This is a genomic window from Pannonibacter indicus (assembly GCF_001418225.1).
Lineage (GTDB): Bacteria > Pseudomonadota > Alphaproteobacteria > Rhizobiales > Stappiaceae > Pannonibacter > Pannonibacter indicus.
Map to the genome: position 1 here is coordinate 57,672 of NZ_LIPT01000011.1, position 55,285 is coordinate 112,956.

The 55,285-nt window shown below is 65.7% G+C and carries 62 protein-coding genes and 1 tRNA gene (2 of these 63 only partly in view); 51 read left to right on the top strand and 12 right to left on the bottom strand.

Annotation, left to right across the window (positions count from 1 at the left end; genetic code table 11):
- The 8 genes from ASC48_RS14705 to ASC48_RS14740 all read left to right on the top strand — a co-directional run.
- Positions 1-1,825: the 3' portion of a cache domain-containing protein gene (locus ASC48_RS14705; RefSeq protein ID WP_055456485.1), read on the top strand. It extends 239 nt beyond the left edge of the window; only the last 1,825 of its 2,064 coding nucleotides appear in the window; its start codon lies off the left edge, out of view; its stop codon occupies positions 1,823-1,825.
- Positions 1,826-2,261: 436 nt separating this feature from the next.
- Positions 2,262-3,920: an OFA family MFS transporter gene (locus ASC48_RS14710; RefSeq protein ID WP_055456486.1), complete on the top strand. Its 1,659-nt coding sequence runs from the start codon at positions 2,262-2,264 to the stop codon at positions 3,918-3,920.
- Between the two features lie 92 nt (positions 3,921-4,012).
- Positions 4,013-4,957, top strand: coding sequence for a LysR family transcriptional regulator (locus ASC48_RS14715; RefSeq protein ID WP_055456487.1), 945 nt, complete (start codon positions 4,013-4,015; stop codon positions 4,955-4,957).
- A gap of 56 nt (positions 4,958-5,013) precedes the next feature.
- Positions 5,014-5,493: a formate dehydrogenase subunit gamma gene (locus tag ASC48_RS14720; protein WP_055456488.1), complete on the top strand. Its 480-nt coding sequence runs from the start codon at positions 5,014-5,016 to the stop codon at positions 5,491-5,493.
- Positions 5,490-7,034, top strand: coding sequence for a formate dehydrogenase beta subunit (locus tag ASC48_RS14725; RefSeq protein ID WP_055456489.1), 1,545 nt, complete (start codon positions 5,490-5,492; stop codon positions 7,032-7,034). The genes ASC48_RS14720 and ASC48_RS14725 overlap by 4 nt, the downstream gene beginning before the upstream one ends.
- The gene (fdhF, locus tag ASC48_RS14730) at positions 7,031-9,910 is read left to right on the top strand and encodes a formate dehydrogenase subunit alpha (RefSeq protein WP_055456490.1); all 2,880 of its coding nucleotides are present in this window, start codon (positions 7,031-7,033) and stop codon (positions 9,908-9,910) included. Before ASC48_RS14725 ends, fdhF begins: the two co-directional genes overlap by 4 nt.
- Complete coding sequence (gene fdhD / locus ASC48_RS14735; protein ID WP_055456491.1) at positions 9,907-10,725, top strand: formate dehydrogenase accessory sulfurtransferase FdhD; 819 nt, start codon at positions 9,907-9,909, stop codon at positions 10,723-10,725. The genes fdhF and fdhD overlap by 4 nt, the downstream gene beginning before the upstream one ends.
- Positions 10,715-10,930, top strand: a complete 216-nt coding sequence (locus ASC48_RS14740; RefSeq protein WP_055456492.1) for a formate dehydrogenase subunit delta — start codon at positions 10,715-10,717, stop codon at positions 10,928-10,930. The genes fdhD and ASC48_RS14740 overlap by 11 nt, the downstream gene beginning before the upstream one ends.
- 355 nt (positions 10,931-11,285) lie before the next feature.
- Here the strand turns inward: ASC48_RS14740 and ASC48_RS20185 are convergent, their stop codons facing one another.
- Together ASC48_RS20185 and ASC48_RS14745 are read right to left on the bottom strand one after the other, a co-directional pair.
- Positions 11,286-11,669, bottom strand: a complete 384-nt coding sequence (locus ASC48_RS20185) for an MbcA/ParS/Xre antitoxin family protein (RefSeq protein ID WP_341860384.1) — start codon at positions 11,667-11,669, stop codon at positions 11,286-11,288.
- Between the two features lie 45 nt (positions 11,670-11,714).
- Positions 11,715-12,839, bottom strand: a complete 1,125-nt coding sequence (locus ASC48_RS14745; protein WP_055456493.1) for an AI-2E family transporter — start codon at positions 12,837-12,839, stop codon at positions 11,715-11,717.
- Between the two features lie 388 nt (positions 12,840-13,227).
- Between ASC48_RS14745 and ASC48_RS14755 the strand changes: the two genes are divergently transcribed.
- The 4 genes from ASC48_RS14755 (at position 13,228) to ASC48_RS14770 (ending at position 15,600) form a co-directional block, all read left to right on the top strand.
- Positions 13,228-14,058, top strand: a complete 831-nt coding sequence (locus tag ASC48_RS14755; protein ID WP_055456495.1) for a bifunctional allantoicase/(S)-ureidoglycine aminohydrolase — start codon at positions 13,228-13,230, stop codon at positions 14,056-14,058.
- Positions 14,055-14,579, top strand: coding sequence for an ureidoglycolate lyase (locus ASC48_RS14760; RefSeq protein WP_208975739.1), 525 nt, complete (start codon positions 14,055-14,057; stop codon positions 14,577-14,579). The genes ASC48_RS14755 and ASC48_RS14760 overlap by 4 nt, the downstream gene beginning before the upstream one ends.
- Positions 14,580-14,996: 417 nt before the next feature.
- Positions 14,997-15,272: a sel1 repeat family protein gene (locus ASC48_RS14765; RefSeq protein ID WP_208975740.1), complete on the top strand. Its 276-nt coding sequence runs from the start codon at positions 14,997-14,999 to the stop codon at positions 15,270-15,272.
- A gap of 237 nt (positions 15,273-15,509) precedes the next feature.
- A tRNA-Ser gene (locus tag ASC48_RS14770) sits at positions 15,510-15,600 on the top strand.
- 320 nt (positions 15,601-15,920) lie between these two features.
- Here ASC48_RS14770 and ASC48_RS14775 read toward each other — a convergent pair.
- The 6 genes from ASC48_RS14775 to ASC48_RS14800 form a co-directional block, all read right to left on the bottom strand.
- Positions 15,921-16,574, bottom strand: coding sequence for a hypothetical protein (locus ASC48_RS14775; RefSeq protein WP_055456496.1), 654 nt, complete (start codon positions 16,572-16,574; stop codon positions 15,921-15,923).
- 84 nt (positions 16,575-16,658) lie between these two features.
- Entirely contained in the window at positions 16,659-17,042 is a 384-nt protein-coding gene (locus ASC48_RS14780) for a hypothetical protein (protein WP_055456497.1), read from the bottom strand.
- Positions 17,039-18,361 carry a recombinase family protein gene (locus tag ASC48_RS14785; protein WP_055456546.1) on the bottom strand — a complete coding sequence of 441 codons (1,323 nt, stop codon included), beginning with the start codon at positions 18,359-18,361 and terminating at the stop codon, positions 17,039-17,041. Before ASC48_RS14785 ends, ASC48_RS14780 begins: the two co-directional genes overlap by 4 nt.
- Positions 18,361-18,870, bottom strand: coding sequence for a DUF2924 domain-containing protein (locus tag ASC48_RS14790; protein ID WP_072242647.1), 510 nt, complete (start codon positions 18,868-18,870; stop codon positions 18,361-18,363). The genes ASC48_RS14785 and ASC48_RS14790 overlap by 1 nt, the downstream gene beginning before the upstream one ends.
- Positions 18,870-19,094: a hypothetical protein gene (locus ASC48_RS14795; protein WP_141658975.1), complete on the bottom strand. Its 225-nt coding sequence runs from the start codon at positions 19,092-19,094 to the stop codon at positions 18,870-18,872. The genes ASC48_RS14790 and ASC48_RS14795 overlap by 1 nt, the downstream gene beginning before the upstream one ends.
- 159 nt (positions 19,095-19,253) lie before the next feature.
- The gene (locus ASC48_RS14800) at positions 19,254-19,922 is read right to left on the bottom strand and encodes an XRE family transcriptional regulator (RefSeq protein WP_055456499.1); all 669 of its coding nucleotides are present in this window, start codon (positions 19,920-19,922) and stop codon (positions 19,254-19,256) included.
- Between the two features lie 105 nt (positions 19,923-20,027).
- Here ASC48_RS14800 and ASC48_RS14805 point away from each other — a divergent pair, with 105 nt between their 5' ends.
- The 14 genes from ASC48_RS14805 to ASC48_RS14870 all read left to right on the top strand — a co-directional run bounded on the left by ASC48_RS14805 (position 20,028) and on the right by ASC48_RS14870 (position 32,236).
- Positions 20,028-20,717: a hypothetical protein gene (locus ASC48_RS14805; protein ID WP_055456500.1), complete on the top strand. Its 690-nt coding sequence runs from the start codon at positions 20,028-20,030 to the stop codon at positions 20,715-20,717.
- 215 nt (positions 20,718-20,932) lie between these two features.
- On the top strand, positions 20,933-21,142 hold the full coding sequence (locus ASC48_RS14810) for a helix-turn-helix transcriptional regulator (RefSeq protein WP_055456501.1): 210 nt from the start codon (positions 20,933-20,935) through the stop codon (positions 21,140-21,142).
- Between the two features lie 10 nt (positions 21,143-21,152).
- Entirely contained in the window at positions 21,153-21,638 is a 486-nt protein-coding gene (locus ASC48_RS14815) for a hypothetical protein (protein ID WP_055456502.1), read from the top strand.
- Positions 21,639-21,658: 20 nt separating this feature from the next.
- Complete coding sequence (locus tag ASC48_RS14820; RefSeq protein WP_244270071.1) at positions 21,659-22,513, top strand: ATP-binding protein; 855 nt, start codon at positions 21,659-21,661, stop codon at positions 22,511-22,513.
- 3 nt (positions 22,514-22,516) lie between these two features.
- Positions 22,517-23,113: a hypothetical protein gene (locus ASC48_RS14825; protein ID WP_055456504.1), complete on the top strand. Its 597-nt coding sequence runs from the start codon at positions 22,517-22,519 to the stop codon at positions 23,111-23,113.
- A 15-nt stretch (positions 23,114-23,128) separates the two neighbouring features.
- A complete protein-coding gene (locus ASC48_RS14830) occupies positions 23,129-24,811 on the top strand; it encodes a DEAD/DEAH box helicase (protein ID WP_055456505.1) in 1,683 nt (560 codons plus the stop codon).
- On the top strand, positions 24,808-25,026 hold the full coding sequence (locus tag ASC48_RS14835; protein WP_208975741.1) for a DUF6511 domain-containing protein: 219 nt from the start codon (positions 24,808-24,810) through the stop codon (positions 25,024-25,026). The genes ASC48_RS14830 and ASC48_RS14835 overlap by 4 nt, the downstream gene beginning before the upstream one ends.
- Positions 25,026-25,793, top strand: a complete 768-nt coding sequence (locus ASC48_RS14840; RefSeq protein WP_055456506.1) for a PD-(D/E)XK nuclease family protein — start codon at positions 25,026-25,028, stop codon at positions 25,791-25,793. The genes ASC48_RS14835 and ASC48_RS14840 overlap by 1 nt, the downstream gene beginning before the upstream one ends.
- Positions 25,790-28,132, top strand: coding sequence for an AAA family ATPase (locus ASC48_RS14845; protein WP_208975742.1), 2,343 nt, complete (start codon positions 25,790-25,792; stop codon positions 28,130-28,132). The genes ASC48_RS14840 and ASC48_RS14845 overlap by 4 nt, the downstream gene beginning before the upstream one ends.
- Positions 28,133-28,658: 526 nt before the next feature.
- A complete protein-coding gene (locus ASC48_RS14850; protein ID WP_055456549.1) occupies positions 28,659-29,135 on the top strand; it encodes a crossover junction endodeoxyribonuclease RuvC in 477 nt (158 codons plus the stop codon).
- Positions 29,132-29,587, top strand: a complete 456-nt coding sequence (locus tag ASC48_RS14855; RefSeq protein ID WP_055456508.1) for a DUF6362 family protein — start codon at positions 29,132-29,134, stop codon at positions 29,585-29,587. The genes ASC48_RS14850 and ASC48_RS14855 overlap by 4 nt, the downstream gene beginning before the upstream one ends.
- A 54-nt stretch (positions 29,588-29,641) precedes the next feature.
- Positions 29,642-29,917 (top strand): type II toxin-antitoxin system TacA family antitoxin, encoded by a 276-nt coding sequence (locus ASC48_RS14860; RefSeq protein WP_055456509.1) that lies wholly within the window; start codon positions 29,642-29,644, stop codon positions 29,915-29,917.
- Positions 29,914-30,432, top strand: coding sequence for a GNAT family N-acetyltransferase (locus tag ASC48_RS14865; RefSeq protein ID WP_055456510.1), 519 nt, complete (start codon positions 29,914-29,916; stop codon positions 30,430-30,432). The genes ASC48_RS14860 and ASC48_RS14865 overlap by 4 nt, the downstream gene beginning before the upstream one ends.
- Before the next feature lie 472 nt (positions 30,433-30,904).
- Complete coding sequence (locus tag ASC48_RS14870) at positions 30,905-32,236, top strand: site-specific DNA-methyltransferase (RefSeq protein WP_055456511.1); 1,332 nt, start codon at positions 30,905-30,907, stop codon at positions 32,234-32,236.
- On the opposite strand, the gene ASC48_RS19585 is transcribed toward ASC48_RS14870, so the two are convergent.
- Positions 32,181-32,810, bottom strand: coding sequence for a hypothetical protein (locus ASC48_RS19585; protein WP_141658976.1), 630 nt, complete (start codon positions 32,808-32,810; stop codon positions 32,181-32,183). The genes ASC48_RS14870 and ASC48_RS19585 overlap by 56 nt on opposite strands.
- Before the next feature lie 49 nt (positions 32,811-32,859).
- On the opposite strand from ASC48_RS19585, the gene ASC48_RS14875 reads away from it, so the two are divergent.
- A complete protein-coding gene (locus ASC48_RS14875) occupies positions 32,860-33,084 on the top strand; it encodes a DUF7220 family protein (protein WP_055456512.1) in 225 nt (74 codons plus the stop codon).
- Positions 33,085-33,136: 52 nt separating this feature from the next.
- On the opposite strand, the gene ASC48_RS14880 is transcribed toward ASC48_RS14875, so the two are convergent.
- Together ASC48_RS14880 and ASC48_RS14885 are read right to left on the bottom strand one after the other, a co-directional pair.
- Positions 33,137-33,682 (bottom strand): DUF3489 domain-containing protein, encoded by a 546-nt coding sequence (locus ASC48_RS14880; RefSeq protein WP_055456550.1) that lies wholly within the window; start codon positions 33,680-33,682, stop codon positions 33,137-33,139.
- A gap of 99 nt (positions 33,683-33,781) precedes the next feature.
- Positions 33,782-34,006, bottom strand: a complete 225-nt coding sequence (locus tag ASC48_RS14885) for a hypothetical protein (protein WP_055456513.1) — start codon at positions 34,004-34,006, stop codon at positions 33,782-33,784.
- Between the two features lie 114 nt (positions 34,007-34,120).
- On the opposite strand from ASC48_RS14885, the gene ASC48_RS14890 reads away from it, so the two are divergent.
- From ASC48_RS14890 to ASC48_RS14955, 14 genes are all read left to right on the top strand, one after another.
- Positions 34,121-34,681, top strand: a complete 561-nt coding sequence (locus ASC48_RS14890) for a hypothetical protein (protein ID WP_055456514.1) — start codon at positions 34,121-34,123, stop codon at positions 34,679-34,681.
- A complete protein-coding gene (locus ASC48_RS14895) occupies positions 34,629-36,635 on the top strand; it encodes a phage terminase large subunit family protein (RefSeq protein WP_055456515.1) in 2,007 nt (668 codons plus the stop codon). The genes ASC48_RS14890 and ASC48_RS14895 overlap by 53 nt, the downstream gene beginning before the upstream one ends.
- A 43-nt stretch (positions 36,636-36,678) precedes the next feature.
- A complete protein-coding gene (locus ASC48_RS14900; protein ID WP_055456516.1) occupies positions 36,679-36,888 on the top strand; it encodes a phage head-tail joining protein in 210 nt (69 codons plus the stop codon).
- On the top strand, positions 36,888-38,408 hold the full coding sequence (locus ASC48_RS14905; RefSeq protein ID WP_055456517.1) for a phage portal protein: 1,521 nt from the start codon (positions 36,888-36,890) through the stop codon (positions 38,406-38,408). Before ASC48_RS14900 ends, ASC48_RS14905 begins: the two co-directional genes overlap by 1 nt.
- A gap of 4 nt (positions 38,409-38,412) precedes the next feature.
- Positions 38,413-40,467, top strand: coding sequence for a prohead protease/major capsid protein fusion protein (locus ASC48_RS14910; RefSeq protein ID WP_055456518.1), 2,055 nt, complete (start codon positions 38,413-38,415; stop codon positions 40,465-40,467).
- Between the two features lie 78 nt (positions 40,468-40,545).
- The gene (locus tag ASC48_RS14915) at positions 40,546-40,881 is read left to right on the top strand and encodes a DUF2190 family protein (protein ID WP_055456519.1); all 336 of its coding nucleotides are present in this window, start codon (positions 40,546-40,548) and stop codon (positions 40,879-40,881) included.
- Complete coding sequence (locus ASC48_RS14920) at positions 40,881-41,192, top strand: head-tail joining protein (RefSeq protein WP_055456520.1); 312 nt, start codon at positions 40,881-40,883, stop codon at positions 41,190-41,192. Before ASC48_RS14915 ends, ASC48_RS14920 begins: the two co-directional genes overlap by 1 nt.
- Positions 41,189-41,818: a DUF6441 family protein gene (locus tag ASC48_RS14925; RefSeq protein WP_055456521.1), complete on the top strand. Its 630-nt coding sequence runs from the start codon at positions 41,189-41,191 to the stop codon at positions 41,816-41,818. The genes ASC48_RS14920 and ASC48_RS14925 overlap by 4 nt, the downstream gene beginning before the upstream one ends.
- Positions 41,819-41,883: 65 nt before the next feature.
- Positions 41,884-42,141: a type II toxin-antitoxin system ParD family antitoxin gene (locus ASC48_RS14930; protein WP_055456522.1), complete on the top strand. Its 258-nt coding sequence runs from the start codon at positions 41,884-41,886 to the stop codon at positions 42,139-42,141.
- Entirely contained in the window at positions 42,141-42,485 is a 345-nt protein-coding gene (locus tag ASC48_RS14935) for a type II toxin-antitoxin system RelE/ParE family toxin (protein ID WP_072242641.1), read from the top strand. The genes ASC48_RS14930 and ASC48_RS14935 overlap by 1 nt, the downstream gene beginning before the upstream one ends.
- 31 nt (positions 42,486-42,516) lie before the next feature.
- Complete coding sequence (locus ASC48_RS14940; protein ID WP_055456523.1) at positions 42,517-42,936, top strand: hypothetical protein; 420 nt, start codon at positions 42,517-42,519, stop codon at positions 42,934-42,936.
- Between the two features lie 23 nt (positions 42,937-42,959).
- The gene (locus ASC48_RS14945) at positions 42,960-43,904 is read left to right on the top strand and encodes a phage tail tube protein (protein ID WP_055456524.1); all 945 of its coding nucleotides are present in this window, start codon (positions 42,960-42,962) and stop codon (positions 43,902-43,904) included.
- A 2-nt stretch (positions 43,905-43,906) separates the two neighbouring features.
- On the top strand, positions 43,907-44,344 hold the full coding sequence (locus ASC48_RS14950) for a hypothetical protein (protein WP_055456525.1): 438 nt from the start codon (positions 43,907-43,909) through the stop codon (positions 44,342-44,344).
- The gene (locus tag ASC48_RS14955) at positions 44,341-44,622 is read left to right on the top strand and encodes a DUF7697 family protein (RefSeq protein WP_208975744.1); all 282 of its coding nucleotides are present in this window, start codon (positions 44,341-44,343) and stop codon (positions 44,620-44,622) included. Before ASC48_RS14950 ends, ASC48_RS14955 begins: the two co-directional genes overlap by 4 nt.
- Here the strand turns inward: ASC48_RS14955 and ASC48_RS14960 are convergent.
- The gene (locus ASC48_RS14960) at positions 44,595-44,807 is read right to left on the bottom strand and encodes an AbrB/MazE/SpoVT family DNA-binding domain-containing protein (protein WP_055456526.1); all 213 of its coding nucleotides are present in this window, start codon (positions 44,805-44,807) and stop codon (positions 44,595-44,597) included. The genes ASC48_RS14955 and ASC48_RS14960 overlap by 28 nt on opposite strands.
- 70 nt (positions 44,808-44,877) lie before the next feature.
- On the opposite strand from ASC48_RS14960, the gene ASC48_RS14965 reads away from it, so the two are divergent.
- The 10 genes in view from ASC48_RS14965 to ASC48_RS15005 are tightly spaced (at most 10 nt apart) and all read left to right on the top strand, a layout consistent with a single transcriptional unit that may run on beyond the window.
- The gene (locus ASC48_RS14965) at positions 44,878-47,028 is read left to right on the top strand and encodes a tape measure protein (protein WP_055456527.1); all 2,151 of its coding nucleotides are present in this window, start codon (positions 44,878-44,880) and stop codon (positions 47,026-47,028) included.
- Between the two features lie 9 nt (positions 47,029-47,037).
- Positions 47,038-47,664, top strand: coding sequence for a DUF2460 domain-containing protein (locus ASC48_RS14970; RefSeq protein ID WP_055456528.1), 627 nt, complete (start codon positions 47,038-47,040; stop codon positions 47,662-47,664).
- On the top strand, positions 47,661-48,011 hold the full coding sequence (locus tag ASC48_RS14975; RefSeq protein WP_055456529.1) for a hypothetical protein: 351 nt from the start codon (positions 47,661-47,663) through the stop codon (positions 48,009-48,011). The genes ASC48_RS14970 and ASC48_RS14975 overlap by 4 nt, the downstream gene beginning before the upstream one ends.
- Complete coding sequence (locus ASC48_RS20135; RefSeq protein WP_279626052.1) at positions 48,004-48,135, top strand: hypothetical protein; 132 nt, start codon at positions 48,004-48,006, stop codon at positions 48,133-48,135. The genes ASC48_RS14975 and ASC48_RS20135 overlap by 8 nt, the downstream gene beginning before the upstream one ends.
- Before the next feature lie 4 nt (positions 48,136-48,139).
- Positions 48,140-48,814 (top strand): lysozyme, encoded by a 675-nt coding sequence (locus tag ASC48_RS14980; protein ID WP_055456530.1) that lies wholly within the window; start codon positions 48,140-48,142, stop codon positions 48,812-48,814.
- Positions 48,811-49,020, top strand: a complete 210-nt coding sequence (locus tag ASC48_RS14985) for a hypothetical protein (RefSeq protein ID WP_055456531.1) — start codon at positions 48,811-48,813, stop codon at positions 49,018-49,020. Before ASC48_RS14980 ends, ASC48_RS14985 begins: the two co-directional genes overlap by 4 nt.
- The gene (locus ASC48_RS14990; RefSeq protein WP_055456532.1) at positions 49,017-49,901 is read left to right on the top strand and encodes a DUF2163 domain-containing protein; all 885 of its coding nucleotides are present in this window, start codon (positions 49,017-49,019) and stop codon (positions 49,899-49,901) included. The genes ASC48_RS14985 and ASC48_RS14990 overlap by 4 nt, the downstream gene beginning before the upstream one ends.
- Positions 49,898-50,374 carry an NlpC/P60 family protein gene (locus ASC48_RS14995; RefSeq protein ID WP_055456533.1) on the top strand — a complete coding sequence of 159 codons (477 nt, stop codon included), beginning with the start codon at positions 49,898-49,900 and terminating at the stop codon, positions 50,372-50,374. The genes ASC48_RS14990 and ASC48_RS14995 overlap by 4 nt, the downstream gene beginning before the upstream one ends.
- 2 nt (positions 50,375-50,376) lie before the next feature.
- On the top strand, positions 50,377-54,342 hold the full coding sequence (locus tag ASC48_RS15000) for a baseplate multidomain protein megatron (protein WP_055456534.1): 3,966 nt from the start codon (positions 50,377-50,379) through the stop codon (positions 54,340-54,342).
- Positions 54,343-54,352: 10 nt separating this feature from the next.
- On the top strand, positions 54,353-55,285 hold the start of the coding sequence (locus ASC48_RS15005) for a DUF2793 domain-containing protein (RefSeq protein ID WP_055456535.1). The gene runs 990 nt beyond the window's last position; the window shows 933 of its 1,923 coding nt (coding positions 1-933); the start codon lies at positions 54,353-54,355; its stop codon lies off the right edge, out of view.

Sequence of the window (55,285 nt, forward strand, 5' to 3'; positions counted from 1 at the left end):
CATCGCCCAGTCCGCCCGATTCCAGAGCGCCGCCTCTGGCCCGGCACTGGCGGATCTGCTGGCGCAGGAAAAGACCACCCTCGGCCTCGACTATCTCTATATCACTGATGCCTCAGGCGCACTGATCGCCGCCAGCAGCCCGGACCTGCGGCTGCCGGAGCAATCCTCTCCGGTCATCGCCAGCGCGCTGGAAGGCACCGCCCGCACCGGCATCACCATTCTCTCCGGCCCGGATCTTGAACGGCTTGCGCCAGAGCTTGCGGCGCGTGCCAGGCTCGACATCGTGCCCACCGCCAACGCCGCCCCCAGCCCGCGCAAGACCGAAGACCGGGGCATGGTCATTCTGGCCGCCACCCCGGTCACGCTGGCCGATGGCCGCAAGGCCGCGCTCACCGGTGGCCTGCTCCTCAACCAGAACCTCGTCTTCATCGACACGATCAATGATCTCGTCTACCGGCAGGGCAGCCTGCCGGAGGGCAGCGAGGGCACGGCAACGCTGTTTCTCGATGACGTGCGCATCAGCACCAATGTGCGCCTGTTCGAGGGCAAGCGCGCGCTGGGCACGCGGGTGTCGGATGCCGTGCGCAAGACCGTGCTGGATGACGGCATCACCTGGCGGGCCAGCGCCTTCGTCGTCAACGACTGGTACATCTCCGCCTATGAGCCGATCCTCGACAGCGAGGGCCAGCGCGTGGGCATGCTCTATGTGGGCTTTCTGGAAACGCCCTTCACGCAGGCGCGGCAGCAGACGGTGCTGCTGGTCGTCCTTGCGCTTCTGGCCATCGGCACCATCACCGTTCCCATCTTCCTGCGCTGGGCACGGGCGATCTTCCGCCCGCTGGAGAAGATGGCCGGCACCATTTCCCGTGTCGAGGCTGGCGACATGGGCGCCCGCACCCACGCCCCGCAGCCGCAGGGCGGCGGGGCCGGTCAGGACGAAATCACCCGCGTGGCGCATCTGCTCGACCACCTGCTGGATCTCGTGCAGGAGCGGGACTCCGCCCTGCGCCAATGGAACGAACAGCTCAATGCCCGCGTCGCCGAGCGCACCCGCGAGCTGGAACAGTCCAACCTGCAGCTGGAAGCCGCCACCCGCCAGCTCATCGTCTCGGAAAAACTCGCGGCCATCGGCGAGATCACCGCAGGCGTCGCCCATGAGATCAACAATCCGGTGGCCGTCATCCAGGGCAATCTCGATGTGCTGCGCCAGGTGATGGGCGATCGGGCGATGGAAGCGGCCACCGAGTTCCGCCTGCTGGACGAGCAGGTCCACCGCATCCACCTCATCGTCACCCGCCTCCTGCAGTTTGCAAGGCCGGAGGAATTCGCCGGCTGGACCGAGCGCACAGATCCCGCCGAAGCCCTCGAAGGCTGCCTGCCGCTGGTGCAGCATCTTCTGAAAAAGACCGGTGTCAGCGTCACGCTGGAGCCCTTCTCCACCCGGCAGGTGCTGATCAACCGCACCGAATTGCAGCAGGTGCTGATCAATCTCATCGTCAATGCCGTCCATGCCATGCCTGATGGCGGACGTCTGCGGCTTGCCTGCGAGGACGCCGAAGAAACCGGCCAATCCGGCGTGCGCTTCACGGTGGCAGACACCGGCACCGGCATGAGCGCCGAGGTGCAGGCCCGCATCTTCGAACCCTTCTTCACCACCCGCCCCGCTCCCGGCAGCAACTCCACTTCAGGCTCCAGCGCAACCGGCTCCGGCCTTGGCCTGTCCATCTGCCAGAAACTCGTCGAACGCCAGAATGGCCGCATCACCGTCCAGAGCACCCCCGGTGAAGGAACGGCGTTCACTATCTTCCTGCCGGAGGCGGTGTGAGGCGCGCCCCCAAGACCCCCTGTCCGGACAAGCTGTCCCTGAGCCTCCCAAGTTGTCCGGCATGACGGGCGAATGCTGCGGATGAAGATACAGCGGGGCTGGAAAGCAAGGTGCGCGGCACTCTTACCGGCACATTCTGACGGATAGCCCCACAACACCACTCAATCACATTAGTCTTATTATTTCAGATAGTTAACCAGAAGGCCCCATATCCCATCAGCGCCCCTGCGCCTGATGCACACCCCGCCTGCCCTTCAATTCCCTGCCTGCCCCGGCAACTGGCACGCTTCTGGCTAAGTACTTCTGCAGGGAGAGGCGGCCTTCGGGGAGGAACCGGGGCTGGGGTCCGGACAATGGCTTGCAAAACCGCCGGTCCGCCATGCGAAGGCGCCCTCCAAGGTCCCCCTGTGCAAGGGGCTCTCGGGAGGAGACAGGAATGACCACAACCACCGGCGTCGAGGGCGGGTACTCCGAAGGAGGACTGCTCGACCGGGAACGCATCATTGCAAAACCCGGCTTCAACCGCTGGCTCGTGCCGCCAGCAGCGCTTGCCATCCATCTGTGCATCGGCATGGCCTATGGCTTCAGCGTGTTCTGGCTGCCGCTGTCGCGCGCCATCGGCATCCAGCAATCCGTCACCTGCGAGGGCATGAGCCTCGTCACCGCGCTCTTCACCGCCTCCTGCGACTGGCGCGTGGCGGATCTGGGCTGGATCTACACCCTCTTCTTCGTCTTCCTTGGCTGCTCGGCGGCCATCTGGGGCGGCTGGCTGGAAAAGGCCGGGCCGCGCAAGGCGGGCGTCGTCTCCACCTTCTGCTGGTGCGGCGGCATTGCCGTGGCGGCGGTGGGCGTGATGACCCATCAGCTCTGGCTCATGTGGCTGGGCGCAGGCGTCATCGGCGGCATCGGCCTTGGGCTTGGCTATATCTCGCCCGTCTCCACCCTGATCAAGTGGTTCCCGGACCGGCGCGGCATGGCAACCGGCATGGCCATCATGGGCTTTGGCGGCGGTGCCATGATCGGCGCGCCGCTGGCCGACCGGCTGATGAGCTACTTCGCAACGCCCACCAGCGTCGGCGTCTGGGAGACCTTCCTCGTCATGGCGGCGATCTACTTCGTCTTCATGCTGGGCGGCGCCTTCGGCTACCGTCTGCCGCCGGCCGGCTGGCGTCCGGAGGGCTGGACCCCGCCGCAGTCGAAGGCCACCACCATGATCACCCAGCACCATGTGCACCTGAACAATGCGCACAAGACGCCGCAGTTCTGGATGATCTGGATCGTGCTCTGCATGAATGTCTCTGCCGGCATCGGCGTGATCGGCATGGCCTCGCCCATGCTGCAGGAAATCTTCTCCGGCAAACTGATCGGCCTGCCCGAACTCACCTTCAACGACCTGTCGGGTGAACAGAAGGCCGCAATTGCGGCGATTGCCGCAGGCTTCACCGGGCTCCTGTCCCTGTTCAACATCGCAGGCCGCTTCTTCTGGGCCTCCCTGTCGGACCGGATCGGACGGAAGAACACCTATTACACCTTCTTCCTGCTCGGCATCGTACTTTATGCCCTCGCCCCGACGGCGGCGCAGCTTGGCAACCAGCTGCTGTTCGTCGCCATCTTCGCGGTGATCCTGTCCATGTATGGCGGCGGCTTTGCAACCGTACCAGCCTATCTTGCCGACATCTTCGGCACCCAGTTCGTCGGGGCGATCCATGGCCGCCTGCTGACGGCATGGGCAACCGCCGGCATCCTCGGCCCCGTGGTGGTGAACTATATCCGTGAGGCGCAGATCAGCGCGGGCATCCCCCGCGCGCAGGTCTATGACTTCACCATGTACATCCTCTGCGGCATGCTGCTGATCGGCCTCATTGCAAATGCGCTCGTCCGGCCGCTGGACAGGAAGTGGTACATGTCCGAGACGGAAGTCGCGGCCCTGCAGGCCAAGGCCCGCACGGCGGATTCCAGCATTGCCCATGGCTCCTTCGGCATAGGCAAGGGGGGGCTCGACGCCAAGGCCGCACTCGCCTGGGCCGTGATGGTCATTCCGATCCTGTGGGGTGTCTGGATCACGCTGGAAAAGACCGCCGCCCTCTTCGGCTGAGGCTTTTCCTGCTAGAACAGGCTGGCCGGGCCTTACCTGCCCGGCCGGTTCCCGAAAAATGGAACTGCAGTGACCCTGCCGGCAGCGGACCCATGATCGACAAGCTGGAAATGTTCATCGCCCTTGCCAACGAGCAGCACTTTGGCCGCGCCGCCGAAGTGATCGGCGTGACGCAACCAACTCTTTCATCTGCGATGAAGCAGCTGGAAGATCAGCTGGGTGTTCAGCTTATCCATCGTGGTTCACGGTATCAGGGACTGACGCCGGAAGGCGAAAAGGCACTGGAATGGGCGCTGCGCATCGTCGCCGATGCCAGGGCGCTGAAGGCGGACATGCGGCAGGCGCGATCGGTCCTGTCGGGCAACTTGCGCATCGGCGCCATCCCCACGGCCCTGCCGATGGTGACGGACCTGTCCGTGCCCTTCACCGAGCGCCACCCCAATGTGCGTGTCTCCATCCTGTCGCGCACCTCCGCCGAAATCCTCGAACAGCTGGAGCGGCTGGAGCTGGATGCCGGCATCACCTATCTTGATCCGCCGCCCGCCCGCCGCCTGACGGTGACCCCGCTCTACCGGGAGACTTACCGGCTGTTGTGCCGCGCCAGTTCGCAGGTTGCGCGCCGGGGCTCGCTGACCTGGGCGGAAGTGGGCACCATGCCCCTCTGCCTGCTGTCCGGCGACATGCAGAACCGGCGCATCGTGGACCGCTACCTGCAGGAGGCCGGCATCAGCTCCATGCCGATGGTGGAATCCAATTCCATCATCGTGCTCGCCTCGCATGTCATGACGGGGCGCTGGGTCTCCGTCGTGCCGGAAAAGCTGGCGGTGCATTTTCTGGACCGCAAGGATCTGGCCGCCGTGCCCATCACCGCAGACCTGCCGGAGGACACTATGCCGGGGCAGGATGTCGGCCTCATCATCGCGCACCGCGAGCCGCTGACGCCGATGCTGGCGGCTCTGCTCGATCTTGCCCGCAAGTTCAACGCCGCCCTGGAGGAGGGCCGCAACGATAGAAGGTTTCAATCAGCTGACGAATAGCCAGAATTGAAGTGGGAGAAATTCCGCCTAACATGCGGAATTGAGAGGAAAAACACATGACGGCACATCTGTCTGCCGACACGATTCGCTCCCTGACGCAGGAGATCGTGACGGCTCATTCGGCTCTTGAAGGGCCGCTTCTACCCATTCTCCATGCTGTGCAGGAGGCCTTCGGCTACGTGCCGCAGGACGCCCTGCCCGTGATTGCAGACGGTCTCAACCTGTCGCGCGCGGAAGTTCACGGCGTGATGAGCTTCTATCACGACTTCCGCCCGGAGCCTGCGGGCCGCCACGTGCTGAAGGTCTGCCGGGCCGAAGCCTGCCAGTCCATGGGCACCGATGCGCTGGCCGAAAAGCTGAAAGCAAGGCTTGGCATCGACTGGCATGGCACCACGAAGGACGGTGATGTGACGCTGGAGCCGGTCTACTGCCTCGGCCTTTGCGCGCAGAGCCCGGCCGCGATGCTGGACGGCGAGCTGTTTGCCCGGCTCGATGACGAAGGCATCGACGAAATGCTGGGAGGGATCGGCAAATGAGCGTGACCATTTTCGTCCCCCGCGATGCGGCAGCACTGGCCGTTGGTGCGGACAAGGTCGCCGCTGCCATTGAACAGGAAGCCGCCGCCCGTAATCTCGAAGTGACCATCATCCGCAACGGCTCGCGCGGCATGCTGTGGCTGGAAACGCTGGTCGAGGTGCGCACCCCGCAGGGCCGTGTGGCCTATGGCCCGGTAAAGGCCCCGGATGTGCCGTCCCTGTTCGATGCCGGGTTCCTGACCGGCGGCGCCCACCGGCTCGCCCATGGCCTCACCTCGGAAATCCCCTTCCTCAAGGGCCAGACACGCCTCACCTTCGCCCGCTGCGGCGTCACCGATCCGCTGTCGCTGGAGGACTACCGCCACTACAAGGGCCTGCGCGGCCTTGAAGCAGCCGTTGCCATGGCGCCTGCCGAGATCGTGAAGCAGGTCACCGATAGCGGCCTGCGCGGGCGCGGTGGCGCGGGTTTTCCGACCGGTATCAAGTGGAAGACCGTTGCGGACGCGAAGGCAGATCAGAAATACATCGTCTGCAACGCCGACGAAGGCGACAGCGGCACCTTTGCCGACCGGATGATCATGGAGGGTGATCCCTTCGTGCTGATCGAGGGTATGGCGATTGCCGCCATCGCCGTGGGCGCGACCAAGGGCTATATCTACACCCGTTCCGAATATCCGCATGCCATCGCGGTGATGCAGAAGGCGATCGAGATTGCCCGTCGCGAGGGCATTCTTGGCGCATCCGTGCTGGGCTCGCCGCATGCTTTCGACATGGAAGTGCGCGTTGGTGCGGGCGCTTATGTCTGCGGCGAGGAAACGTCGCTTCTGAACAGTCTCGAAGGCAAGCGCGGCATCGTGCGCGCCAAGCCGCCGCTGCCCGCACTGGAAGGCCTGTTCGGCAAGCCGACGGTCGTCAACAACGTCATGTCGCTGGCCTCCATCCCGGTCATCATGGACCGCGGCGCCCAGTTCTACCGCGACTTCGGCGTCGGCCGCTCCCATGGCACCATCCCGATCCAGCTGGCCGGGAACCTGAAGCATGGCGGCCTTTACGAGACCGCCTTCGGCCTGACGCTGGGCGAACTTGTGCATGAAATCGGCGGCGGCACGATCACCGGACGCCCGGTGAAGGCGGTGCAGGTGGGCGGCCCGCTCGGCGCCTATTTCCCGCAGGCCCTTTTCGACACCATCTTCGACTACGAGGCCTTCGCCGCTGCCGGCGGGCTCATCGGCCATGCGGGCATCGTCGTCTTCGATGACACGGTGGACATGCTGGCGCAGGCGCGCTTTGCCATGGAATTCTGCGCCATCGAATCCTGCGGCAAATGCACCCCCTGCCGCATCGGCGCGGTGCGCGGCGTGGAGACGGTGGACCGGATCGCCCGGGGCGATGCCACCGCCATTCAGCTGCTCGAAAGCCTGTGCAGCACCATGAAGGCCGGATCGCTCTGCGCCCTGGGCGGCTTCACGCCCTACCCGGTCATGAGCGCCCTGACCCATTTCCCCGCAGATTTTGACAGGATGAAGGAGGCCGCGGAATGAAGGACTCCCGTTTGCTCGACCGTGACTTCGGCACCCCCGCCGCCCGGTCCGAAAAGATGATCACCCTGACTGTCGATGGCTTCGAGGTCAGCGTGCCGGAAGGCACCTCCGTCATGCGTGCCGCATCCGAAGCAGGCATTTCCGTACCCAAGCTCTGCGCCACCGACATGCTGGATGCCTTCGGCTCCTGCCGCCTCTGCCTTGTCGAGATCGAGGGCCGCGCCGGAACGCCGGCCTCCTGCACCACGCCGGTGGCGCCGGGCATGGTGGTCCACACACAGACCGGTAAGCTGAAGGACCTGCGCAAGGGGGTGATGGAGCTCTACATCTCCGACCATCCGCTGGACTGCCTGACCTGCGCGGCCAATGGCGACTGCGAGCTGCAGGATATGGCCGGTGCCGTGGGCCTGCGCGAGGTGCGCTATGAGGCCGTGGACACCCATTTCCGCGCCCGCAATGCGGGGGGCGACGTCAATCCGCTGTGGCTGGCCAAGGACGAGAGCAACCCCTATTTCACTTATGATCCGTCCAAATGCATCGTCTGCTCCCGCTGCGTGCGGGCCTGCGAGGAAGTTCAGGGCACCTTCGCGCTGACCATCGAGGGCCGTGGCTTTGACAGCCGCGTCTCGGCCGGCATGATGAGCGACACGTTCCTCTCCTCTGACTGCGTCTCCTGCGGCGCCTGCGTGCAGGCCTGCCCGACGGCAACGCTGCAGGAAAAGAGCGTGATCGAGACCGGCACGCCCGAGCGGGCCGTGGTCACCACCTGCGCCTATTGCGGCGTTGGCTGCTCCTTCAAGGCGGAAATGCGCGGCGACGAGCTGGTGCGCATGGTGCCCTACAAGGACGGCAAGGCCAACCGGGGCCACAGCTGCGTCAAGGGCCGCTTTGCCTGGGGCTATGCCCAGCATCAGGACCGCATCCTGAAGCCGATGATCCGCGAGGCGATCACCGATCCCTGGCGGGAAGTCTCCTGGGACGAGGCGCTGAACTTTGCCGCCGCCCGCATGAAGGCGATCCAGGCCAAGCATGGCCGCCAGTCGGTCGGCGTCATCACCTCCTCCCGCTGCACCAATGAGGAAACCTATCTGGTACAGAAGCTGGCGCGCGCCGTGTTCCGCAACAACAACACGGACACCTGCGCCCGCGTCTGCCACTCGCCCACCGGCTACGGCCTCGGTCAGACATTTGGAACGTCTGCGGGCACACAGGACTTCGACAGTGTCGAGCACACGGACGTGGTCATCGTCATGGGAGCCAACCCGACGGACGGCCACCCGGTCTTCGCCAGCCGCCTGAAGAAGCGCCTGCGCCAGGGCGCAAAGCTGATCGTCATCGATCCGCGCCGCATCGATCTGGTGAAGTCGCCGCATATCAAGGCCGCGCACCACCTGCAGCTGAAGCCCGGCACCAACGTGGCCGTGGTTTCGGCCATCGCCCACACCATCGTCACCGAAGGCCTGTTTGACGAGGCCTTCATCCGCGAGCGCTGCGACTGGGACGAGTTCCAGGACTATGCTGAGTTCATCTCCGATCCGCGCCACAGCCCGGAGGCAACGGCGGCGCTGACCGGCGTTCCAGCGGAGGAGCTGCGCGCTGCCGCAAGGCTTTATGCCCGCGGCGGCAACGGGGCGATCTATTATGGCCTCGGCGTCACCGAACACTCGCAGGGCTCCACCACGGTGATTGGCATCGCCAACCTTGCGATGATGACCGGCAACATCGGCCGCAAGGGCGTGGGCGTGAACCCGCTGCGCGGGCAGAACAATGTGCAGGGCTCCTGCGACATGGGCTCGTTCCCGCATGAGCTGCCCGGCTACCGCCATGTGAAGAACGACCACGTGCGCGAGATCTTCGAGAGCCTGTGGGGCGTGGAGCTGGACAAGGAACCGGGCCTGCGCATTCCCAACATGCTGGATGCCGCCGTCGACGGCACCTTCAAGGGCCTCTATTGCCAGGGCGAGGACATTCTCCAGTCCGACCCGGACACCAAGCACGTGGCCGCCGGGCTTGCCGCCATGGACTGCGTCATCGTGCATGACCTGTTCCTGAACGAGACGGCCAATTACGCCCACGTGTTCCTGCCCGGATCGACCTTCCTGGAAAAGGATGGCACCTTCACCAATGCCGAGCGCCGCATCAACCGCGTGCGCAAGGTGATGGCCCCGAAGAACGGCTATGCCGACTGGGAGATCACCCAGATGCTGGCCAATGCCATGGGCGCCAACTGGACCTACACCCACCCCTCGCAGATCATGGCGGAAATCTCGCTGACGACGCCGTCCTTTGCCGGTGTCAGCTACGAGAAGCTGGAGGAGCTGGGCTCGGTGCAGTGGCCCTGCAACGAGAAGGCCCCGGAAGGCACGCCCTTGATGCATATCGACGGCTTCGTACGCGGCAAGGGCAAGTTCATCCGCACTGAATATGTGGCAACGGACGAGCGCACCGGCCCGCGCTTCCCGCTGCTGCTGACCACGGGCCGCATCCTCAGCCAGTATAACGTGGGTGCCCAGACCCGCCGCACCGCCAACACGGTCTGGCACGCGGAGGATCTCCTGGAGATTCACCCGCATGATGCGGAAAACCGGGGCCTCAAGGATGGCGACTGGGTGCGCCTTGCCAGCCGCTCGGGCGAAACGACCCTGCGCGCCAAGGTAACGGACCGGGTGTCGCCGGGCGTGGTCTACACCACGTTCCACCATCCGGACACGCAGGCCAACGTCATCACCACCGACTTCTCGGACTGGGCCACCAACTGCCCGGAATACAAGGTGACGGCGGTGCAGATCAGCCCGTCCAACGGCCCTTCCACCTGGCAGGAAGACTACGCCGCACGGGCTGCCCAGTCCCGCCGCATTCTTCCGGCGGCGGAATGAGCAGGACCAGCGCCAGCATCCCGCGGCTGCGCATTTCGCGCGGCCGCAGCGGCAAGGGAGAGCGCAGGCTGCCGGCGGAAGTGCCGGTGGCCATGTCCTACAATGGCTCCACTCATGCCGTGATGATGGCAACCCCGGCGGATCTGGAAGATTTCGCCTATGGCTTTTCGCTGAATGAAGGCATCGCCGAACCGGACGAAATCCGCGAGCTTGAGATCGCGGAAACGGAAGACGGCATCGACCTGCGCATCTGGCTGAGCGAAAACGCAGGCGCGCGCCACAACGACCGGCGGCGCACGGTCACCGGGCCGGTCGGCTGCGGGCTCTGCGGGCTCGACAGCCTGAAGGCCGCCCGCCGCCCCCTGCCCCCGGTGCCCGATACGGGCTTTGCCATGAGCGAAGCGGAGGTGCTTGCCGCCGCCGCGAGCCTTACCGCCCATCAGCCGCTGCAGGACGAAACCCGCGCCGCCCACGCCGCCGCCTTCTGGCAGGGCGGACAGATCATCGCTGCGCGTGAGGACGTTGGCCGCCACAATGCCCTCGACAAGCTGACCGGCGCGCTGCTGCGGCAGGATGCCGGCCGGAGCCGCGCCGGAGCCTTCATTATCACCTCGCGCATTTCCATCGACATGGTGCAGAAATGCGCGAGTTTCGGCGCGCCCGTGCTCATCGCCGTCTCCGCCCCGACGCTGGCCGCCGTGGATCTTGCGCAGGACTGCGGCATCACGCTGGCGGCGCTGGTACGGGCAGACAGTTTCGAGATTTTCACCCATCCCGACCGGATCAAGCTGCAAGAGGACGTCCATGTCGCCTGACAAGCTCGTCTACATGGCGAACCAGATCGCCAAGTTCATGGAAACCAAGCCGCACGCCGAAGGCGTCGAGGGCGTTGCGTCCCATATCAACGACTTCTGGGAGCCGCGCATGCGCCGCCAGCTCTTCGAGATCATCGACACCGGCGGCCAAGGCCTGCGCCCGCTGGTGCTGGAAGCTTCAGAAAAGATCAGAAGGCCGCAGTAGCACCAACTCCCGATGAGCCTGACTGCGGGAGCTGGTCAAATCCGCGCGGCGCCTGAGCAATTTCAAGGCGTGAAGCGTCAGAATATAAGCGCTTTGGCATAAGGAAATTGTAGTTCCTAATGAGTCAGGCTGACCGGGAGATCGACTGCCCGCCCCCCTTCCATCGTCATACCGGACGAAGCGAAGCGGAAATCCGGTACCGGTGAGTCACAGTCTATAAGTTGGAATTCATTAAACCAACACGCACCCCGGCTCACCGGTCCCGGCTCGCGCTTCGCTTGGCCGGATGACGAAGGTGAGGTTATGGCCTGGATCATTCCAGCTGATGCCGGCGAGCCAGTACCGTTTTCCGGCCTCACAGGCGGGCAACTCTGGCTTCGAGATAGGCTGTAACGTCAGTCAGCCCTTGGACATGCACCATTCGCTCAACGGGTGGCACCGCAAATATCGCGTTTGGCGCTGACAGCCACCGCTTCCCCGCCAACTCATCGCCACCGGTCATGGCATCGAGCGCGCAGAAGCTGCGGACGAAGAGAACCGCAAGTTCATGAGATCCAGTAGCAGGTTTTCCCCGCACCGCCACTCGGAAACCTCTGCCGCAGACACACCCAGAATGGCTGACAGCTGCAGGTTTGAAACACCCAGCCTGTCCGCAGCCTGCAGCACCGCCTTGGTCAGCAGCGCGCTTGTTTGAAGAAGGGGAACAGACTGACGGACAAGGGCATCGGCATTTCCTCATTCAGATGAGAATGCCGTACCCTGCCCTCAATCGAAAGAGACCCTCTCACCTCACCCGCGAGGAGACATCGATCTCCCGCTGCCATTCGCGCCACATGGCGACCAGCAGGGCCATCAGCACCGGGCCGACGAAAAGGCCGACGATGCCCATGGTCTTCACGCCGCCGATGAGGCCGAAGAAGGTGGGCAGGAACGGCAGTTTCACCGGGCCGCCGACGAGCAGCGGGCGGATCGTCTTGTCGACGATGAAAAGCTCCGTCGTGCCCCAGATGAACAGGGCAACGCCGGCGACCGTGGATCCGCTGGCCACCAGATAGACGGAGACCAATGAGAAGGCCAAGGGGGCGCCGCCGGGAATAAGCGCCATGAAGCCGGTGATGACGCCAAGCGTCACCGGTGACGGCACCCCGGCGATGGCATAGGCAATGCCGAGAACGATGCCCTCGCCGATGGCGATCAGCGTCATGCCAGTGACGGTGGAACTGATGGTGGCGGGCACGACGCGCGACAGCCGGTCCCAGCGCTCCGGCAGGATGCGCTGGCCCACCCGGTCGATCTGCGCAGCGATCTTTTCCCCGTCCCGGTAGAGGATGAAGAGGGCGATCAGCATGAAAACCAGCGTCAGCGCCAGATGAAACGCCATGGTGCCGGCAGTCAGAATGCCCCGGTAGATGGTGCCGATATTGGCGCCGCTGACGAGCTGGATGAGTTCACCGATGGCGCCCGGATGACCGATATACTTGTCCCACTGAATGGTGAGCCAGGGCCCCGCCTGCGGCAGGTTGGCAATCCAGTCCGGCACCGCCTCGCCCTGCTGGTTCACCGCGATAGCCCAGCTGATCCAGGACTGGGATTCGCCCACCGCATAGACCATGGCATAGGTGACCGGCGCGACGATGAAACCGATGATCATCAGCACCATCAGGCTTGCGGCCAGAATGCGCCCGCAGGCCAGGCGCCGCTCGATCAGCCGCAGCAGCGGCCAGCTGGCAAAGGCAATCACGGTCGCCGCCAGCACCGGCACGATGAAGCCGTGGAAGAACCAGATGGAGGCACCGAGCACGAACAGCAGCAGCCACCGTGCGGCGGCCATGTCTGTAATCAACGGGCGGCGCACACGGGCAGTCACATCCTGTGTGACTGGCACGTTTTCCTTCACTGAGTGATCCATGACGGAATCGGGTCCGATCTCTTCCTGCTCCGGCGTCCCGGCCGCCCATTGCGGGCCTCGCTGCGGGGCGTTTTCCCCGCCTGCGCAATCTGCCGCCGCCTCGTGCCGGAAAGATGGCAAATCGCGGGGCCGATTGCCACCGCCATCACCCGATCAGGCGCAAAAAATCCATGGAGTGCAAATGACTGGTCAACGTGCCGCAGACAGACCCGCCCATGTGCCGCTCCAGCCCGTCCTTCCGCTGGGCATCTTGCCGCCTTTTTGCGCTGAACCAGTCTTTGAATGTGGCGCCGGGGGCTCGCCAGCCTTCAGCTTTCCGGTCTAAGGTGGCGCGAAAGGCCCGCAACGGGCCCGCCATCTTTCATAAAACCCACCTTCGAGAGACATCATGTCCGGTTATCATGTGCCCCAGGGCGGTCTTCCGTCCCAGACGGCCCTTCACACGGGCCGCGCCCTTTTCACGCCTGCCTATGCCGTCATTCCCAAAGGCGTGTTTTCCGACATCGTCACATCCTATCTGCCGGGCTGGACCGGCCTGCGCTGCTGGATCATTGCCCGGCCGATGAGCGGCTTTTCCGAGACCTTCAGCCAGTATGTTATGGAACTGCAGCCCGGCGGCGGCTCTTCCGCGCCAGAACCAGACCCACAGGCGCAAGGCGTGCTGTTCGTCACCGAAGGCACGCTCAGCCTCACCGTCGATGGCACCACTCACATCATGGAACCGGGCGGCTTTGCCTATCTGCCGCCGGAAAGCGGCTGGACGCTGACCAACCCCGGCAGCACGGCCGCTCATTTCCATTGGGTGCGCAAGGCCTATGAGGATGCCCCCGGCATCGCCCGGCCAAGGGCATTCGTCACCAATGAAAAGCTGATCGAGCCCGTCGCCATGCCCGGCACCAATGGCGCCTGGGTAACCACCCGCTTTGTCGATCCGTCAGACCTTTCCCACGACATGCATGTCAATGTGGTCACCTTCCAGCCGGGCGGGCTGATCCCCTTTGAAGAGACCCATGTCATGGAACACGGGCTCTACGTGCTGGAGGGCAAGGCCGTCTACAAGCTCAATCAGGACTGGGTGGAAGTGGAAGCGGGCGACTTCATGTGGCTGCGCGCCTTCTGCCCGCAGGCCTGCTATGCGGGCGGTCCCGGCCGCTTCCGCTACCTGCTCTACAAGGACGTGAACCGCCACGCCAAGCTCTCCGGAGTGCTTAGCCGATGACACGGGCCGCGGAAACGGCATCCGGCCCCCACCTGCCCCGGATCGTCACCGAGCCGCTGACGGCAGAAGCCTTTCATCCCTTCGGCGATGTGCTGGAGGCGGAGGGCGCGCCGGACCGGCTGATCAATCAGGGCCTGTGCGGCCGCTTTCACGACCGGGCGCGGCTTGATTTCGGACCGGGCGGGCGGGCGGGGCTTTCCCTCTTCAAGGCCGAACCGCGCACCCTGCCCTACCGGCTGGAGATGCTGGAGCGCCATCCGGACGGCAGCCAGGCCTTCGTGCCGATGAGCCTCACGTCCTTCCTCGTCATCGCCGCAGAGGATGAGAATGGCCGCCCCGGCACGCCCCGCGCTTTCCTCACCCGGCCCGGTCAGGCCATCAACCTTTTGCGCGGCACATGGCACGGGGTGCTGACACCGCTGGAAGCGCCCGGTCTCTTTGCCGTCATCGACCGCATTGGCAGCAGCGCCAATCTGGAAGAGCACTGGCTCGACACGCCTTTCGAGGTCACGCGCGGCTGAGCGGATACCGTCCGGCCGCACATCTGCCCCCAGCGTTTTCCAGTCTTTTCATGTCTTTCCTCGCCAACTTCTTCCACCGTGGTGAACAAAGCGTCACCACGGTCCTGAGAAGTGTAAGCAGCGGGGGCTGATTCCAAACTGCTTTCAGCCGCTTCCTGCTTAAGCGGATGTAAATTTTACATCTGGTTAGAGTCTTGTTTGAATTGCATTAAGTTAAAGTTTTAACGGCCCTTTCAGCCCGTCCGGGCAGTATTTCCCTCAAGGAAGCAGGCAATCTCCGCAAAGATGGAGCTGCTTCCAGACCAAGGCACACAGAAGCCTCAAAGAGCGCCGGGCCGAAGTCATCAACAGGGACGACGACAAAACACTGCAAGGGCAGGACCTCCGCAAGGCGGGGTTTGAAGACAGGGACCTCAAATGGCACGTTTTGAAATGCACCAGGCCGGCATGGCCATCATGGGCGGCACCGACGCCTGCACCCCGGCCAGCATCCTCTTCCAGATGGGCCTTGATTGCGCAGCCGGCCGCACCGGCACCGCTGATCTCGTCAGCGCCCACAAGTGGTTCAACCTTGCCGCCATGAAAGGCAACACGGAGGCCGCGCGCTACCGCAAGGAAATTTCCGGCGAAATGACGGCCGCAGACATTGCCACGGCCCAGCGCCTCGCCCGCGAATGGCTGCGCCTGCAGTGACACAGCGCACCGGACAGCGCCCTCCGGCCAAAGCGACCGGCGCACCGGCAAAGCATGATCACTCAGTTTCAAGGTGACGGGCTGGCCGCCAGTTCCGCGACAGCCGGCCTTTTTCTGCGGTTCTTGCCCCGGCAAGACACGAGTTTTCCCCAACCTGCTGAACCGCCTTCCAGAATCCACTGCCCCTTGCGCAAATCACTTGCATTCAGCGCAAGATCCTTTATCAGGGTCTCCACTGGAGAGGTGGCCGAGTGGTCGAAGGCGCTCCCCTGCTAAGGGAGTAGACGTCAAAAGCGTCTCGTGGGTTCGAATCCCATCCTCTCCGCCATTATCTTGTAGCGAACCCGAGATGAGCCTCCCGTTGGGGGCCATTTTCTTTTTGTTTCAAAGGCGCTTAGCCGAGACGCCCGAACCTCGGAGACTGGCGCCGGGTCCACTTTCTGTCTCCGAACAGCCCTCCGTCTCTAACCGAGCGAACCTCGCCCGGCCCGGTTCGGTCAATGAAAGCACAGTTTTCTCAATCGCCTGGCTTATGGCTCCACCTGATGGGTTTCCGGCGCTTGCGTCGGCAGGCGGGCCGAGAGAGACAGCCCGTGGTGGGCATAGTGCTGTGTTTCGATGCGAGCGTCTGGGTAAACCCACACACCCTCAATGGCGTGTCGGCTTGGCCGTGCCTACCGTGCCCATCAGCTGCCGCCGAGCGCGTGTGCAGTCCAGAACGACGCGATTAATCTCGGTATCCGCGATCCGGGTCATTTCCCGCAGGTGCTTCATCGTCGTGGCGATTTCGGATGACTCCGCAGGCTTGGCGGCATCGCTGGCGACCTCGTGGATGCCAGCGAATAGGGCGCGCATCTCACCGAGGATGTCGAGCGAGGCGGATGCCTTCTGTGGCAGGTCGAGGACTTCCGCGCCGTTGAAAAGCCCCTCGACGAACCCGTCGAGTTCCTGCCGACGTATCAGCGCCAATCCTGCGAGCCCGACCCTGCTTTCCTGCACCGTGGGTCGAACCAGGCGGAAGGGCTCGCTGCGCCTCTGGTGACGCGTGAGGGAGTTCCAGAGGCCATTTACGAGCACGCCGATCAGCTCGTTGACTGCATCGAGGCTTTCGAACTCGGGAAGTTCGCCGCCCCACAGGTTCTTCACGACGGCGATCGGCGAGGCCGACATAGATGGCGTCGCAATATTTCCCAGGAATCGTGTTCTGACTTCGTGAAACGGAACCGGGCACGCGTAGGCTTCGAGTAGAGCGCGGACCTTTTTCTCGTCAACGGCAGGCGGCGGTCTTTTAGCAAGAGACATGAAGCGACGGCTCACTGTTCGAGTGCGACCCGTTCTTTATGCCTTGACGGCGTTACGTGCGCCATCCCTCCAAGCGCGGTCGGCTCAATCGAAAACGCGCCGCATCTGCTCCACCCACGGCCGGTCGGCGACGGCCACAAGGTCGTTCAGCGAAAGCGCCAGCGGCACGCGCCTGATGACGAGGTGTTCGAGCACCTCCGGCGACAGATAGGCGAGCCGCATCATGCGGCTCACGAACCGGTCGGAGACCTTTTCGGCCGCGGCGATGTCCTGAATGGTGGAAGCGACACCGGATTCCAGCTGCCGCCGCCAGTTCCAGGCGCGGGCGATGGCGCGCAGCACATGCGGATCCTGCGCCCGCCCATCCCGTAAAGTTACCTCGTCGGGCGGCAGGATCTTCGGTCGCCCATTACGTTTGCGGATCGTCAGGGGGATGACGACGCGGATGGTGTTCGTCGAGTCGGTCATGCGTGGGCCTCCGTCTGGCGGGGCGCCATCATGTCCCGCAGGACCGAGCCCAGCCCTTCATGGCGCAAATCGACGGCGATGCCGTCTTCGCCGACGGTCACCCGTTCGACCAAAAGCTGGACGATGCGGGTCTGCTCCGCCGGGTAGAGCGCCGCCCAGAGCTGGTCGAACTCGCCGAGCGCCTGGACAACCGCCTTCTCATCGACCGTCGGGCTATCTTCGCGAAGGGCCTTGATCGTCCGCGCCGCTATCTCGGGCGTCGCGATCATGCGGCGAATTTCGCCGATGACGGCATCCTCAACCATGCCGGCGGGAAGGCGCTGCGGCCCTGCGGCATCCGTGGTGCGGTTCCGGATCAGGTCCATCGAGGTGTAGTAGCGATAAAGCTTGCTGCCCTTCTTCGTTGCCGTCGGCGTCATCGCCGTGCCGGTGTCGGTGAAGATTAGCCCCTTCAGCAGTGCCGGTGTCTGCGCGCGCGTGTTGGCGGCGCGTTGGCGTGGGCTTGTCTGCAGGATGGCATGTACCTTGTCCCATAGCGCGCGGTCGATGATGGCCTCATGCTCGCCGGGATAGCTGGCGCCCTTGTGCACCGCTTCACCGATATAGACCCGGTTGTTCAGGAGCTTGTAGAGAAAGCCCTTGTCGATCGGCTTACCGCGCCGGGTGCGTACATTCTCGGCTGCAAGGGTTTTCGCCAGCACGGTGGCCGAGCCTATGGTAACGAATCGATCGAAGATCATCCGGACCGTTGCGGCTTCCGATTCCTCGATCAGCAGCTTGCGGTTTTCGACACGATAGCCGAGCGGCACGAAGCCGCCCATCCACATGCCGCGTTTGCGCGAGGCAGCAATCTTGTCGCGGATGCGTTCGCCGATCACCTCGCGCTCGAACTGGGCGAAGGAGAGCAGGATGTTGAGCGTCAGCCGCCCCATCGACGTCGTGGTGTTGAAGGACTGGGTGACCGAAACGAACGTCACCTGATTGCGGTCGAACACCTCGACCAGCTTCGCAAAGTCCATCAGCGAACGAGAGAGCCGGTCAATCTTGTAGACGACGATGACGTCGATGAGCCCGGCTTCGACATCGGCCAGCAGTCGCTGCAGCGCCGGCCGCTCCAGCGTGCCGCCGGAATGACCGCCGTCATCATAGCGCTCGCGGATGGCGACAAAACCTTCCGAGCGCTGACTGGCGATATAGGCCTCGCAGGATTCGCGTTGGGCGTCGAGCGAGTTGAACTCCATGTCGAGGCCTTCCTCGCTCGATTTGCGGGTATAGATGGCGCAGCGCAGACGGCGGATAGGACGAGTATCGATATCCATCATACCCGCTCCTGCTTGCGCTCTCGCAGCCCGAAGAAGCGATAGCCGTTCCATTGTGTTCCGGTGATTGCCTTGGCCACAGCCGACAGCGATTTGAACTTGCGCCCCTGCCAGCCGAAGCCGTCCTTCATCACGGTGACGGTGTGTTCGACGCCGTCCCATTCGCGGACCAGCCGCGTGCCGGCGACCGGATTGCGTGGATCGGCAATGATCGCCTTGCGGTCAGATTTGCCGTCAATTTCATCGGCCAGCAAGTCCAGCGTCCGCCGCGTCTCGCGGGACAGGCCGCCGAGGGTCAGTTCCTGAATGCGCCAGGCCAGCCGCAACTCGAGATAGCCACGGCTGTTGTTTGGTGCCGGGCTGGCGAACAGCGCCTCCCACTCGACCTTCAGTTCCTTGACCGACATGCGCTTCAGCGCCGCCAGCCTGGCCAACACCGATGCATGAGCAGCGGTGCTCTCGCGCTGCTGTTTCGTTTCGGGTCCGGTCCGCTTCGTCATTTCCGGCATCATTGCCCTCCAACTCGGTTGCTCGGTTTGCGACGACCAACACGGCGTTTGAGGGCGAGAATGTCGAATGAACTGTCTCGGCTGGCGGCAGATAAATGACTGGACTGTTCGGCCAGGATGCGCCTCAGCCCGGCGGCGAGGATCTGGCCGACTTCGACAAGTCGCTCGTCAGTCGTCATGCGCTCGGGCGACAAGGGGTTCGGTGCGGAGAAAATGTCGTGCATGAGACCGTTCGCAATCAACAATGATCAGCAAACGGTAGGCGCGAAATCTGGAAACACAAGTTATTTCAATTGCTTGTCTGGCTGCCGCGTAATCATAAGTGCTGGATCGAAGCGCGCACCGGTGGAAAAGTGCTGACGCCAGGCAAGAACCCGGCCGACTCAGATCTCCCGGCCGAACCAGCGGATTCGTCCGATGATCCTGATCTCTTCGGCGGTGCGCTCATAGGGGCTGTAGAAGGTGTTGTCGGAAATGATCCGCACCTGCGGCGGCTCCGAATTCGGGATGTGCTCGAGGCGCTTGGCGACGAGCCCCATGCCGTCGAACAGCACGAAGATGCCTGGCGGGGTCGGCATGCAGCGTGCAAGGTCGACCAGCACGACGTCCCCGTCGTGCAAGGTCGGCATCATGCTGTCGCCCTCGACATGCATGATGCGCAGGTTTGCCGGATTGGCGCGCAGGCGATGCGTGATCCACGAGCTCCGGAAATGGTAGGGTTCGCCGTTCTCCACTTCGTCCGCGACGAGCTTGCCGCCGCCCATCGAGGCCGTGACCTGGACCGACGGGATTGCCACGAAGGCATCCGCCTCGTCTTCCATGACCGGCTCATCCCCCTCGATCATGCCCTTGCCATGCAGGAGCCAGTTGCGATCGACCTTGATGATCGCGGCGACCTTGTCGAGCTTCTCGAGGTTCGGCCGCTCCGAACGCCCGCGCATGATGTCATAGACGAAGGACCGGTTGACGCGCGCCTGTTCGGCCACCTCGCGCGCGTTCAGCCCCAGCTGCTCGGCTCGGGCTCTCAGTCGTTCGGCAAGCGTGATGGTCATGGATCCGGTCCGTAATGTGGATTTTGTGGATTAAAATGGATTGATTCATCCGCGTCAAGCAAATAGAACATAACAAGAACGATATTTTGGGCAGGGGCGCGCAGAATGGCGACCATCGAGAAGGACTATTTCGCGCTGGAGGAACTGGAAGAGCGCTGGGAGGTGCCGCAGCGGGACCTGGTCTATCTGGCCGAGAATGGCCTGCTGAAGGTGTCGGTTCGTCTCTATGGCGTCCACCTCGAGCAAGGCAGCTACGAGGAGGTCGACGAGGGCCAGTGGTGCAGCATCCCCCACAGCCAGGCTCCCTTTCACGGGCTCCAGGACCTGCGCACCCATGACGCCTACCGGCTGTTTCACGAGGGCGCGCTGCGCATCGATCGCTTCGATGCGCCAAGGGATCGGTACTGCGTCGTGCTGCGACCCGAGGACGGGATCATGATCCGCAAGGACGAGTTGGTCGTCCGACGCGAGGAGCGCGACCGCGCCGAAGCCAGGCATGGTCTGGGCGGCACGCAGCGAACATCCGGAATCGTCTTCGAGCAACGGCACGATTTCAGCGAGATCGTTCTCGGGGAGCGAACCTTCGTGCTCGGCCAGATCCAGGCGCGCGTCGTGCGCATCCTGCATGAGGCGGCCATGCGCGGCGTTCCATGGCAGCCCGGCAAGGCGGTGCTGGCCGAGGCCGGCTCCTCCTGCACACGCCTGTCGGACCTGTTCAAGAGGCAGCCGGAATGGCGCAAGCTGATCCAGTCCGATCAGCGCGGCCGCTATCGGCTCAATATCCGTTTCTCCTGACCCCCCTCCCGCAAGCCCGGGCTCGTCGGGCGTTTTCATTTCTGCATGCCGGCAACATCCCCTCCCGTCCCCTTCTCATCCCCCTCTCGATCCCCCATTGCGCGTAGCAGACGGTGATTCCGATCCCCTGACGATCCACTTCCGATCCCGACGACACCAATCTCATCCTACGCCATCCTCTCCGCAGGTTTTCGTCAGACCCCAAGGAGAACGAGATGGCTACCAGACACCTCTCCCAGATCGAGCTCGCCGCTCGCTGGAACATTTCGCACCGTACGCTCGAACGCTGGCGCTGGACGGGTGAAGGCCCGCAATACGTCAAGCTCGGCGGCCGCGTCGTCTACCGGCTCGAGGATGTCGAAGCCTACGAGGCCGAGCAGATCCGCCAGAGCACTGCCAGCTACCGCCACCAGGCTTCGGCGTGAGGGTGCGGCGATGACGATCCCCAACCACATCACCCTCGGTGATCTGCGCACCATGCAGATCGCGGCAATCGTTGCTCTGCCGCCCGAGCAACTTGCCCTTCTGCAGGATGCGGCCAGTGAAGCCCTGCGCAGCGCCAAGGCCACCAGCGACTGGCTCGAAGGCGCCATCGCGCTCAAATACGCTGACCGCGCCGTCATGGCGCGTATGGAAGCGAGCAAGGACACCGGAACGGTTCGCTTCGAGGACGGTGCGGTCACCGTGATCGCCGAACTGCCGAAGCGCGTCGATTGGGATCAGGCACAGCTTGCCGATCTGGTCGAGCGCATCAGCGCCGCCGGTGACGACCCCACCGAATATGTCGATGTCAGCTTCAAGGTGCCCGAGCGCAAATACGCCGCCTGGCCCGAGTCGATCCGACAGTCCTTCGCGCCCGCCCGCACCGTCAGGACCGGGGCGCTCAAGGTAAAACTCGAGCTCAACGGAGGCGGGCAATGAACGGCGCGCTTCCCATCATCTTGGCCGACCAGCGTCTCGCGGCACCCCGCAGCATCAAGGGCTGCATCTTCGGCAAGTCCGGCATCGGCAAGACCTCGCTGCTATGGACGCTCGATCCCGCCACCACGCTTTTCATGGATCTGGAAGCCGGCGATCTCGCCATCGAGGGATGGGCCGGTGACACGATCCGCCCCAGGACCTGGGACGAATGCCGCGACTTCGCGGTGTTCATCGGTGGCGCCAACCCGGCACTACGCGACGACCAGCCCTACAGCCAGGCGCATCACGACGCTGTCGTCACCCGGCTCGGCGCTCCGGATCAGCTCGACCGCTACCACACGGTGTTCATCGACTCGATCACGGTTGCCGGCCGGCTCTGCTTCCAATGGGCCAAGGGCCAGCCGGAGGCGTTTTCCGACAAGACCGGCAAGCCCGACATTCGCGGCGCCTATGGCCTGCATGGCCGTGAGATGATCGCCTGGCTGACCCATCTGCAGCACACGCGCTCGAAGAACATCTGGTTCGTCGGCATCCTCGACGAGAAGCTCGACGACTTCAATCGCAAGCAGTTCGTTCCGCAGATCGATGGCGCCAAGACCGGGCTCGAGCTGCCCGGCATCGTCGACGAAGTCATCAGCATGGTAGAGCTGAGGGATGATGACGGCGCTCCCTACCGCGCCTTCGTCTGCCAGACGCTCAATCCTTACGGCTTTCCGGCCAAGGACCGTTCGGGCCGCCTCGACATGATCGAGCCGCCCGACCTCGGCCGGCTCATGGACAAGATCCGCAGCGGCTCACGACTGACTGTCGCCGCGCCCGCATCAGCAGCTTCCACCCAACCGCCCGCCAATGCAGTTCAAGAACAAGGAGCCTGACCCATGTCGGCATGGAACGATTTCAACGATGCCCAGACCAACACCAACCTCATCCCCAAGGGCACGCTCGCCAAGGTGCGGCTCACCATCCGCCCCGGCGGCTTCGACGATCCGTCGCAGGGCTGGACCGGCGGCTATGCCACGCGCGGTTCGACCGGCGCCGTCTATCTCAATGGCGAGTTCACCGTGCTCGAAGGTCCCTATACCCGCCGCAAGATCTTCACCCTGATCGGGCTGTACAGCCCCAAGGGTCCGGACTGGGCCAATATGGGGCGCGGCCTGATCCGCGGCATGCTGAACTCGGCCCGCGGCCTTTCCGACAAGGACCAGAGCGAGGCGGCACAGGCTGCACGTCGCATTTCCGGATTTGCCGATCTCGACGGGCTGGAATTCGTCGCCCGCATCGACATCGGCACCGACACCAACGGCGACGACAAGAACGAGATCCGCTCCGCCGTTACCGCCAGCCACAAGGACTATGCCGCGATCATGGGGATGGTCGCGGCAATGCCGCAGCCCGGAGCCGCACAGGGCAATGCCTATGCCGCCGCCAAACAGCACGGCGCAGCGCCGTCTGGCCGCCCCTCCTGGGCACAGTAGAGCGAGGATCCGGCCATGATGCTTCGTCCTCGCCAGAAGCAATTCGTCGAGCGCAGCGTCCGCGCGCTCGACACCCACGCCAACACGTTGGGTGTGGCACCCACCGGCGCTGGCAAGACCATCATGTTGTCGGCCGTTGCCGGCCGGATGATCGGCGATACCGATGCGAAGGCGGCTGTGCTCGCCCATCGCGATGAACTGACCACGCAGAATCGGGAGAAGTTCACCCGGGTCAACCCCGACATCACCACCTCGATCGTCGATGCCGGCCAAAAGTCCTGGGGCGGCCGGGTCACCTTCGCCATGGTGCCGACGCTGTCGCGCAGCACCAACCTCGCCAGCATGCCGGCGCTCGACCTGCTGGTCATCGATGAGGCACACCACGCCACCGCCGACAGCTACCGCCGCATCATCGATGAGGCGCTGAAGCGCAATCCGTCCTGCCGCATCTTCGGCGTCACCGCCACGCCCAATCGCGGCGACCGCAAGAGCCTGCGCGAGGTGTTCTCCAATGTCGCCGACCAGATCCGCATTGGCGAACTGATCCGCTCCGGCCACCTGGTGCCACCCCGCACCTTCGTCATCGATGTCGGCGTCAGGGACGACCTGGCCAAGGTCCGCAAGACCGCAAGCGACTTCGACATGAGCGAGGTTGAGCGCATCATGAACCGCGCGCCGGTCATGGATGCCATCATCCGACATTGGAAGGAGAAGGCCGCCGGGCGGCAGACCGTGGTGTTCTGTTCGACGGTCGACCATGCCCGCAGCGCCACCGATGCCTTCAACGAGGCCGGTGTCGCAGCCGTTCTCGTCCATGGCGAGATGGCTGATGGCGAGCGCCAGGCGGCGCTTGCCGCCTATGCTGCCGGCGACGTCCAGGTCGTCGTCAATGTCGCCGTGCTGACCGAAGGCTGGGACCACCCGCCGACCTCCTGCGTCGTGCTGTTGCGCCCGTCCTCATACAAGTCGACCATGATCCAGATGGTCGGTCGGGGTTTGAGAACCGTCGATCCCAACGAACATCCGGGCGTCGTCAAGACCGACTGCGTTGTGCTCGATTTCGGCACCGCCAGCCTCATGCATGGCTCTCTCGAGCAGGAGGTCGATCTCGCCGGCCACGAGGCCTCCGGCGAAGCGCCGACCAAATGCTGCCCGCAATGCGAGGCGGACATCCCGCTCGGCTGTCAGGAATGCCCGCTTTGCGGTTTTGTCTTCGACAGCATCGGCGACGACGGCGGCAATGTTCCGCTCGGCGATTTCGTCATGTCGGAGATCGATCTCCTCAAGCGCTCCAGCTTCCAGTGGTGTGACCTGTTCGGTGACGATGCAGCACTTATGGCCAACGGGTTTTCCGCCTGGGCCGGCGCCTTCTTCCTCAACGGACGCTGGCATGCCGTCGGTGCTGCGAAGGGCGTCGAGCCACGCCTCTTGTCGATCGGCGAGCGCATGGTGTGTCTGGCCGCTGCCGATGACTGGCTGAACGAGCACGAATCCGACGAGAGTGCACACAAGACCCGTCGCTGGCTGTCGCAGCCGCCGACCGACCGGCAGCTTGCATACCTGCCGTCAGACTACCGGCATGATTTCGGGCTGACCCGCTATCAGGCTTCGGCACTGCTCTCCTTCCAGTTCAACCGCGCAGCCATCCGCAGCCTCGTCTTTGGTGCGGCCCGGCAGGATTTCGCGAGGGCGGCATGATGATCGACCCGACCGAAGCCGAACGGGCCGCGATCCGCAGCGCCATGAAGCCCGTCGCCGAGATCATGGAAGAGATCGGCTGGCAGACCCGGCTCGCAGATCTGTCCGAGCCGCAGGTGCTCACCCTGATCGAGGTCACCATCACCGGCTTCCAGGACGCGCTTCGCGAACTCGTCGCCGCCAATCGCACCGCCGATCCCGAGGTGCCGTTCTGATGCTGGATTTCAATCACAAACCCAGACCCGGCGAACGGATCACCAACCTGATCGATGCCGCCCTCGAGGCAGAGCATGCCGCCACAGCGCCGCGCGACTACCTCGGCGGCTCGCGCCTCGGGCACGCCTGCGAGCGCGCCCTGCAGTTTGAATTCACTGCGACACCCAAGGATGACGGTACCGGATTCTCCGGCAAGGCGCTGCGCATCTTCGCCATCGGTCATGCGCTCGAGGATCTCGCCGTCATCTGGCTGCGTGCCGCCGGCTTCGACCTCTACACCCGCAAGGGCAATCGACCCAATGGCGGCCAGTTCGGCTTTTCCGTCGCGGGCGGTCGCATCCGCGGTCATGTCGACGGGATCATCGCCGCTGGCCCCGAGGGTTTTGGTCTCGCCGTTCCCGCGCTGTGGGAATGCAAGACCATGAACGCGAAGAACTGGCGCGCCTGTGTCAAGGATGGCGTGACGAAGTCCAAACCCGTCTACGCCGCTCAGATCGCCCTCTACCAGGCCTATATGGAAGCCTCGGTGCCCGGCATTGCCGCCGCTCCGGCGCTGTTTACCGCCATCAACAAGGACACCGCAGAACTCCACCACGAGCTTGTGCCGTTCGATGCCGATCTCGCGCAGCGCATGTCCGATCGCGGCGTGCGCATCCTGCAGGCGACGGACGCCGGCGAGCTGCTGCCGCGCATCGCCACCAGTTCTGACTTCTTCGAATGCCGCTTCTGCCCATGGGCCAAGCGCTGCTGGGAGCAACCCGTATGAGCGACGAGCATGACGACGACATGACCGGCTCCCCGAAGCCGCCCGTCAGCGGCGAGATTGTCCATTTCAATCCATGGCGCGACTTCAACGACGCGCCCTGCCAGATTGACGTGTTCGGCGACGAGCCAGACCCCGAGCAGATCGCGCAGTTCATGGAGGTGGTGTTCGGCTACTGCGAAGGCCTGATCCCGGTGCGCAGCTTCATCGACAAGGGTCAGGGATTCGATGGCCGCCCGCACAACATCTGGATCGACGCCGACAACACCGTGGCCGAGAAGATGGCGACCTTCGCCAGCTGGGCCGGCCGCGAAGGCGCCGCCGTCTATGTGATCCCCGGTACCGTTGCCGCCAAGGGCCAGGCCAAGGCCGCCGACATCCTGCAGATGCAGACCGTGGTCGTCGATATCGACACCGGTGACATCGCCGCCAAGCGCGCCCATCTCGAGCGCCATCTCGGGTCCCCCACCATGGTGGTGGAAAGCGGCGGCGTGACACCGGATGGACAGCGCAAGGCCCATGTCTGGTGGAAGCTGACCGAGCCGGCCGAAGGCCACGATATCACCCGCATCTGCCGTTTGCGTGGTGACATTGCCGCCAAGGTCGGCGGCGACACACATTTCCGATCGCCGCATCAGCCGATCCGGGTGGCCGGCTCGGTCTATTACAAGAACAGCCTCAAGACGCAGGTGCGCATCGTCGAGCTCAATGCCGATCTCGAGCGCGATCTCGAGGAATTCATCGAGGCCGTCGCCGACATGTCGCCGGCGCCCGGCATCTCGCTCCAGCCTGACTTTTCCGTAACTGACAAGCCGGCCGTCGCCGATGTGCTGGTGACCCCGGTGCGCGAGGGCGCGCAGGATGACTGGTCGCGCTTCGAGGGCGCCTCGGCCGCCATCGGCCACTACATCCGCATGGTGCACGACGGCCGGCTGTCGAAGGGCGAAGGCTGGCAGGCAATCTGTGAATACAACGCCGCCATGTTGCGGCCTGCCTGGCCGGTGGAGCGGCTGAAGCGCGAGTCGGAGCGGCTCTGGTCCATCCATGTCGAAAAGCACGGTCCCCCGCTGGTCCGCCTCGACAGCGCGGCACCCGCGCCGAACGAGCTTCCCACCTTCACGCTCGGCGCGCTGCTTGACGACACCACCCCAATGCCGGCCGACATCATCGCGCCGCGCGTGCTGACGCCGGGTGGCCTTCTGGTGCTCGGCGGCGCACCAAAGGTCGGCAAGAGCGATCTGTTGATCACCTGGCTCGTGCACATGGCCGCGGGCGTGCCCTTTCTTGGCTTCACGCCGCCGCGGCCGCTGCGGATCTTCTACCTGCAGGCGGAGATCCAGTATCACTACCTGCGTGAGCGCATGCAGCAGATCGGCCTGCCGCCCGATCTGCTTGCCGCCGCCCGCGACAATCTCGTTGCCACCCCGAAGCTGCAGATGCTGCTCGATGCCGAGGGCAGTGTCCGCGTCGCCGCGGCGATCCGGCGCTCCTTTCCGGCCGAGCCTGTCGACATCATCTGCATCGACCCGATCCGCAACCTGTTCGACGGCGGCCCGGATGGTGGCGGCGAGAACGACAACGCCGCCATGATGTTCTTCCTGAAGGACCGGGTCGAGACCCTGCGCGACCACATCGATCCCGACTGCGGCGTCATCCTCGTCCACCACACCAGGAAGCTGTCGAAGCAGCAGCTCAAGGACGATCCATTCCTTGCGCTCTCCGGCGCCAGCGCGTTACGCGGCTTCTACACTACCGGCCTCATCCTGCATCGGCCGGACGAGGACTCGTCCCAGCGCCGGTTGGAGATCGAACTGCGCAATGGCCCGGCGCTGCCAGCCAAGCTGGTCGACAAGGTGAATGGTCGCTGGGTCGAGCTCAACCCGATGAACGAACGGCTGGTCCGCGCCGAGGTTGGCGCCAGATACGACGCCGAGCGCGTGCGCAAGAAGGACGTCATTATCGACATCCTGCTCGAGGAAGCGGCTGACGGACGGCTCTATACCATCAACCAGTTTGCCGAAGCGTTCGAGAATATTGCTGGGCTCGGAGGTAAGGACGTGATCCGCGAGCGGATCAGCGTTCAGGCCACCAAGGGTTTCATCAAGTTCGTGCGCGACGGAGCACCTTACGGCCTTGGGCCATCGCGGTCCCGCTACGGTTTCCTGTGCGTCGAGGGCATGACCATCCCCGTCGACGGTGAGGCGGTTGACCCCATCACCGGCGAGGTAGCGACGACCAGCATCTCCGTGTTGCCGACCCACTACAAATCACCGCAGACCGGAGCCCTTCTCGAGGTCGAGAACCCACTCGTCTGGGTCTATCCGGAGGGCGAGCGGACATGAACGTTCCGACAGACCGCGCCCCGCAGAATTGCGTTCTGGCCAGTTTGAACCAGATGGGACGCAATTCCGAAACCGCCCAGTCATTCCTGCGCGGACCTACGACCAGCCCCGTTGCGACCAGATTGAGTTCGCTGCCGAAACTACCCCTTCAGGATTACGCGCGAGCCAGATCCGTTTCGCTGCAACCAGATTCGGCCGGTTACACTGTCTGGCGCATCCGAAACTGGAAATACATCCGTCATATCAATGCCTTGAGCCACTCAACAAGTATAGGGGGGCGAAACCCACCCCTACGGGGTGGGGGAGAACCGCGCCAAGCGGGTTCTCCCACTCCCACCCCAGGGGTTTCGCGCGCGAGATCAGCGCCCACCCAGTTCCCCGATCCAACGACGGCGGTCCCGTACTGCCAGGCACCAGACCGCCGTCGTCTTCCACCAGAGCAGCCAACCCGAGAAGGAGACCACCCATGGCTGACCCGACTCTGCGCATTGCGGATCACAGCGCAATCCCCGCACTCCCCGTCGCGATGGCCCACCATCGCCCGATCCTCGCCCTCGACCTCGGCACCACCACAGGCTGGGCGCTGCGCGGCCATGACGGCCTGATCACCAGCGGCACCGTTTCGTTCCGCCCCGGGCGCTTCGACGGTGGCGGCATGCGCTACCTGCGTTTCACCAACTGGCTGACCGAGATCGATCGGCTGTCGGGACCGATCGCCGCGATCTGGTTCGAGGAGGTCCGTCGTCACGCCGGTACAGACGCCGCCCACGTCTACGGCGGCTTGATGGCGACGCTCACCGCATGGGCGGAGCTGCGTGGCGTGCCCTATCAGGGTGTGCCAGTCGGCACGATCAAGCGCCATGCGACCGCCAGGGGCAATGCCGACAAGGCGGCAATGATCGCCGCCGTTCGTGCGCGTGGCTTCAGCCCCGCCGACGACAACGAGGCCGATGCCATCGCGCTGTTGCTGTGGGTGATGGAAACCGCAGGCGGTGTGCGATGAGTGGCTGGACACCGAGCCTCGTCGAGGAACGTCTCGCGGAAGCGGCCTTCGTGCTCAAGCGCCTGCCCGAACCCCGTCGTCAGGGATATTTCAGCGTCTGGCCGGAGGTCATCCATAGCTTCGCCGACAAGGTCGGACAGGAGCCAAAGCCGATGCGCGTCATCCCGTCACCCGCCGCGATCAGTCGGATGGAGGAGACGCTCAGCTGGACGGTGGGGCTCGATCCGATCGACGGCAAGATCGTCTGGCTGCGCGCCTACGGCGAGCGCTGGAAAACCATCTGCTGGACCGTCGGATTGCAGCGCTCGGCGGCGCACGAGCACTGGCTCTATGCGCTCTGCGTGATCGCATGGCGGCTTAACCAGCGCAAAGTCCCCCGGCTCCGGTCGCGCCGCTACGTGATTGAAATGGTCAAAGGGGCTTGCGAGGACCCGACCAGTCACCCCAATTAACTTATTGTCCGTACGTTGTCCGTATGATACAGAAATTGGGACAGGAGATCAGCCATGCCCGTAGCCGAAGCCAAGTCCGAACGTATCGAGGTGCGCACCACGCCGACCATGAAGGCGCTGCTGCAACGTGCAGCCACGTTTTCGCACAAGAACGTGACGGAGTTCCTGCTCGAGGCGGGCATTCATGCCGCCGAGGAAGCGCTCGTCGATCGGCGCATGTTCCGGCTGGATGACGCCCAGTGGCAAGCCTTCCAGGATGCTCTCGACCGCCCCGTCCAGAGCAAGCCGCGCCTCGCCAGACTGCTCGCCGAGAAGAGCGTGCTTGAGTGACGGCGGAGAACCAATCGTTCTCTGCCGTCCAAAAGCTCGATGCCTCCCACGAGGTCGACGCGTTTGATTGCGGCAAGGAACCTCTGGATCGATTCCTGCAACGCCACGCTCTGGTCAACCAGAAAGCGGGCAGCGCTCAGACCTATGTCGTGTGCCGCGGGGAGCAGCGTGTCGTGGGCTATTACAGCCTCGCGGTCGGCGCCGTTGAACATGCCGACGCTCCCGGTCGTGTCGGCAAAGGGCTTGCCCGTCATCCGATCCCGGTAATGCTCCTCGCGCGGCTTGCCATCGACCGAGCCGAGCAGGGAAAGGGGCTGGGCAAAGCATTGCTCAAGGATGCACTGCTGCGCACGGCTCAAGCTGCCGAAATTGCAGGTATCCGAGCGCTTCTCGTTCATGCCAAGGACGATGAAGCGCGCGCCTGGTACGAGCAGTTCGACTTCGAGCCGAGTCCGACCGACCCCTATCATCTCTTCCTGCTGATGAAAGATCTGCGAGCGCTCCTCGGCGAATGATCGCAAGCTCGCGAAGCGAAGCGGAAAGTGTCCGCCGGACACTTTTCGAAGAGACAAAAACCCCGGTTCTTGGGTAGATTCTGGCTATCCTCGGGAGAGGCGCGCGCGTCGCGATCACGAGCGCACGGATTCCTTTCGTTGGCACCGATCCAAGTAAAGGATCCGCGTTGATCCTTTCGTTATGGACCGATGCCCGTTCACGTCAACATCGTCTGTGCATACGAGTTCGCGGGTCCTTCCTGGCGGAAATCGTATGCTGGCGGGCGAAGCGCGATGGATCGCCAGCGACAGGGCCGGATTTTTGGGAAGCCACCCGGTGACCGGATCCACGCCAATCCCGAGAAATCACCAACGAACACGCGCCTGATGGCCGGACGCCCGTCGCGCCCGCTGGACTCCGTGCGGAGTCCAGCGCGGTCTCCGGAGTCCAGGACCACAGGTGTCCACTTCGATCCACGGACCCATCCGACACATGACGCTGAGCTTCGCCCCCGAGCGGATCGAGACCTGGCCGCTTTCGCGCCTCCAGCCTTACGCAAAGAACGCAAAGGTGCACGGCGCGGACCAGGTCGCCAAGATTGCCGCCAGCATGGCCGAGTTCGGCTGGACCGTGCCCTGCCTCGTGGCCGAGGACGGGGAGCTGATCGCAGGCCATGGGCGCGTTCTGGCTGCCACGCAGCTCGGGCTGACCGAGGCGCCGGTGATCGTGCTCGGGCATCTGACCGAGGCGCAGCGCCGGGCCTACCGCATCGCAGACAACAAGCTGACGGAGCTCGGAAGCTGGGACGAGGCGTTGCTCTCAGCCGAGCTGCAGGGACTGCTGGCCGAGGACTTCGACCTGTCGTTGGTCGGATTCTCCGACGGCGAGCTAGACAAGCTCCTCGCGCTCGACCCGGACGCAGACAATGAAGACAGCGGGGCTGGCGGCTCGGTTCCGCCCGTGACCATCCCCGAGCCGCCGCGCAATCCGGCCTCGCGCAAGGGCGATCTATGGATCCTTGGGGATCACCGGCTGCTCTGCGGCGACAGCACGAACCATCAGGATGTCCGCCGCCTAATGAACGGCGAGCGTGCGGTCCTGTTCGCCACCGACCCGCCCTATCTGGTCGACTACGACGGCTCCAACCACCCGACGCGGAACAAGGACTGGAGCCAGTCCTACGGCGTGACCTGGGACGACAGCAGCCAAGGCGCGGAGCTCTACGACGGCTTCATCTCCGTGGCCGTCGCCGAAGCGATCACCGAGGACGCCGCGTGGTACTGCTGGCATGCCTCCCGCCGCCAGGCGATGCTGGAAGCGTGCTGGGAGAAGGCCGGCGCCTTCGTCCATCAGCAGATCATCTGGGTGAAGGACCGCGGCGTGCTCACCCGGTCCCATTACCTCTGGAAGCATGAGCCCTGCTTCATGGGCTGGAGGCGCCCGAACCGGCCGCCGAAGGTCGCCGAGGAGACGCTGCCCTCGACCTGGGAGATGCCGTCCTTCGCCAAGGACGAGCGCCCCGACCACCCGACGCCGAAGCCGCTCGACGCCTTCGGGATACCGATGCGCCAGCATGTGGCTCGCGGCGGGCTCTGCTACGAGCCGTTCTCCGGTTCCGGCTCGCAGATCATGGCGGGCGAAGCCAACGGGCGCCGTGTCTTCGCGATGGAGATCAGCCCGGCTTACGTTGATGTTGCCGTGGAGCGTTGGCAGGCCGAGACCGGGAAGCACGCCATCCTCAACGACGACGGGCGGACCTTTGCGCAGGTCAGGACGGATCGACTGGAGGGCGAACAACAAGACACTCAGCATCAAGAACACTGAGATCACTTGTCCATCCCGTACGAAGCATCATGGCACCAAGTAAATTGAGACACTCGGGCTCGCAAATAGCGCTTTCCAAAGGGGTTCTCCCTTCGGACATCCTCAACAGATGCGTTGCGGCAATTTCGGCATCTTCAACATGCCGGGCATCATGCGATTTCTTTTGGTTTGTCACGAAAGCTTCAAAAAAGAGAATGCCAGAGGGTGCGGAGAAGAATTTGCGATAGTCGATGGTGGCAACACACGTCGGCGATGCCGAGCGTAGAGCGCGGAGGACGTACGGCACCACGACAGTGGCGATCACCAACACCGTGCTTCCCGCACTTGCCGAATAGGGTCTATTCACACCGCCGATGCACTCACCCGAGCGCGCCTTTGTCAGGTCAGCTGCAGCGCTGCGCATCGGCACGTACAACGGGGCTTCGAAACCGACAGCTACTGGCCCTTGCGAAATACGTTCTGAAATCTCGTCAATGGCTTCATCAAGGTCTGTTCCTGAAGCGGGGTTAGAGCCCACGATCGCCCAGCCAAGGTTCTTACCCGGTTTTCCGATGTCAATTACAGCAACGTGCATAGGCTCTCCCATGTCTCGCGACGGGTGCAGTACTCAGCCAGTAAACACCATGAAACAGTCGCGAACCATGTCTCTCGTCGAGTCCCTTGCCAATGTGGCGGTGGGCTACGGCATCGCCGTCTTGACGCAGATCCTGATCTTCCCGATTTTCGGGCTGCACACCACACTGGCGCAGAATCTCATGATGGGTGGCATTTTCACGGTGGTCAGCATTGGACGTTCCTACGCGCTGCGTCGGCTGTTCGAGGAAATCCGGTTGCGCGATGCCAGATGAAAACCGCCGCCCGGATCGGGCGGCGGCATCGAGTTTGGAAGATGTATCGCCTTCAAGCCGGCGGGAGGCTGTACACCCGCCCTCGGCCCTCGACCTTCTCGGAGGCCACTTCGAGACCAAGCTTTTTCTTGAGAGCGCCCGCCATCGCGCCGCGCACCGTGTGCGGCTGCCAGCCGGTGGCCGCGACAATCTCTGCGATGGTCGCCCCTCCCGGCGCGCGGAGCATGGCGATCAGCGTGGCCTGTTTAGTGCCTTCTCGCGGTATCCGCGCCTTGGGCGCGTCCGTCTGCTCGGCGGGGGTGTCTGTCGCGCTGGCAAGCGCGGTGCTGGTGCCCTCGGGCTCGATGCCGATGGCGGCGATGCCTGCGTCGGTCGCCACCAGCGTGGTGCCGTGACCGTCCCCGGTCTCGCGCCAGACAAGCTCGCCCTTGCGGACGTCGGCATCGACTTCTTCGATGAAGCCTTTGGCGATCATCGTCTCCACCACCTTGGTGGCGGCGCCTCCGCGCAGGGAACCGGGGAGCGGCAGGACGTTGCGGTCGTCGCGCTGCGCGGCGGCGCTGAGGATCACGGCTTGAGTATCGGAAAGCTGGGTCATCGGGGTCGTCTCCATGGTCGGGACCGCGACGGTCGCGGCCCCTCTACGACCTCAAGCCGCGCGGCACGGCGCGGCCGGAGTTCAGGCAGGTGCAGGATTTCACCCGGCGTGCTCGCCCTCGCGGAACGCCATGTCGGTGATCTCGCGCAGCTTGTCACGGTAGTGGCTCAGGGTGCCGACATGGCCCCAGTTGATCTCGTCGGGATTGGCTTCGAAGTGGTCGTCACTGAGCGCCTTGAGGCGTTCCAGCATGGTGTCGATCTCCAGCTTGGCGGCGATGAAGGCGTCGAGTGCCTTCGAGTTGTCGGTGGCGCGGCGGGTCATCTCTGTGGCTCCTCGTGGCGAGTTGCAGCTTGCTCTTGAAAGCCACGTTCGCTCTGTCCGAACCGCTTATCAACTCGATAAGAGCCTGAATCTGAACAATAATCGGAGAACGCCATGCAGGGGCTGAGCGAGCGTCAATACGCCGCGCGCGTCGGTCTCTCGCGGGGCGCGATCCAGAAGGCGAAGGCGGCGGGACGGCTGGTCCTCCATGAGGATGGCAGCATCGACGCAGAGGCGAGCGATACACGCCGGGCGGCGATGACGGACCCGTCCAAGACCCGGAAACCGCCCGCGCCGAAGCTGAAGCCTGTCCCCGACGCGGCCGTGTCCGCCGTTGGCGACACTCTGCGGGAACAAGGGCTTGCCGCGCCACCCGTCGGCAGCGGCACGACCTTCCTGCAGGCCAAGACCGCGAATGAGGTGCTGAAGGCCCAGGAGCGGCGCATCCGGCTTCAGAAGCTCAAGGGAGAACTCGTCGACCGCGCCCGGGCGGTTGCGGTCGTGTTCCGGCTGGCACGCGAGGAGCGCGATGCCTGGGTGAACTGGCCAGCGCGCGCGGCGGCGCTGATGGCGGCCGAACTCGGCGTTGAGGCGGCCGCCATGCAGAAGGCCTTGGAGAAACATGTACGCGCCCACCTCGACGAACTCGCCGAGGTCCGGCCCGAATTCCGGTGATGAAGATGGCCTGAGGGATTTCGAAGGCGCGGCTGAGATCCTGCGCGCCTGGGGCAACGGGATCCGACCGGATCCCGACCTCACCGTCTCGGAATGGGCGGACCGGCACCGGATGTTGGCGTCCCGCGCTTCGGCCGAACCGGGCCGCTACCGCACAATGCGAACGCCCTACATGCGGGAGATCATGGACCGGCTGTCGCCCGGCGACGCGGCGCAGCGGGTCGTGTTCATGAAGGCCGCGCAGGTCGGGGCGACGGAAGCCGGCAACAACTGGATCGGCTTCGCGATCCACCAGGCGCCGGGCCCCATGCTCGCGGTCCAGCCGACCGTGGAACTGGCCAAGCGCAATTCGCGGCAGCGGATCGACCCGCTGATCGACGAGAGCCCCGAGCTCCGGGAGCGGGTCAAACCGGCCCGATCCCGCGATGCCGGGAACACGATGCTGTCCAAGGAATTCGCGGGCGGCATACTGATCATGACCGGCGCGAACTCGGCGGTCGGGCTGCGCTCGACCCCGGCGCGCTACATCTTCCTTGATGAGGTCGATGCCTATCCGGCTTCTGCCGACGAGGAAGGCGACCCGGTGACCCTGGCCGAGGCGCGGTCGCTGACCTTCGCCCACCGGCGCAAGGTATTCCTGGTCTCGACCCCGACGATCCGGGGGCTCAGCCGCATCGAGCGCGAGTTCGAGGCGTCCGACCAGCGGCGCTACTTCGTCCCGTGCCCGCATTGCCGGGCGATGCAGTGGATGAAGTTCGATCGGCTGCGCTGGCAGAAGGGCAAGCCGGAGACGGCGGAGTATCTCTGCGAGAGCTGCGATCAACCCATCGCGGAGCACCACAAGACGGCGATGCTGGAGCGCGGCGAATGGCGGGCGACCGCTGTCGCCGCTGATCCCACCACGGTTGGCTACCACCTCTCGGCCCTCTATTCGCCGGTGGGGTGGCTCAGCTGGTCGCGGATCGCGCGCGGCTGGGAGGCAGCCCAAGGGTCGGACGAGGCGATCAAGGCGTTCCGCAACACGATCCTCGGCGAGACATGGGTCGAGACGGGCGAAGCGCCCGACTGGCAGCGGCTCTATGACCGCCGTGAGGCGTGGAAACCCGGCACCGTGCCTGCGGGCGGGTTGTTCCTGACCGCCGGGGCCGACGTCCAGAAGGACCGGATCGAGATCGACGTCTGGGCCTGGGGCCGAGGGCTTGAGAGCTGGCTCGTCGATCACGTCGTGATCGAGGGCGGGCCGGATCGGCATGATGCTTGGGACCAGTTGACGGCACTCCTCGACCGGTCGTGGCCGCATGAAAACGGAGCGCACCTTCGGATCGCGCGGCTCGCCATCGACACGGGCTACGAAGCCCCGGCCGTCTATGCCTGGTCGCGCAAAGTCGGCTTTGCACAGGTCGCGCCAGTCAAGGGGCTCGAAGGCTTCAATCGCTCCAGCCCGGTCTCCGGCCCCACATTCGTGGATGCAACCGAGGGCGGGAAGCGCCTGCGTCGCGGCGCCCGGCTCTGGACGGTGGCCGTCTCGACCTTCAAGGCCGAGACCTACCGCTTCCTGCGGCTGGAGAGACCGACGACCGAGGAACGGGCCGAGGGTGCGGCCTTTCCGCCCGGCACGATCCACCTGCCGCATTGGGTCGAGAACGAATGGCTGAAGCAGCTCGTGGCCGAACAGCTGGTGACCGTCCGCACCAAGCGCGGCTTCGCGAAGCTCGAATGGCAGAAGCTGCGCGAACGCAACGAGGTGCTGGATTGCCGGGTCTACGCCCGCGCCGCCGCCTGGATCGCGGGCGCGGATCGGTGGTCTGAGGCGAAATGGCGCGACCTCGAAGATCAACTCGGGGCCGCTCCTTTCGGTGACACCGATCCCGCCGGGCAGATCAACCGGCCGGGACAGGCCCCGCAGGGCAAGCGCCGCTCCGACTGGCTTGGGCGGCGCGGAGGATGGTTTTGAACAAAAGGCGTGGAGGGCCGATGGCCCGACAGGGAAACAGGCAATGACCGACTGGACGGAAACCGAGCTCTCGGCACTGCGCCGGGCCTATGCCAGCGGCACGACGCGGGTCAGCTATGACGGCAAGTCCGTCGACTACGGCTCGGCCGAGGATCTGCTCGCCCGCATCCGGATCATCGAGCGCGCCATCGCGGGTGTCGGCCGGCCGCTGCCGGTGGCCGGTCTCGCAGGCTTCTCGCGCGGGGACAGGTGATGGCCGTGAACTGGTTCGACCGCGCCATCGCGTCGGTCGCCCCACGAACTGCTGCTCGTCGGGTGCTGGCGCGGCAGGCCTTCGAAACGCTCGCGCGGGGCTATGACGGCGCTGCGCGCGGGCGTCGCACTGATGGCTGGCGCGCGCCCGCATCCTCGGCCGATACCGAGATCGGCATGGCCGGGGCGCTGCTGCGCGACCGGATGCGCGATCTCGTGCGCAACAACCCGCATGCGGCCAAGGCCGTGGCGGTGCTGGTGAACAATATCGTCGGCGCGGGCATCATGCCGCGCGCCGCCAGTGGCGACGAGGCGCTGGACCGCCGCGTCGACGATCTCTTCGAGCGATGGGCCGAGGCCTGCGATGCGGATGGCCAGCTCGATTTCTACGGACTGCAGACGCTGATCTGCCGGGAGATGATCGAAGCGGGCGAGGTGCTGGTGCGTCGTCGCCTTCGGCGATCCTCGGACGGCCTGCCGGTGCCCTTGCAGCTTCAGGTGCTCGAGGCGGATTTCCTCGATGCCACGAAATCCGGCGCCCTCGGCGCCGGGCGGCTGGTGCAGGGGATCGAGTTCGACCCGGTCGGCAAGCGACGGGCCTACTGGCTCCATGCCGAGCACCCGGGCAACGCGTGGGGTGCGCTGAACGGTGGGCTCGGATCGCGCCCGGTCCCGGCGACCGATATCGCCCATGTCTACGAGAAGCAGCGCACGCAGGCGCGCGGCGTTCCATGGGGCGCGCCGGTCATCCGGGCGCTGCGTGATCTCGACGATTACGAGGTGGCCGAGATCGTGCGCAAGAAGACCGAGGCCTGCGTCACCGCCATCGTCTTCGGGGATGACGAGGCGCAGCAGGGCATCGCGCCCGCCGTGGTCGATGCCGATGGCAACCGGGTCGAGCAGTTCGAGCCGGGGCTGATCGCCTATGCCCGTGGCGGCAAGGACATTCGCTTCAACCAGCCCGCGGCGACCGGCGGCTATGGCGAATACAAGCGCGCGAGCCTGCACACCATCTCGGCCGGGTTCCGGGTGCCCTACGAGCTGCTGACCGGCGATCTGAGCCAGGTGAACTATTCCTCGATCCGGGCGGGGCTGGTCGAGTTCCGCAGGATGATCGACGCGGTGCAGTGGCAGCTCTTCATCCCGATGCTCTGCGCCCCCGTCTGGCGCTGGTTCATCGAGACCGCTTGGGCGGCAGGCCAGATCCCGGTACCGGATGTGCCGGTCGAATGGTCGCCGCCGAAATTCGAGGCAGTCGATCCGCAGAAGGATGCGATGGCGAACCTGCTGGCGATCCGCTCGGGCACCATGACTCTGGCCGAGGTGATCGCACAGCAGGGCCGCAATCCCGACGCCGTGCTGGCCGAGATCGCCGCGACCAACGCCAAGCTCGACGCGCTCGGGCTGGTGCTCGATAGCGATCCCCGCCGCGTCACCAAGACCGGCAGCGCGCAGGCGAGCGACCCGGCAACCAATCCGGAATCCGACTCGGGGCAGCCGGACTCCGCCCAACAGGACTGACTTCATGGACACGATGATCGAACTGCCGGCGCTTCGCCGGTCGGCGGAGCTTGCGCCGAACACTGTCGACAACGACGCACGCACGGTCGAGGTGATCTGGTCGGCGGGCGCGCGCGTCCGGCGGGCGAGGTTCTTCGGCGATCCCTATGACGAGGAGCTGAGCCTCGACCCTTCCCATGTGCGGCTAGAACGGCTGAACGCGGGCGCGCCGTTCCTGAAGGTGCACGAGCTCGACACGCTCGACGCGGTGATCGGCTCGGTCGTGCCGGGTTCCGCCCGGATCGAGAATGGCCGCGGCATTGCGCTGGTCCGGATCAGCGAGCGCGCCGATGTCGAGCCGATCTGGCGCGACATCCAGGCCGGGCACATCCGGGCCGTCTCGATCGGCTACCAGGTCCACCGCTTCGACATCTCTAAGCCCGATGGCCAGCGCGAGCTTTGGCGGGCGGTCGACTGGACCCCGTTCGAGATCTCGGCCGTGCCGGTCGGCGCCGATCCCGCCGCGGGCTTCCGCGCCAAGGGCGAACAACACGATTGCGTCCTCCATCGCCGGGACGCCCTCACAGAGCAAGGAGCATCCCCGATGACCGACAAGACTCCGGCCGCTCCGGCCGACCAGACCAACGAGACGGCAGCGACCGAGGAGACCACCATGACCGACGAAAGGACCGGCGCGGCCGAGACGCAGGCGCACGCCGCCGACACGCGCAACCAGCCCAAATCCCAGACCCAAGGGTCCGCATCAGCGAAACCGGAAACGCCCGACACCGAGGCTGTCGCGACCCGCGCCCGCGAGGCGGAGCGCGACCGCGTCTCGACCATCTACGATCTGGCGGGCCGTTTGAACCTCGAGCGCAGCTTCGCCGAGGATCTGGTGAAGCGCGGTGTCGGTGTCAACGACGCTCGCCGCCTGATCCTCGATCAGGTCGTCGCGAAGTCGGACGAAACCCGGACCTTCGGCCAGGTGTCGGTCCCGCTCGGCGGGCGCGACGAGCGCATCACCCGTCGCGACGCGGTGGCGAACGCGCTGCTGCACCGCTACAGCCCGACGCTGTTCCCGCTCGAAGATGCCGCGCGCCAGTACCGCGGCATGACGCTCTTGGAACTCGCCCGCGAAAGCCTCGGCAATGTCGGAGTCAATACCCGCGGCCTGTCGCGCGACGAGGTTGCGACCCGCGCGCTGCATTCGACCTCGGACTTCCCCGAGATCCTCGCCACCGTCACCAACAAGACCCTGCGGCAGGCCTACGAGGCCTATCCCCGGACCTTCTCGCTCTTCTGCCGCCAGGTGCTGGCGACCGACTTCAAGGCGATGCACCGGGTGCAGCTCGGTGAAGCGCCGCAACTGCTGGAAGTCGGCGAGAGCGGCGAGTTCAAGCGCGGCACGCTCGGCGAGTCGAAGGAGAGCTACAAGGTCAAGACCTATGGCCGGGTGGTCGCGATCACCCGCCAGACGCTGATCAACGACGATCTCGACGCTTTCACGCGCATCCCGGCGATGTACGGCAACTCCATCGCCCAGCTGGAAAGCGATGTCGTCTGGGGGATCATTACCGCGAACCCGGCGATGGCCGATGGCACGGCGCTGTTCCACGCCAACCACAAGAACCTCGCAGGCACCGGTGCGGCGCTGGATGTGAGCAGCGTCGGTGCGGCACGCGCCGCCATGGCGAAGCAGACCGGGCTCGACAAGAAGACGGTGCTGAACATCCGTCCCGCCTTCCTGATCGTGCCCGCCGCGCTGGAACTGAAGGCCGAGCAGCTGGTCGCCCAGAACCTCGTGCCCGCCCAGAGCGGGAACGTCGTGCCGCAGTCGATCCGCACGCTGGCACCGATCAGCGAGCCCCGGCTCGATGCCGCCAGCGAAACCGCCTGGTATCTGGCGGCGAGCCCGAACCAGATCGACACCATCGAATACGCCTATCTCGAGGGTCAGCAGGGCGCCTACATCGAGACGCGCAACGGCTTCGATGTCGACGGTGTCGAGATCAAGTGCCGCCTCGACTTCGGCGCCAAGGCCATCGACTGGCGTGGCCTCTACAAGAACCCGGGCGCGTAACGCGCATCCCATCCCGACCCCTGACATCCGGGCGGTCCTGACGGGCCGCCCTTCGTCTTTCCACGAGGACCCTCTTCCATGAAAAATTACGTCCAGCCCGGCAACACCATCACCCTGACCGCCCCCTATGCCGTCGTCTCCGGCGAGGGCCTGCTCGTCGGCTCGATCTTCGGCGTGGCCGCAGGAACTGCCGCCAGTGGCGAGCCCGTCGAGACCGTGCTCGTCGGCGTCTTCGACCTGACGAAGGTCGGCAGCCAGGCCTGGACCGTCGGCGCAAAGGTCTATTGGGACGATACCAACAAGCGCACCACGACCGTTTCGACCGATAACACGCTCATCGGTGTGGCCGTCGAGGCCGTGGCGAGCGGCGCGAGCGACACCATCGGCAGGGTGCGCCTGAACGCGAGCTTCTGATGAGTGCTTTCGTCGCCGCGCTCAGTGCGCTCTTCGCCGATCCGAACATCGGTCGGGATGCTGTCTACATCGTTGACGGCGGCGTGCCCGTTCCGGTGCGCATCGTCGCCCGACGGGCCGATACGATTACCGACTTCGGTGATGCGCGGCTCTGGTCGGAAACAACGCGGGTCGACCTGCGCGTGACGGAAGTAGCCGAGCCCCGGCCTGGCGATCGCATCGAGATTGGTGGCGATACCTTCCTCATTCAGGGTGAACCCGTCCGCGACCGCGAGCGGCTCGTCTGGACAGTGGACCTGAGGCCCGCATGAGGTTCGGCGTCAACATCGTCGGCGATATCGTCCGCCTGATGGAAGCAGAGGTGAAGGCCGGGGAGAAGGCCGTCACCACGGCGATGCGCGACGCCGGGACCGGCCTCAAGACCGCCTGGCGCGCGCAGATCACCGGCGCGGGTCTCGGAGCGCGGCTTGCCCGCACCATCCGGTCGGAGCAGTTCCCGAAAGGCAGGACCAGCCTCAATGCGGCGGCACTGGTCTGGTCGAAGGCGCCGGTGATCGTCGGCGCGCACGACACCGGCCTGCTGATCCGCTCGAAGAACGGGTTCTGGCTGGCAATCCCGACGCCTGCGGCGGGCAAGTCCCTGCGCGGCGGGCGGATCACTCCCGATGAATGGGAACGTCGCACCGGCCTGCGCCTGCGCTTCGTCTATCGCCGGATGGGTCCGAGCCTGCTGGTCGCCGAGGGGCGACTGAACAAGAAGGGCCGTGCCGTGGCATCACGGTCGAAGACCGGCCGGGGGCTGACCACCGTTCCGATCTTCCTGCTGGTCCCACAGGTGAGACTGCCGAAGCGGCTGGACCTCGAGCGGGATGCGGAGCGGGTGCTTGATGCGGTGCCGGGGCTGATCGTGGCAAACTGGGTGGAGCCCGGCTCCTGACAGCAGGAGGTCGACATTCAGGGACTATTGGCATATATTGCCAACATCCTTGATGGAGACCGTGGATGGCCACCCGAAACGTCGTTCTAACCGAAACCCAATCCGCTCTGGTCGACCGCCTGGTCGCCTCCGGGCGCTATCAGAATGCCTCGGAAGCCATGCGGGCCGGCCTGCGGCTGCTCGAACGCGAGGAAGCCGAGCTTGGCGCGTTGCGCGACCGGCTGACGACCGGGCTGGAACAGGCCCGGCGCGGTGATCTGGCCGAGGGGAGCGGTGAAGATGCGATCCGGCGCGCCTTTGCCTCGGCGCGCCAATCGTCCTGATGCCGAAGCCATGGCGCCTGACGCGGCAGGCTGAAACCTCACTCGTCGACATCGCGAACTGGACCCTTGAGACCTTCGGCCCTCGACAGGCAGCGGCCTATGAGGAGGACCTGATCGCCCGCTGCACGGAGATCGCGGCCGGTACGGCCATGTCGCAGGACTGCCGCCGGATCATCGACCCGGAGCTGCCCGAGGATCTGCGCTTCGCGCGCTGCGGCCAGCATTTCGTCATCTTCGTCGAGGACGCCGAGCAGGTGATCATCGTCGATTTCCTGCATGCTCGCTCGGACCTGCCGCGACGGCTGGCCGCCCTCACGGATCCGAAACCCGACAGGGATCGCTAAAGCCGGGCCGGTCCCGGAAACCGGGATCGCCATGCCCACCACCCGCGAAACCGTCCTCGCCGCGCTGCACGCGCGGCTTTCGGCGTTGCCCGCCACCGCCCTCCGCGGCGAGGTGCTGCCCGAACGTGTGCCGGCAGCCGGGCTGCTGATCCTGCGCGACGGCGAACCTGGCGAGCCCGAGGTGACGCTGTCACCCCTGCGCTATCACTACCAGCACCGTGCAGAGATCGAAGCCGTGGTGCAGGGCGCGAGCCGGGACACGGGTTTCGACACGCTCTGCGCCAGCATCGGCGCGGCGCTCGCCGCGGACCGCACGCTCGGCGGTCTCTGCGACTGGGTCGAGGCAGAGGCCCCGCAGCCCGTCGATCTGCCGGTGGACGGCGCGGCCAGCCTGAAGGCGGCCGTCATTCCGGTGGTGCTGCATTATTCCACGGCCGACCCGCTCGGCTGAACCCCTTCGACAAGGAGACCGACATGGCACGCGCCCAAGGGGCGCGGGCGCGGATGGCGCTCGCGTTCGAGACGACCTATGGCACGCCGCCCGGCAGCGGCTATACGAGGATGCCCTTTGCCAGCGCCACGCTCGGGGCGGAACAGCCGCTCCTGAACTCGGAGCTTCTGGGCTACGGCCGCGACCCTCTCGCGCCCATCAAGGACGCGGTAACCGCCGATGGCGATGTGGTGGTGCCGATCGACGCCGAGGCGTTCGGCTTCTGGCTGAAGGCGGCCTTCGGCGCGCCGACCACCACCGGAAGCTCGCCCGGTCCATATACCCATACGTTCCAGTCCGGCAGCTGGACGCTGCCCAGCATGGCGATCGAAACCGCCATGCCCGAGGTGCCGCGCTACGCCATGTATTCCGGCGTGGTGCTGGACCAGCTCAGCTGGCAGATGCAGCGTTCGGGCCTGCTCACCGCCACCGCGCGGCTGGTGGCGCAGGGCGAGACGGTGGCCACGACCAGTGGCGCGGGAACACCGACGGAGCTCGACCTGATCCGTTTCGGGCATTTCAACGGCTCGATCAAACGCAATGGCACAGCACTCGGCAACGTGATCTCGACCGAGATCACCTATGCCAACAATCTCGACCGGATCGAGACCATCCGCGCCGACGGCATGATCGACGGCGCAGATCCCTCGATCGCCGCGCTCACCGGACGCACCGAGGTGCGCTTCGCAGACAGCACGCTCGTCAGTCAGGCGATCAGCGGCACGCCCTGCGAACTGGAATTCGCCTACGGCCTGACCTCGGGCCAGAGCTTCACCTTCACCGTCCACGCCGTCTATCTGCCGCGCCCGCGGATCGAGATTTCCGGACCGCAGGGCGTGCAGGCCAGCTTCGACTGGCAGGCCGCGCGCGACGCTGCGCTCGGGCGGATGTGCACCGCCGTTCTCGTCAACGACATCGAGGAATATTGACCATGATCCGTCTCGATCTTTCCGCCGGGCCGAAATGGCTCGATCTCGGCCACGGCCTGCGCCTGCACGTCCTGCCCGTCACCACCGCGATCATGGTGGCCGCACGCAACGACCCAGTTGTCGAAGCACTGCCCGAAGGGGCGAGCAAGGAGGAGCAGGCGCTGGTCATGGCCAAGGCCGTCGCCCGCCGCGTGGTCTCCGACTGGGAGGGCGTCGGCGATGCCGATGGCGATCCAGTTCCCGTCACACCGGAAGGGATCGACGCGCTTCTCGACATCTGGCCGGTGTTCGAGGCCTTCCAGACCCGCTGCCTTGCGCCGCACCTGATGCTGGACGCCGAAAAAAACGTCTCCGCGCTCTCGCCGAATGGCACTTCGGAGGGGGCGAAAGCTACTGCAACGCCTGCCAAGGCCCGTGTCCGGACTGCCCGGCGCGGGTGAACCATCCGGAAACTCCGGAAGGTTGGCAGGTCTGGGATCTGGCACAGCGCCTGATCGGGCAGCTTCGCGTCACGACCGGCATGGGCGGCGGTGCCGTCATCGGCTGGGACATGGGGACGGCGCTCGCCATGGCGCGGGCGCTCGGGGTCGATCCGCTGATCGCCGCCGAATGCCTGCCCGAGATCGAGGCGGTGATGGTGCGCAAGTTTAACGAGCAGATGGCATCCGGTGATCGGCCAGGTCCGGAAGATCAGATCCGATCCATCCGGTCCCGGTAACCGCCCGCCGACGCGCCCTTTGCGATGCCGGCCAGCTGGCCCCGCTCCGGCACCGGCATCAGCAGAATGCCGGTCCCCTTCGGGATGAGAGCGAAGACCTGACCGGCCTTCCATCCCCGCGACGCCCGAATCTTCGCCGGGATCGCGATCTGGAACTTCGGGGACAGGATGGCGGTCTCGGACATGGCCCGAGTCTCCCTCGTTCGATGCCTCAGCGCAAGGCGAACGCTGCCACCCTTTCGGGAACGATGACCCATGGCCCAGAAACGCGTCTCCGTCCGCCTCGTCGCCGAAGGCGGCCGGCAGGTGAAGGCCGAGTTTGCTGGCGTAGGCGATGCGGGCGAAAGCAACTTCAAGCGGATCGAGCGGCAGGCCGACATCACCGGCGCGGTGGTGCGCCGGGTCATGGGCGTCCTTGGTGCTGCGATCAGCACGCGCCAGCTCATCGCCTATGCCGACCAGTGGACCGACCTGCGCTCGCGTGTCGATCTCGCCACCGGCTCGCAGGAAACGGGCGCGGCCGTCATGGACCGGCTCGCCGCCATGGCGCGCCGGACCTATTCGAGCCTCGGCCAGACCACGGAGTCCTGGCTCGCCAATGCCACGGCGCTACGCGAACTGGGGCTGACGACGGCGGAATCGCTGGATTTCACCGAGGCGTTGAACAACGCCATGGTCGTCTCGGGCGCGCGGGCCGAGCGCGCGGCCTCGGTGCAGAACGCGCTGTCGAAGGCCATGGCCCTCGGCACGCTCAGCGGAGACAACCTCAATACCGTGATCCAGAGCGGCGGGCGGCTCGCGGAGCTGCTGGCGTCCGAGCTTGGCACCACCGTCTCGGGCCTGCGCACCCTCGGTCAGCAAGGGACGATTACCGGCGATGTCATCCGCACGGCGCTGATCGGCAATCTCGAGCTGCTGCGCGAGGAAGCCGACAGCATGCCGGCGACCATCGGCGATGCCTTCACGCTGATCAGCAACGCCGCCCTGCAACTGGTCGGGACTTGGGATCAGATGGCGGGCGCTACCTCGACGGTGGCCGAAGGGCTGATCCTTCTTGCCGACAACCTCGAGAGGCTCGCGGCCATCGGCATCGCCTTCGCCGGCTTCATGGCCGGACGCTGGGTCGCGGCGTTCGTTGCTGCCCGTGTCGCGACCTTCAGCCTGTCGGGTGCGCTGACGCTGCTGCGCGGCGCCATCATCCGCACCGGGATCGGCGCGCTGATCGTCGGTGCGGGCGAACTGATCTACTGGTTCGGGCAGCTCGTGAAGGGCGCGGGCGGCTTCGGTTCGGCGCTCGAGTTGATGGGCAACGTGGCGCGTGCCGTCTGGGACGGGATCAAGGCCACGCTCGGCTCTTTCGTGGACGACTTCCGCGCCCTGCGCGCCGATATCGAGGCGATCTGGCTGCGGCTGATGGCCTTCCTGTCGAACAAATGGGCAGATTTCCTTGGCACCATCGGACCGACATTCAATGCGGTCGCCGAGACGATCGGTGCCGACGCGCGGATCGACTGGTTCGGGGCGCAGTCTTATGCCTCGATGCTCGATCACGCCGCCAGCAATGCCGGCGCGATGGCCGACCGCTACCGCCAGCGCGCGGCCGAGACCAGGGCCGGAGCCTTCGATGGTGTGGGCGCGGCTATGCAGGCGCTGCGCGATGCACTGAGCGGCGGGGACGCCGAGAACCCGCTGGACGAGGCTGCCGCATCGGCGGGCCGGGTGACGGCGGCTCTGAACGATGCCACGACAGCTGCCGGTCGTGCCGGAGCCGCCGGGCGCAGTGCCGGCGAGCAGACGAAGGCTGGGGCCGAGGCTGCCGCGACCGGATGGGCGGCGGTGAGCCAGACCCTGGCCGACTATGCCACAAAGGCGCGCGAGATCGGCGGCGACATCGGCAACGCATTGGTGGGAGCGTTCCGCAGCGCCGAGAACGCGATCGGCGAGTTCGTGAAGACCGGCAAGCTGAAGTTCGGCGACCTGGTCACCTCGCTGATCGCCGATCTGGCAAAGCTAGCAGCCCGGCGTTTCATCCTCGGCCCGCTGGCAGGCGTGCTTTCCGGTGTTTTGGGCAATCTCGGCGGCGGGATCTTCGCCAACATCCTGCACGCCGGCGGCATGGTCGGTTCTGCGGGACCGGGCCGCATCGTGCCCGCGCACGCCTTCGTCAATGCCCCGCGCATGCATTCCGGGGGCTGGGCGGGGCTCAGGCCCGACGAAGTGCCTGCGATCCTGCAACGTGGCGAGCGGGTACTCTCGCGGCGAGAGGCAGCAGGTTACGGCCCCACCGCCGCGCAGACCGTCAATGTCACGATCAATGCCCGCGATGCCGAGAGCTTCCGGCAGTCCCGCACGCAGATCGCGGCCGATATCGCCCGCGCGGTCTCGCTCGGCCGAAGGGGCATGTGAGGCATCGTCATGGCTTTCCACGAGGTCCGCTTCCCGGACGACATCAGCCGTGGTGCGCGCGGCGGACCGGAGCGGCGCACCCAGATCGTGGAACTGGCCTCGGGCGACGAGGAACGCAATGCCAGCTGGGCGAACTCGCGCCGCCGCTATGACGTAGCCTATGGCATCCGTCGTGCCGACGATCTCGCGGCAGTGGTCGCCTTCTTCGAGGCGCGAAACGGCCGCCTTCACGGCTTCCGCTTCAAGGACTGGGCCGACTTCAAGTCCTGCCTGCCATCGCAGGTGCCGAGCGCAACCGACCAGCAGATCGGCACCGGCGACGGCACGACGACGCAGTTCCAGCTGGTTAAGTGCTACACCTCCGGCGCGCAGTCCTGGACACGCAGCATCGCCAAGCCGGTCACGGGCAGCGTGCGTGTCGCGCTGGCGGGCATCGAACAGATGTCGGGCTGGTCGGTCGATACCACGACCGGCCTCATCACCTTCGGCTCCGCACCCGGTGCAGGCGTCGCCGTCACGGCGGGCTTCGCGTTCGACGTGCCCGTCCGCTTCGACACCGATGCGCTCGACGTCACCCTCGATCTCGAACGCCTCGGCTCGATCACTTCCATCCCGCTGCTGGAGATCCGCAGATGAACGACGAGACCGGGTTCCTCGCCGCGGTGCTGAAGGAACTCGCAACATCGACGGCGGTGATCCTGGCCGCCTGGGGTGCGCTCGGCGGGGCGACCAACGCACTGACCACGAGGATGCGCCTGCGCGATGCGCTGCGGCACATCCTGCTAGGCGGGTTGATCGCGGCTGGAATGGGCAGCCTTTCCATGGCGCTCGTCACCAGCTGGCTGGGCCTGCCGCCCGAGGCGATCCCGGCCGGGGGCGCAGCAGGTTCGGCGGCCTATCTCGTCGGCGTCTTTGGCCCCGCCTTCATCGAACTCGTCCTCGCCCGGCTACGTGGGGCGAAGAAGGGCGACGGCGATGAATGAGCTTCTCCGCCTCGCGCGCTTCATTCGCTGCGACCCCATCGCCCCGCGTCAGTCTTTCGCCCACCGCCTGCGCATCGGCATCGCCGTCGCAGCTCTCATTTTGACCCTATCGCTTCTGGGGTGATCACATGCACACGACCGATCGGGGCCTGCTGGCCCTCGTCCGGCACGAAGGCATCGTGCCCGGACCCTATCTCGATGTGAAACAGGTCTGGACCTTCGGCATCGGCCACACGGCCGCAGCCGGACCGCCCGATCCGTCCAGGATGCCCCGTGGCATGCCTGCCGATCTCGAGGCCGGCGTCCGCGAGGCGTTCAAGGTATTCCGGGCCGATCTGGCGGCCTACGAGGCAGCGGTGCGACGGGCCGTGATCGTGCCGCTCGAGCCGCACGAATTCGATGCGCTGGTCAGTTTCCACTACAACACCGGCGGCATCGCGAGAGCTGCGCTGACGAGACACCTGAACGCGGGCAACCGCGCGGCGGCAAGCGACGCCTTCATGGGCTGGCTCAAGCCCGCCGCGATCCGCCCCCGGCGCGAGGCCGAGCGCGACCTCTTCCGCCATGGACGTTACCCCACCGGGACCATTCCGGTCTGGGCGGTCGACCGCAATGGCCGAGTCGATTTCTTGCGACCCAACCGGCGGCTGACCGAGGCCGAGGCGCTGGCGCTGCTGCGCCCGGAGGCGACGCCGGTTCCGACGGCCGCTGACCCCATGCCGGTCCCGGCCGTTCCCGCTGCGCCCACGCTGCTGTCTCGTCTCACTGCATTCCTCACCACTCTCATCGGAGGACGTCCATGAACTGGAATCTCGCACGCGGCCTCGTCTATCTGGCCTGCCTTGCCGCTTCCGGCCTCGCCATGGCCGGGCTGGCGGATTTCGACCTCGCCACCGGCACCCTCGATATCCGGCCCTTCAATCTCTATGCCCTGACCGGTGCGACTGGTGGCGTGGTGTCTTCGCTTCTGGCATCCGTGGCGCTCCTGCGCGGCTGGGGGCGGAAGTGAAGTCTCTCTCGCCCGCGTTTCAGGCCCATCTCGACGAAGGCACGACGACGCTCGCTTGGGTGTGGCGGATCGTGCGCGCGGATGGCGCAACCTTTGGCTTCACCGACCACGACCGGACGCTCAGCTTCGACAACACCGATTTCGAGCCGGAGAGCGGGCTGACGGCATCGGAGGTCCGCTCGGGATCCGATCTCTCCGTCGATGCGCAGGACGCCGAGGGCGTGCTGACCTCCGACCGGATCACCGAGACCGACATCCTCGACGGTCGCTGGGACAATGCCGAGGTCGAGGTCTGGCGGGTGAACTGGAGCGATCCGGCGCAGCGTGTGCTGATGCGCCGCGGGGCGATCGGCCAGATCCGGCGGGGACGGCTTGCCTTCGTGGCAGAAGTTCGTTCGCTCGCACATGTCCTCGGACAAACGGTCGGACGGACGTTTCAGGCCACTTGCGACGCGGCGCTCGGTGACGGACGTTGCGGCGTCGATCTGGACGCATCGGCCTTCAGGGGAACGGGCTCCGTCATCGACCTCCTGCGTGACCGGACGTTCACGGCTTCCGGCCTCGGCGGCTTTGCCGCGGGCTGGTTCACCTTCGGCACGGTCGAATGGACCAGCGGCGCCAATGCCGGGCGGCGGGCAGAGATCGTCGCGCATGACCTGACCGACGGCGTCGCCGTGCTGACGCTGCTCGAAGCGCCGGTGCGGTCCATCACCGGGGGTGACGGTTTCGTCGTTCGCGCGGGCTGCGACAAGCGCATTGAGACCTGTGGCACGAAGTTCGCCAATGTCGCCAACTTCCGGGGCTTCCCGCATATCCCCGGCCAGGATGCCGTTCTCCGTTACGCGACGAAGGACGGCGGGCACGACGGGAGCGTGCTGTGAGAGCCGCCGATCCGAACGCAGTGATCGCGGCGGCGCGGTCCTGGCTCGGCACGCCCTATCACGACCAGGCCAGCCTGCGCCGCGTGGGCTGCGACTGCCTCGGGCTCGCCCGTGGCGTCTGGCGCGAGGTGGTCGGCCCCGAGCCGTTCCCGATCCCGCCCTACAGCCGCGACTGGGGCGAAACCGGCCCGCGCGAGGTGCTGGCCGAAGGCGTACGGCGCATGATGATCGAAGTGGACCCTGCGGCGGCCGCAGCCGGCGCGCTGGTCCTCTTCCGCATGAAGCCCCGCGCCATCGCCAAGCATGTCGGGATCATCACCGACCCCGGCAGCTTCATCCACGCCTATGAGCGGCTCGGCGTCATCGAGGAGCCGCTCTCCTCCGTCTGGCGGCGGCGCATCGCCTTCGCTTTCCTGTTTCCCCGTCCGTCCGCCTCCGTACGCAAGCAGGCGCGGCGCAAAAGGAAGTCCTGACAGTGGCCACTCTCGTGCTCGGCGTCGCCGGCGCCGCCATCGGCGGTTCCATCGGCGGTGCGATCCTCGGTGTTAGCGCCGCGACCATAGGCGGCTTCATCGGCTCCAGCATCGGTTCGGTCGTCGACAGCTGGATCATCTCGTCGCTCGCGCCCACCCAGCGTATCGAGGGCGCGCGTCTCGACACGCTGCGCATCACCTCCTCGACGGAGGGCGCCGTCATCCCGCGGCTCTATGGGCGCATGCGCATGGGCGGCAACATCATCTGGGCGACCGATTTCCGCGAGGAAACCAAGACCACCACGCAGGGCGGCGGCAAGGGTGGCGGAGGCGGCAAGGTCAGGACCACGGAATATCTCTACTATGCGAGCTTCGCAGTCGCACTCTGTGAGGGGCCGATCACCGGTATCGGCCGCATCTGGGCCGACGGCAAACCGATGGACCTCTCGGGCGTCACCTGGCGCTGGTATCCGGGCGACGAGATGCAGACCGCCGATCCCTTCATGGCCACGAAGATGGGAGCTTTGAGCACGCCCGCCTATCGCGGCACGGCCTATGTCGTCTTCGAGGAACTGCCGCTCTCCAGCTACGGCAACCGCCTGCCGCAGCTTTCCTTCGAGGTGTTCCGGCCGCTCGCCGATCCCGACACGGCCGAAGGACTGACCCGCGCCGTCACCATGATCCCGGCCTCGGGTGAGTTCACCTATGCCACGCAGGCCATCCGCAAATCCGCAGGCGGTGCGACACAACCCGAAAACCTGAACGCGCTGCCGGATGCCACCGACATCGTGGTGGCGCTCGACCGGCTGCAGGCCATGGTCCCGGCGGTCGAGAGCGTGAGCCTCGTCGTCGCCTGGTTCGGCGACGATCTGCGCGCGGGATCCTGCAAGGTGCGGCCCGGCGTCGAGGTGTCCGCCAAGTCGACCACGCCTCTGTCCTGGTCGGTCAACGGCGTCAGCCGCGCCAATGCCTTCCTCGTCAGCCGCGACGATCAGGATCGCCCGGTCTATGGCGGCACGCCGTCCGACTTCGCCGTCGTGCAGGCGATCCACGAGATGAAGGCGCGCGGGCTGCGCGTCACCTTCTATCCGTTCATCCTGATGGACGTGCCGCCCGGCAACACGCTGCCGAACCCGTATTCCGACAATGCTGCCGAGACCGGCCAGCCCGCATTCCCCTGGCGGGGGCGGATCACCTGTTCCCCCGCAGCGGGTTATGTGGGATCGGTCGACAAGACCGCCGCCGGCGCGGCACAGGTTTCGGCGCTTTTCGGTACGGCGACGCCAGCGAATTTCAGCGTCTCGGGCCAATCGGTCGTCTGGACCGGCCCATCGGGCGATTGGGGCCTGCGGCGGATGGTGCTGCACTATGCCCATCTCTGCGCCGCCGCAGGCGGTGTGGACGCCTTCCTGATCGGCTCGGAAATGCCGGGGCTCACCACCATCCGCTCGGGCGTATCCACCTATCCGGCCGTGCAGGCCTATCGGGATCTGGCAGCTGATGTCCGGTCCATTCTGGGCACTGGCACGAAGATCGGCTACGCTGCCGACTGGTCGGAATATTTCGGGCACCAGCCGAGCGATGGCAGCGGCGACGTGTTCTTCCACCTCGATCCGCTCTGGGCCGATCCGGAGATCGATTTCGTCGGGATCGACAACTACATGCCGCTGTCGGACTGGCGGGACGGGTTCGACCATCTCGACGCCGCCGATGGCTGGCCCGCGATCTACGATCGGGCGTATCTGCAGGCGAACATCGCGGGTGGCGAAGGCTTCGACTGGTTCTACGCCAGCGCCGCCGATCGGTCGGCTCAGGTGCGAACGCCGATCACCGACGGTGCAGCGGGAAAGCCGTGGGTCTTCCGCTACAAGGATCTGCGCGCCTGGTGGTCGAACCAGCATTACGACCGCCCGGGCGGGGTGGAGAGCGCGACGCCGACGGCATGGGTCCCGCAGTCGAAGCCGATCCGGTTCACCGAACTCGGCTGCCCCGCCATCGATCGTGGCACCAACCAGCCCAATGTCTTCTTCGATCCGAAGTCCTCCGAGAGCTTCACGCCACATTTCTCACGGGGCTGGCGCGACGATGCGATCCAGCGCGCCTATCTCGAGGCGAGCTATCTCTGGTGGGGCGAGGCCGCGAACAACCCGGTGTCCTCGGTCTACGGCGGCCGCATGGTGCACGCCCCCGAGTGCGCCGCCTGGACGTGGGACGCGCGGCCCTATCCGTTCTTCCCGGCGCTGACCGACGTCTGGACGGACGGCGGAAACTGGCGGCTCGGCCACTGGCTGACAGGGCGGCTCGGCGCGGTGTCGCTGGCGGCCCTCGTCCGGCACCTCTGCCTGCGCGCAGGGCTGCCCGAAGATCGCATCGACGTCACCGGGCTTTGGGGCGCTCTCGAGGGCTACGCCATCACGGCGCTGGAAAGCCCGCGCGCGTCGATCACCACGCTGTCGCGGCATTTCGGGTTTGATGCGGTGGAGACGGAAGGCGTGATCCGCTTCATCATGCGCGGCCGGGCGTCTGTCGCCACCCTCGCGCCCGACGATCTGGTGGTCGCCCGCGAGGGCGACGTTCTGGAGCTGACGCGCGGCCAGGAGACGGAACTGCCGCAGGCGCTGAAATGGCAGGTCGCCCGCGCCGACGAGGATTACGACGCGGCCCTCGTCGAGGCGCGGCGCATCACGGTGGACACGACGCGCATCGCCTCCGAGTCCTTCCCGATGGCGGTGCCGCCCGAGGAAGCCGAGCGGCGCTGCCGCCGTGCGCTGATGGAGGCGTGGGTGGGCCGCGAGACGGCAGCGTTCCGTCTGCCGCCCTCGCGGCTCGCGCTCGATCCGGCCGATGCGATCCGGCTCGCCCATGACGGACGGCTCGTCGATCTGCGGCTCGTCTCCATCGCCGACGCCGAGGCGCGCGGCATCGAGGCGGTTCGTCAGGACCGGGCGAGTTACGATCTGCCGCCCGGCGATCCCCGCGCGGCGTCGCTGACGCGCGCGGTGGTGTTCGGTGCGCCGGATGCGGTGCTGATGGATTTGCCGCAGCTGACCGAGGACCAGCCCGCGCATCGGCCGCTGGTCGCCGCCCACGCTCTTCCCTGGCCGGGCGAGATGGCGGTGTTCCGCAGCCCCTCGACCGATGGCTTCGAACTGCTGACCACGTTTGGCAGCCGCGCCCGGATCGGGGCGTTGGCCTCGGACTTTTTCGCGGGGCCCACCTCGCGCTTCGATCATTGCAATGCGCTGGTGGTCGATCTGCTGACCGGCACTCTCGAAAGCGTCACGGACCTGACCCTCTTCGGCGGGGCGAACGCGCTCGCCATCGAGAGCGCGCCCAGCGTCTGGGAGATCGTGCAAGCGGGTGCAGCCGAACTGATCGCCCCCGGCCGGTATCGCCTGACCCGTCTGCTGCGCGGCCAGCGCGGGACAGAGGGGGCCATGGGCAATCCGGTGCCTGCTGGCGCGCGGGTCGTCGTTCTCGACGCCTCGCTGGCATCGCTGCCGATTGCCGAGGCCGATCTTGACATCCCGTGGAACTGGCGCATCGGCCCGACGCGCCGCCCGGTCAGCGACGAGACTTATGTGGCGCAGGCCTTCATGCCAGTTGGCGTGGGACTTCGCCCGTTCTCCGTCGCCCATGTCGAACAGCCGTGGCGCAGACCGCGCACCCCCGGCGATCTGACGATCCGCTGGACGCGCCGGTCCTGCGCGCTTGCGGCCGACAGCTGGGGCGGGCTGGAGGTGCCGCTGGCCGAGGAACTCGAAGCCTACAAGGTCGAGATCCTCGACAGTGCAGTTGTCAAGCGATCCTTGACAACTGCCACCACCAGCGCGGTCTACACCGCCGCCGCCCAGACCGCTGACTGGGGCGCGCTGCTCGGCCCCGGCGACACGCTCGACATCCGCATCTATCAGCTCTCCGCCCTCGTCGGGCGGGGCGCGCCGAAAACCGTCACGCTGATCTTCTGAAGGCCATCCCATGCCCGACGCCACGACCCATCTCCTGCTGCCCTACATCCTCGCGGCGCAGGCCCAGAAGCACGTCACCCATAACGAGGCGCTGCGGATCCTCGACGGACTCGTCCAGCTTTCCGTTATTGACCGGGACCTGACCGCATCGCCAGTCAGTCCCGCCGATGGCGATCGCTACATCGTCGGCTCGGGCGCGACCGGCGACTGGGTGGGCTGGGATCTAAACATCGCCCTCTGGAACGACGGCGCCTGGCTACGCCTCCCGCCGCGCATCGGCTGGCGGACATGGGTCGAGGACGAGGCTTTGCTGCTCGTCTGGACCGGGGCCGCCTGGGAGGTCGTGGGTGAGCCGAGCGACATCTCGGATGCGGTCTTCAGTCTCGTCAACGACACCGATCCGACCAAGAAGGCGGTCTTCTCGCTTTCGGGCATCTCCACCGCTACGACCCGCAGCTACACGCTGCCCAACACCTCGTCAGAACTCGCGATCCTTGCGGGTACCCAGACCTTCACCGGGAACAAGACCTTCTCAGGGACGCTGACCGCCTCGGGCACTGTGACGGTCTCGGCGGCCTCGGCCAGCATCGGCACAGCGACGACGACCGCCACATACGGCATGGGCACCGGGGCCACGACCACCGGCGTCACCAAGACCGTGAACCTCGGGACGGGTGGCGCGTCGGGGTCGAATACGGTCGTCAACATCGGTTCGGCCACCGCCGGGGCCGGGGGCACGACCGTCATCAACACGCCGATGGTCACCTTCGCCAATGCCGTCACGCAGGTCGGCATGCCCCAGGCCAACCTGACTGCGCAGCTGCTCGGCCTCGGCGGGGCAACGGCAGACAGTTACAATCGGGTTTCGGTCAACACCCCAGCGCTCCTGTTCAACAACGCCGGGGCCGGGATCGAGGCCACGGTCAACAAAGCGGCGGCCGGG

Coding starts and splice junctions, on each gene's coding strand:
- ASC48_RS14710 (WP_055456486.1), top strand. CDS start 2,262: ATGACCACAACCACCGGCGTCGAGGGCGGGTACTCCGAAGGAGGACTG.
- ASC48_RS14715 (WP_055456487.1), top strand. CDS start 4,013: ATGATCGACAAGCTGGAAATGTTCATCGCCCTTGCCAACGAGCAGCAC.
- ASC48_RS14720 (WP_055456488.1), top strand. CDS start 5,014: ATGACGGCACATCTGTCTGCCGACACGATTCGCTCCCTGACGCAGGAG.
- ASC48_RS14725 (WP_055456489.1), top strand. CDS start 5,490: ATGAGCGTGACCATTTTCGTCCCCCGCGATGCGGCAGCACTGGCCGTT.
- fdhF (WP_055456490.1), top strand. CDS start 7,031: ATGAAGGACTCCCGTTTGCTCGACCGTGACTTCGGCACCCCCGCCGCC.
- fdhD (WP_055456491.1), top strand. CDS start 9,907: ATGAGCAGGACCAGCGCCAGCATCCCGCGGCTGCGCATTTCGCGCGGC.
- ASC48_RS14740 (WP_055456492.1), top strand. CDS start 10,715: ATGTCGCCTGACAAGCTCGTCTACATGGCGAACCAGATCGCCAAGTTC.
- ASC48_RS20185 (WP_341860384.1), bottom strand. CDS start 11,669: ATGAGGAAATGCCGATGCCCTTGTCCGTCAGTCTGTTCCCCTTCTTCA.
- ASC48_RS14745 (WP_055456493.1), bottom strand. CDS start 12,839: ATGGATCACTCAGTGAAGGAAAACGTGCCAGTCACACAGGATGTGACT.
- ASC48_RS14755 (WP_055456495.1), top strand. CDS start 13,228: ATGTCCGGTTATCATGTGCCCCAGGGCGGTCTTCCGTCCCAGACGGCC.
- ASC48_RS14760 (WP_208975739.1), top strand. CDS start 14,055: ATGACACGGGCCGCGGAAACGGCATCCGGCCCCCACCTGCCCCGGATC.
- ASC48_RS14765 (WP_208975740.1), top strand. CDS start 14,997: ATGGCACGTTTTGAAATGCACCAGGCCGGCATGGCCATCATGGGCGGC.
- ASC48_RS14775 (WP_055456496.1), bottom strand. CDS start 16,574: ATGTCTCTTGCTAAAAGACCGCCGCCTGCCGTTGACGAGAAAAAGGTC.
- ASC48_RS14780 (WP_055456497.1), bottom strand. CDS start 17,042: ATGACCGACTCGACGAACACCATCCGCGTCGTCATCCCCCTGACGATC.
- ASC48_RS14785 (WP_055456546.1), bottom strand. CDS start 18,361: ATGGATATCGATACTCGTCCTATCCGCCGTCTGCGCTGCGCCATCTAT.
- ASC48_RS14790 (WP_072242647.1), bottom strand. CDS start 18,870: ATGCCGGAAATGACGAAGCGGACCGGACCCGAAACGAAACAGCAGCGC.
- ASC48_RS14795 (WP_141658975.1), bottom strand. CDS start 19,094: ATGCACGACATTTTCTCCGCACCGAACCCCTTGTCGCCCGAGCGCATG.
- ASC48_RS14800 (WP_055456499.1), bottom strand. CDS start 19,922: ATGACCATCACGCTTGCCGAACGACTGAGAGCCCGAGCCGAGCAGCTG.
- ASC48_RS14805 (WP_055456500.1), top strand. CDS start 20,028: ATGGCGACCATCGAGAAGGACTATTTCGCGCTGGAGGAACTGGAAGAG.
- ASC48_RS14810 (WP_055456501.1), top strand. CDS start 20,933: ATGGCTACCAGACACCTCTCCCAGATCGAGCTCGCCGCTCGCTGGAAC.
- ASC48_RS14815 (WP_055456502.1), top strand. CDS start 21,153: ATGACGATCCCCAACCACATCACCCTCGGTGATCTGCGCACCATGCAG.
- ASC48_RS14825 (WP_055456504.1), top strand. CDS start 22,517: ATGTCGGCATGGAACGATTTCAACGATGCCCAGACCAACACCAACCTC.
- ASC48_RS14830 (WP_055456505.1), top strand. CDS start 23,129: ATGATGCTTCGTCCTCGCCAGAAGCAATTCGTCGAGCGCAGCGTCCGC.
- ASC48_RS14835 (WP_208975741.1), top strand. CDS start 24,808: ATGATGATCGACCCGACCGAAGCCGAACGGGCCGCGATCCGCAGCGCC.
- ASC48_RS14840 (WP_055456506.1), top strand. CDS start 25,026: ATGCTGGATTTCAATCACAAACCCAGACCCGGCGAACGGATCACCAAC.
- ASC48_RS14845 (WP_208975742.1), top strand. CDS start 25,790: ATGAGCGACGAGCATGACGACGACATGACCGGCTCCCCGAAGCCGCCC.
- ASC48_RS14850 (WP_055456549.1), top strand. CDS start 28,659: ATGGCCCACCATCGCCCGATCCTCGCCCTCGACCTCGGCACCACCACA.
- ASC48_RS14855 (WP_055456508.1), top strand. CDS start 29,132: ATGAGTGGCTGGACACCGAGCCTCGTCGAGGAACGTCTCGCGGAAGCG.
- ASC48_RS14860 (WP_055456509.1), top strand. CDS start 29,642: ATGCCCGTAGCCGAAGCCAAGTCCGAACGTATCGAGGTGCGCACCACG.
- ASC48_RS14870 (WP_055456511.1), top strand. CDS start 30,905: ATGACGCTGAGCTTCGCCCCCGAGCGGATCGAGACCTGGCCGCTTTCG.
- ASC48_RS19585 (WP_141658976.1), bottom strand. CDS start 32,810: ATGCACGTTGCTGTAATTGACATCGGAAAACCGGGTAAGAACCTTGGC.
- ASC48_RS14875 (WP_055456512.1), top strand. CDS start 32,860: ATGAAACAGTCGCGAACCATGTCTCTCGTCGAGTCCCTTGCCAATGTG.
- ASC48_RS14880 (WP_055456550.1), bottom strand. CDS start 33,682: ATGACCCAGCTTTCCGATACTCAAGCCGTGATCCTCAGCGCCGCCGCG.
- ASC48_RS14885 (WP_055456513.1), bottom strand. CDS start 34,006: ATGACCCGCCGCGCCACCGACAACTCGAAGGCACTCGACGCCTTCATC.
- ASC48_RS14890 (WP_055456514.1), top strand. CDS start 34,121: ATGCAGGGGCTGAGCGAGCGTCAATACGCCGCGCGCGTCGGTCTCTCG.
- ASC48_RS14895 (WP_055456515.1), top strand. CDS start 34,629: ATGTACGCGCCCACCTCGACGAACTCGCCGAGGTCCGGCCCGAATTCC.
- ASC48_RS14900 (WP_055456516.1), top strand. CDS start 36,679: ATGACCGACTGGACGGAAACCGAGCTCTCGGCACTGCGCCGGGCCTAT.
- ASC48_RS14905 (WP_055456517.1), top strand. CDS start 36,888: ATGGCCGTGAACTGGTTCGACCGCGCCATCGCGTCGGTCGCCCCACGA.
- ASC48_RS14910 (WP_055456518.1), top strand. CDS start 38,413: ATGGACACGATGATCGAACTGCCGGCGCTTCGCCGGTCGGCGGAGCTT.
- ASC48_RS14915 (WP_055456519.1), top strand. CDS start 40,546: ATGAAAAATTACGTCCAGCCCGGCAACACCATCACCCTGACCGCCCCC.
- ASC48_RS14920 (WP_055456520.1), top strand. CDS start 40,881: ATGAGTGCTTTCGTCGCCGCGCTCAGTGCGCTCTTCGCCGATCCGAAC.
- ASC48_RS14925 (WP_055456521.1), top strand. CDS start 41,189: ATGAGGTTCGGCGTCAACATCGTCGGCGATATCGTCCGCCTGATGGAA.
- ASC48_RS14930 (WP_055456522.1), top strand. CDS start 41,884: ATGGCCACCCGAAACGTCGTTCTAACCGAAACCCAATCCGCTCTGGTC.
- ASC48_RS14935 (WP_072242641.1), top strand. CDS start 42,141: ATGCCGAAGCCATGGCGCCTGACGCGGCAGGCTGAAACCTCACTCGTC.
- ASC48_RS14940 (WP_055456523.1), top strand. CDS start 42,517: ATGCCCACCACCCGCGAAACCGTCCTCGCCGCGCTGCACGCGCGGCTT.
- ASC48_RS14945 (WP_055456524.1), top strand. CDS start 42,960: ATGGCACGCGCCCAAGGGGCGCGGGCGCGGATGGCGCTCGCGTTCGAG.
- ASC48_RS14950 (WP_055456525.1), top strand. CDS start 43,907: ATGATCCGTCTCGATCTTTCCGCCGGGCCGAAATGGCTCGATCTCGGC.
- ASC48_RS14960 (WP_055456526.1), bottom strand. CDS start 44,807: ATGTCCGAGACCGCCATCCTGTCCCCGAAGTTCCAGATCGCGATCCCG.
- ASC48_RS14965 (WP_055456527.1), top strand. CDS start 44,878: ATGGCCCAGAAACGCGTCTCCGTCCGCCTCGTCGCCGAAGGCGGCCGG.
- ASC48_RS14970 (WP_055456528.1), top strand. CDS start 47,038: ATGGCTTTCCACGAGGTCCGCTTCCCGGACGACATCAGCCGTGGTGCG.
- ASC48_RS14975 (WP_055456529.1), top strand. CDS start 47,661: ATGAACGACGAGACCGGGTTCCTCGCCGCGGTGCTGAAGGAACTCGCA.
- ASC48_RS20135 (WP_279626052.1), top strand. CDS start 48,004: ATGAATGAGCTTCTCCGCCTCGCGCGCTTCATTCGCTGCGACCCCATC.
- ASC48_RS14980 (WP_055456530.1), top strand. CDS start 48,140: ATGCACACGACCGATCGGGGCCTGCTGGCCCTCGTCCGGCACGAAGGC.
- ASC48_RS14985 (WP_055456531.1), top strand. CDS start 48,811: ATGAACTGGAATCTCGCACGCGGCCTCGTCTATCTGGCCTGCCTTGCC.